51 protein-coding genes (2 of these 51 only partly in view) are annotated in these 57671 nt (G+C 47.3%); 50 read left to right on the forward strand and 1 reads right to left on the reverse strand.

All coding sequences use genetic code 11. The features are described from left to right. The 15 genes from N288_RS09255 to N288_RS09325 form a co-directional block, all read left to right on the forward strand. Positions 1–1266 carry the 3' portion of a PolC-type DNA polymerase III gene (locus N288_RS09255; protein ID WP_009795859.1) on the forward strand. It extends 3057 nt beyond the left edge of the window, so only the last 1266 of its 4323 coding nucleotides appear in the window; the start codon falls outside the window, past its left edge; the stop codon is at positions 1264–1266. A 338-nt stretch (positions 1267–1604) separates the two neighbouring features. Beyond that, positions 1605–2078, forward strand: a complete 474-nt coding sequence (gene rimP / locus N288_RS09260; RefSeq protein ID WP_170939423.1) for a ribosome maturation factor RimP — start codon at positions 1605–1607, stop codon at positions 2076–2078. A 42-nt stretch (positions 2079–2120) separates the two neighbouring features. Then, complete coding sequence (nusA, locus tag N288_RS09265) at positions 2121–3305, forward strand: transcription termination factor NusA (protein WP_009795856.1); 1185 nt, start codon at positions 2121–2123, stop codon at positions 3303–3305. Positions 3306–3321: 16 nt separating this feature from the next. Then, positions 3322–3603, forward strand: a complete 282-nt coding sequence (gene rnpM, locus N288_RS09270) for an RNase P modulator RnpM (protein ID WP_035403514.1) — start codon at positions 3322–3324, stop codon at positions 3601–3603. Beyond that, entirely contained in the window at positions 3603–3905 is a 303-nt protein-coding gene (locus N288_RS09275) for a YlxQ family RNA-binding protein (protein ID WP_009795854.1), read from the forward strand. Before rnpM ends, N288_RS09275 begins: the two co-directional genes overlap by 1 nt. A 19-nt stretch (positions 3906–3924) precedes the next feature. Beyond that, positions 3925–6171 carry a translation initiation factor IF-2 gene (gene infB / locus N288_RS09280; protein WP_022543721.1) on the forward strand — a complete coding sequence of 749 codons (2247 nt, stop codon included), beginning with the start codon at positions 3925–3927 and terminating at the stop codon, positions 6169–6171. Next, positions 6171–6452 (forward strand): DUF503 domain-containing protein, encoded by a 282-nt coding sequence (locus N288_RS09285; RefSeq protein WP_009796000.1) that lies wholly within the window; start codon positions 6171–6173, stop codon positions 6450–6452. Before infB ends, N288_RS09285 begins: the two co-directional genes overlap by 1 nt. Positions 6453–6466: 14 nt before the next feature. After that, positions 6467–6838: a 30S ribosome-binding factor RbfA gene (gene rbfA, locus N288_RS09290; protein ID WP_022543722.1), complete on the forward strand. Its 372-nt coding sequence runs from the start codon at positions 6467–6469 to the stop codon at positions 6836–6838. 91 nt (positions 6839–6929) lie between these two features. Further along, on the forward strand, positions 6930–7847 hold the full coding sequence (gene truB / locus N288_RS09295; protein WP_022543723.1) for a tRNA pseudouridine(55) synthase TruB: 918 nt from the start codon (positions 6930–6932) through the stop codon (positions 7845–7847). Positions 7848–7879: 32 nt separating this feature from the next. Beyond that, positions 7880–8836 (forward strand): bifunctional riboflavin kinase/FAD synthetase, encoded by a 957-nt coding sequence (gene ribF / locus N288_RS09300; protein ID WP_009795997.1) that lies wholly within the window; start codon positions 7880–7882, stop codon positions 8834–8836. Positions 8837–8954: 118 nt separating this feature from the next. Next, positions 8955–9224, forward strand: coding sequence for a 30S ribosomal protein S15 (gene rpsO / locus N288_RS09305; RefSeq protein ID WP_009795996.1), 270 nt, complete (start codon positions 8955–8957; stop codon positions 9222–9224). Between the two features lie 240 nt (positions 9225–9464). Further along, entirely contained in the window at positions 9465–11585 is a 2121-nt protein-coding gene (gene pnp, locus N288_RS09310) for a polyribonucleotide nucleotidyltransferase (RefSeq protein WP_009795994.1), read from the forward strand. Between the two features lie 226 nt (positions 11586–11811). Beyond that, a complete protein-coding gene (locus N288_RS09315; RefSeq protein ID WP_009795992.1) occupies positions 11812–12765 on the forward strand; it encodes a polysaccharide deacetylase family protein in 954 nt (317 codons plus the stop codon). 93 nt (positions 12766–12858) lie between these two features. Then, positions 12859–14097, forward strand: coding sequence for a M16 family metallopeptidase (locus N288_RS09320; RefSeq protein ID WP_022543724.1), 1239 nt, complete (start codon positions 12859–12861; stop codon positions 14095–14097). Positions 14098–14686: 589 nt separating this feature from the next. Beyond that, complete coding sequence (locus N288_RS09325; protein WP_022543725.1) at positions 14687–14932, forward strand: YlmC/YmxH family sporulation protein; 246 nt, start codon at positions 14687–14689, stop codon at positions 14930–14932. A gap of 25 nt (positions 14933–14957) precedes the next feature. On the opposite strand, the gene N288_RS25085 is transcribed toward N288_RS09325, so the two are convergent. Next, positions 14958–15098, reverse strand: a complete 141-nt coding sequence (locus N288_RS25085) for a hypothetical protein (protein ID WP_022543726.1) — start codon at positions 15096–15098, stop codon at positions 14958–14960. A gap of 127 nt (positions 15099–15225) precedes the next feature. On the opposite strand from N288_RS25085, the gene dpaA reads away from it, so the two are divergent. The 35 genes from dpaA to mutS all read left to right on the forward strand — a co-directional run. Further along, entirely contained in the window at positions 15226–16134 is a 909-nt protein-coding gene (gene dpaA / locus N288_RS09330; RefSeq protein ID WP_022543727.1) for a dipicolinic acid synthetase subunit A, read from the forward strand. After that, the gene (locus tag N288_RS09335; protein ID WP_009791644.1) at positions 16124–16723 is read left to right on the forward strand and encodes a dipicolinate synthase subunit B; all 600 of its coding nucleotides are present in this window, start codon (positions 16124–16126) and stop codon (positions 16721–16723) included. The genes dpaA and N288_RS09335 overlap by 11 nt, the downstream gene beginning before the upstream one ends. Positions 16724–16982: 259 nt before the next feature. Beyond that, positions 16983–18032, forward strand: coding sequence for an aspartate-semialdehyde dehydrogenase (gene asd, locus N288_RS09340; RefSeq protein WP_009791642.1), 1050 nt, complete (start codon positions 16983–16985; stop codon positions 18030–18032). A gap of 29 nt (positions 18033–18061) precedes the next feature. Then, on the forward strand, positions 18062–19306 hold the full coding sequence (gene dapG / locus N288_RS09345; RefSeq protein ID WP_009791641.1) for an aspartate kinase: 1245 nt from the start codon (positions 18062–18064) through the stop codon (positions 19304–19306). A gap of 17 nt (positions 19307–19323) precedes the next feature. Next, a complete protein-coding gene (dapA, locus tag N288_RS09350; protein ID WP_009791640.1) occupies positions 19324–20193 on the forward strand; it encodes a 4-hydroxy-tetrahydrodipicolinate synthase in 870 nt (289 codons plus the stop codon). 501 nt (positions 20194–20694) lie between these two features. Next, positions 20695–22368, forward strand: a complete 1674-nt coding sequence (locus N288_RS09355) for a ribonuclease J (RefSeq protein ID WP_009791638.1) — start codon at positions 20695–20697, stop codon at positions 22366–22368. A 169-nt stretch (positions 22369–22537) separates the two neighbouring features. Continuing rightward, positions 22538–23290 (forward strand): ClpP family protease, encoded by a 753-nt coding sequence (locus tag N288_RS09360; protein ID WP_022543728.1) that lies wholly within the window; start codon positions 22538–22540, stop codon positions 23288–23290. Then, a complete protein-coding gene (locus N288_RS09365; protein ID WP_009791636.1) occupies positions 23287–23505 on the forward strand; it encodes a YlzJ-like family protein in 219 nt (72 codons plus the stop codon). Before N288_RS09360 ends, N288_RS09365 begins: the two co-directional genes overlap by 4 nt. Positions 23506–23774: 269 nt before the next feature. After that, positions 23775–26123: a DNA translocase FtsK gene (locus tag N288_RS09370; protein ID WP_022543729.1), complete on the forward strand. Its 2349-nt coding sequence runs from the start codon at positions 23775–23777 to the stop codon at positions 26121–26123. Between the two features lie 408 nt (positions 26124–26531). Continuing rightward, a complete protein-coding gene (locus tag N288_RS09375) occupies positions 26532–27257 on the forward strand; it encodes a GntR family transcriptional regulator (RefSeq protein ID WP_009791684.1) in 726 nt (241 codons plus the stop codon). 89 nt (positions 27258–27346) lie between these two features. Then, positions 27347–28444 (forward strand): BMP family lipoprotein, encoded by a 1098-nt coding sequence (locus N288_RS09380; protein ID WP_009791682.1) that lies wholly within the window; start codon positions 27347–27349, stop codon positions 28442–28444. A 270-nt stretch (positions 28445–28714) separates the two neighbouring features. Then, on the forward strand, positions 28715–30250 hold the full coding sequence (locus N288_RS09385; protein ID WP_009791681.1) for an ABC transporter ATP-binding protein: 1536 nt from the start codon (positions 28715–28717) through the stop codon (positions 30248–30250). After that, a complete protein-coding gene (locus N288_RS09390) occupies positions 30243–31292 on the forward strand; it encodes an ABC transporter permease (protein WP_035401338.1) in 1050 nt (349 codons plus the stop codon). Before N288_RS09385 ends, N288_RS09390 begins: the two co-directional genes overlap by 8 nt. Further along, a complete protein-coding gene (locus N288_RS09395; RefSeq protein WP_009791679.1) occupies positions 31293–32252 on the forward strand; it encodes an ABC transporter permease in 960 nt (319 codons plus the stop codon). 152 nt (positions 32253–32404) lie between these two features. Beyond that, positions 32405–33472, forward strand: coding sequence for a GGDEF domain-containing protein (locus N288_RS09400; protein ID WP_009791678.1), 1068 nt, complete (start codon positions 32405–32407; stop codon positions 33470–33472). A 373-nt stretch (positions 33473–33845) separates the two neighbouring features. Further along, positions 33846–35126, forward strand: coding sequence for an EF-P 5-aminopentanol modification-associated protein YfmF (gene yfmF, locus N288_RS09405; protein WP_022543731.1), 1281 nt, complete (start codon positions 33846–33848; stop codon positions 35124–35126). Continuing rightward, positions 35127–36413 (forward strand): EF-P 5-aminopentanol modification-associated protein YfmH, encoded by a 1287-nt coding sequence (yfmH, locus tag N288_RS09410; protein WP_009791676.1) that lies wholly within the window; start codon positions 35127–35129, stop codon positions 36411–36413. 60 nt (positions 36414–36473) lie between these two features. Next, positions 36474–37196 carry an elongation factor P 5-aminopentanone reductase gene (ymfI, locus tag N288_RS09415; RefSeq protein WP_035401341.1) on the forward strand — a complete coding sequence of 241 codons (723 nt, stop codon included), beginning with the start codon at positions 36474–36476 and terminating at the stop codon, positions 37194–37196. A gap of 76 nt (positions 37197–37272) precedes the next feature. Next, positions 37273–37536: a DUF3243 domain-containing protein gene (locus N288_RS09420; RefSeq protein WP_009791674.1), complete on the forward strand. Its 264-nt coding sequence runs from the start codon at positions 37273–37275 to the stop codon at positions 37534–37536. A gap of 193 nt (positions 37537–37729) precedes the next feature. Beyond that, a complete protein-coding gene (locus N288_RS09425; protein ID WP_022543732.1) occupies positions 37730–38521 on the forward strand; it encodes a YmfK family protein in 792 nt (263 codons plus the stop codon). Between the two features lie 20 nt (positions 38522–38541). Beyond that, entirely contained in the window at positions 38542–39447 is a 906-nt protein-coding gene (locus N288_RS09430) for a helix-turn-helix domain-containing protein (protein ID WP_022543733.1), read from the forward strand. Between the two features lie 192 nt (positions 39448–39639). Next, on the forward strand, positions 39640–40218 hold the full coding sequence (gene pgsA / locus N288_RS09435; RefSeq protein ID WP_009791529.1) for a CDP-diacylglycerol--glycerol-3-phosphate 3-phosphatidyltransferase: 579 nt from the start codon (positions 39640–39642) through the stop codon (positions 40216–40218). A 47-nt stretch (positions 40219–40265) separates the two neighbouring features. Beyond that, positions 40266–41507 carry a competence/damage-inducible protein A gene (locus N288_RS09440; RefSeq protein WP_022543734.1) on the forward strand — a complete coding sequence of 414 codons (1242 nt, stop codon included), beginning with the start codon at positions 40266–40268 and terminating at the stop codon, positions 41505–41507. 745 nt (positions 41508–42252) lie between these two features. Further along, positions 42253–43299, forward strand: coding sequence for a recombinase RecA (gene recA / locus N288_RS09445; protein WP_022543735.1), 1047 nt, complete (start codon positions 42253–42255; stop codon positions 43297–43299). Positions 43300–43623: 324 nt separating this feature from the next. Next, positions 43624–45186 carry a ribonuclease Y gene (gene rny / locus N288_RS09450; RefSeq protein WP_009791524.1) on the forward strand — a complete coding sequence of 521 codons (1563 nt, stop codon included), beginning with the start codon at positions 43624–43626 and terminating at the stop codon, positions 45184–45186. A 113-nt stretch (positions 45187–45299) separates the two neighbouring features. Then, a complete protein-coding gene (locus N288_RS09455) occupies positions 45300–46097 on the forward strand; it encodes a TIGR00282 family metallophosphoesterase (protein WP_009791523.1) in 798 nt (265 codons plus the stop codon). A 199-nt stretch (positions 46098–46296) separates the two neighbouring features. Beyond that, a complete protein-coding gene (gene spoVS, locus N288_RS09460; RefSeq protein ID WP_009791522.1) occupies positions 46297–46557 on the forward strand; it encodes a stage V sporulation protein SpoVS in 261 nt (86 codons plus the stop codon). 233 nt (positions 46558–46790) lie between these two features. Continuing rightward, on the forward strand, positions 46791–47717 hold the full coding sequence (locus N288_RS09465) for a dipeptidase (RefSeq protein WP_022543737.1): 927 nt from the start codon (positions 46791–46793) through the stop codon (positions 47715–47717). A 264-nt stretch (positions 47718–47981) separates the two neighbouring features. After that, positions 47982–49718 carry a 2-oxoacid:acceptor oxidoreductase subunit alpha gene (locus tag N288_RS09470; RefSeq protein WP_009791519.1) on the forward strand — a complete coding sequence of 579 codons (1737 nt, stop codon included), beginning with the start codon at positions 47982–47984 and terminating at the stop codon, positions 49716–49718. After that, positions 49719–50585: a 2-oxoacid:ferredoxin oxidoreductase subunit beta gene (locus tag N288_RS09475; RefSeq protein WP_009791518.1), complete on the forward strand. Its 867-nt coding sequence runs from the start codon at positions 49719–49721 to the stop codon at positions 50583–50585. Between the two features lie 819 nt (positions 50586–51404). After that, positions 51405–52949 (forward strand): tRNA (N6-isopentenyl adenosine(37)-C2)-methylthiotransferase MiaB, encoded by a 1545-nt coding sequence (gene miaB, locus N288_RS09480; protein WP_009791517.1) that lies wholly within the window; start codon positions 51405–51407, stop codon positions 52947–52949. Further along, entirely contained in the window at positions 52949–53377 is a 429-nt protein-coding gene (locus tag N288_RS09485; RefSeq protein ID WP_009791516.1) for a RicAFT regulatory complex protein RicA family protein, read from the forward strand. The genes miaB and N288_RS09485 overlap by 1 nt, the downstream gene beginning before the upstream one ends. 249 nt (positions 53378–53626) lie before the next feature. Then, positions 53627–54175 carry an outer spore coat protein CotE gene (locus tag N288_RS09490; protein ID WP_009791515.1) on the forward strand — a complete coding sequence of 183 codons (549 nt, stop codon included), beginning with the start codon at positions 53627–53629 and terminating at the stop codon, positions 54173–54175. Between the two features lie 162 nt (positions 54176–54337). Then, a complete protein-coding gene (locus N288_RS25765) occupies positions 54338–55378 on the forward strand; it encodes a VOC family protein (RefSeq protein WP_009791513.1) in 1041 nt (346 codons plus the stop codon). A 162-nt stretch (positions 55379–55540) separates the two neighbouring features. Next, positions 55541–57671 carry the 5' portion of a DNA mismatch repair protein MutS gene (gene mutS / locus N288_RS09500; protein WP_009791512.1) on the forward strand. It continues 521 nt past the right edge of the window, so the window shows 2131 of its 2652 coding nt (coding positions 1–2131); its start codon is at positions 55541–55543; its stop codon lies beyond the right edge, outside the window.

Genomic DNA, 57671 nt, shown 5'->3' on the forward strand with positions numbered 1-57671 from the left:
AACAACCTGCAGATCCGCGGTGCAGAGATTGACCGCCTTGCATCAGGATGCACAGGCGTAAAAAGAACGACCGGCCAGCATCCGGGGGGTATCATCGTTGTCCCTGACTATATGGATATCTTCGATTTCTCGCCGATCCAGTTTCCGGCCGATGACAGAACATCTGAATGGAAGACGACCCATTTTGACTTCCATTCAATTCATGATAATCTCCTGAAGCTCGATATACTCGGCCATGATGACCCGACTGTCATCAGGATGCTCCAGGATCTGAGCGGGATCGACCCTAAGACAATACCGACTGATGATCCCGAGGTCATGAAGATTTTCTCCGGGACTGAATCATTGGGCGTTACTCAAGATCAGATCATGTGTAAAACAGGGACGCTTGGCATACCGGAATTCGGGACGCGCTTTGTCCGCCAGATGCTTGAGGATACAAAGCCGACCACTTTCTCTGAGCTTGTCCAGATATCAGGCCTGTCGCACGGGACGGATGTATGGCTCGGCAATGCACAGGAGCTTATCCATAACAGCATCTGTACTCTGAGTGAAGTAATAGGCTGCCGTGATGACATTATGGTCTATCTGATCTATCAGGGGCTGGAGCCTGCCTTTGCCTTTAAGATCATGGAGTCGGTCCGTAAAGGAAAGGGACTCTCTGATGATATGGAAGAAGAAATGCGAAAAAATGAAGTGCCGGAATGGTATATTGATTCCTGCAAAAAGATTAAATATATGTTCCCGAAAGCACATGCTGCCGCCTATGTGCTGATGGCTGTCCGGATCGCTTATTTCAAAGTCCACCATGCCCTCCTTTACTATGCGGCTTACTTTACGGTCAGGGCTGAAGACTTTGATGTGGAAGCAATGGTCCGCGGATCCCAGGCGATCAGGGCGAAGATCGAGGAAATCAATGCAAAAGGACTTGACGCATCTCCAAAGGAAAAGAACCTTCTTACCGTCATGGAGCTTGCTCTGGAAATGAACGAACGCGGCTATAAATTCTCGAAAGTGGACTTATACCGTTCGGATGCAACTGATTTCATCATCGACGGCGATTCTCTCATCCCGCCATTCAATGCAATACCGGGGCTTGGCACAAATGCAGCCCTTAACATTGTAAAGGCAAGGGGAGAAGGGGAGTTTCTTTCTAAAGAAGATCTCCAGCAAAGAGGAAGGATTTCCAAAACAATCCTTGAGTACCTGGATAATCACGGCTGCCTGGAGTCGCTCCCTGATCAAAACCAGCTGTCATTATTCTAAACCAGACGTTTGGCTGCTGACTCTGCTGGCATGGCAAACCCTTGCCAGCACGGCTATTCCATTTGCATAAAAAATTTGGTTATGGTATAGTTTTATTGGAAATACTAAGGATAACTCTCGAAAAAGAGTGGGGCAACCCACTCTTTCGTGTTGTGTACGCTAATTTCTGAACGCTTCTCCAGGCATCTGCTCTGTGAAAGAAGCATGTTCCGGCTGAAAGCCCCCCCTTAGAGGGGGGTCTCTTTAAATGCCGGGGCCGGGCTTTTTACAGGCATGGGCCTGAGCATCCCGGGATATTACATACGGGTTTAAGGATGCCTTAACACCAAAGGAGGGAAATTATGAGCAAAGTGACTGAAACCGTCGAAGAGCTGGTCACCCCTATTGTGGATGAACTCAATCTGGAGCTGGTTGATATTGAATATGTGAAAGAAGGAAAAGAGTGGTTCCTTCGCGTATTTATTGATAAGGAGCAGGGTGTCGACATTGAAGAATGCGGCCTTGTCAGCGAAAGGCTCAGCGAAAAGCTCGACGAACTCGATCCTATTCCTTATAACTATTTCCTGGAAGTCTCATCGCCGGGTGCTGAACGCCCTCTGAAAAAAGAGAAGGACTATAAAAGTGCAATCGGAAAAAATGTCCTCATTAAAACGTATGAACCAATAGATGGCGAAAAAACGTTTGAAGGTAAGCTCACTCAATTTGATGGTGAGACAGTGACTGTGGAAGTCAGGGTCAAAACAAGAATAAAAACAATTTCCATTCCTTATGAAAAAGTGGCCAATGCCCGTTTGGCAGTTACTTTCTCATAAGGAAGAAACGAGATTTAGGAGATTAAAGGGGGATACAATCTCATGAGCAGTGAATTGCTGGATGCTCTGACGTTGCTGGAAAAAGAAAAAGGAATTTCTCGGGATATCATTATTGAGGCCATTGAAGCAGCCTTGATTTCAGCTTACCGCCGAAACTTCAACCAGGCGCAAAATGTCCGCATCGATTTGAACCTTGGAAGCGGAACGATGAGGGTTTTTGCCCGCAAGGAAGTAGTAGAGCAGGTCTTTGACCCGCGTCTTGAAATCAGCCTTGATGAAGCCAAGGGCATCAACCCGAATTATCAGGTTGAAGATGTGGTTGAATTAGAGGTCACTCCGAAGGACTTCGGCCGAATCGCTGCACAGACTGCGAAGCAGGTTGTAACACAGCGTGTCCGTGAGGCAGAGCGCGGGATCATCTATTCAGAATTCATCGACCGCGAAGAAGACATCATGACCGGGATCGTACAGAGGCAGGACCCTAAATTCATTTACGTCAGCCTCGGCAAGATCGAAGCCATCCTTCCGGCCAATGAGCAGATGCCGAATGAACAATATAAGCCTCATGACAGGATCAAGGTTTTTATCACGAAAGTTGAGAAAACGACTAAAGGGCCGCAGATTTTTGTTTCCCGGACGCATCCTGGCTTATTGAAGCGCCTGTTTGAAATTGAAGTGCCTGAAATTTATGACGGCACCGTTGAAATTAAATCGGTTTCAAGGGAAGCGGGAGACCGTTCCAAGATCTCAGTTCATGCTGACAACAGCGAAGTCGATCCGGTTGGATCCTGCGTAGGTCCAAAAGGGACTCGTGTACAGGCAGTCGTCAATGAGCTGAAAGGCGAGAAGATCGACATTGTTAAATGGTCGCCGGATCCGGTTGTCTTTGTAGCCAATGCATTGAGCCCTTCCAAGGTGCTGGATGTTATTGTGAATGAAGAAGATAAGGCAACAACCGTAATCGTGCCGGATTACCAGCTTTCGCTTGCAATCGGGAAGCGCGGGCAGAATGCGCGCCTTGCTGCCAAGCTGACCGGCTGGAAAATCGACATTAAATCTGAGACTGAAGCCCGTGAATCAGGCATTTTCCCTCGTGAAGAGTCACTTCTTACTTTTGATGAAGAAGATTACGCTGATGATGCGGATTATGATACTGATACAGACTTCACTGCGGAAGAAGAGGCAGATTTTGAATCTGATTATGACGCAGATGAACACAGGGAGTAAGAAAGGGTGAATGATCGTGAACAAGAATAAAAAGGTTCCCATGCGTAAATGTGTCGCTACCGGTGAAATGAAGCCGAAAAAAGAACTGGTTCGCATCGTTCGCTCTAAGGAAGGCGAGGTCTCTTTGGATCTGACCGGGAAAAAGTCAGGCCGGGGAGCTTATCTTTCCAGAGATAAAGAAGCAGTCTTATCAGCACAAAAGAAAAACATACTCTCAAATCATCTGGATGCAGCAGTGGATGATTCTATATATGAAGAGCTTTTAGAGCTCATAGAGAAGGAGAAACGACTATCCTGATGAACTCAAATCAATGGATGTCATTGCTTGGCTTGGCCAATCGAGCACGCAAGATTATATCGGGTGAAGAGCTCTCCGTCAAAGAAATAAGGGGCGGCAAGGCGAAGCTCGTGCTGCTGTCAGCAGATGCGTCTGCGAATACAGCAAAAAAAGTGACAGACAAATGTAAATCCTATAACGTTCCATATAAAATAGTGGAAAATCGTCACCTTCTTGGTCAAGCGATCGGAAAAGAAGCACGTGTAGTTGTGGCTGTCCTTGACAGCGGGTTTGCAAAAAAACTGTTGACGCTGCTCGATTAATTCTACCGGGGGTGAAAATATGAGTAAAATGCGCGTCTATGAATATGCAAAGAAATTCAATATTTCAAGCAAAGACGTTATTACAAAATTGAAAGACATGAACGTGGAAGTTTCAAACCATATGACAACGATTGAAAACGATGCTGTTAAAAAGCTGGATGAAATTTTCGGCAAAAAGGCCGACACTAAACCAGCCAGGCCTAATCAGTCAGCCGGAAATCAAAAGCCGCAGCAGAACAGCCAGCCAAGGCCAAAAGCTTCAGGCGAGCAGAACAGCAATAGCGGCAGCCGCGACAAAGCAAGGCCATCTGCACCGGCAAACCGTTCAGGCGGCGGCAATCAATCCAAGTCATTTGGAAACAATAACAACAATAACAGCAGCCGCGGCAATAACAACAATAACCGCAATAAGAACAACAACAATAACAATAATAAAAACCGCAACAACCGCAATAACCAGAATAAAGGGAAGCAGCATACTAACCATGCTCCTCAGCCCCGCAAAGAAAAAGAACTTCCGGCTAAAATCACCTTCAGTGATTCATTGACTGTGGCGGAGCTCGCTAAGAAGCTTCACCGTGAACCTTCAGAAATTATCAAAAAGCTCTTTATGCTTGGCGTAATGGCTACGATCAACCAGGATCTTGACAAAGATGCCATCGAGCTGATTGCCGGTGAATACGGCGTGGAAGTAGAGGAAGAAATCCTCATCGATACAACTGACCTTGAGGTTTACTTCACAGAAGATGAAAGTGCTGAACTGTCTGAAAGGCCGTCTGTCGTAACGATCATGGGCCACGTTGACCATGGTAAAACGACTCTTCTTGACAGCATCAGGAACACAAAGGTGACTGCAGGCGAGGCCGGCGGAATCACCCAGCATATCGGTGCTTATCAGGTAGAAGAAAACGGCAAGAAGATTACTTTCCTTGATACACCGGGACACGCCGCGTTTACGACTATGCGTGCCCGTGGAGCAAAGATCACGGATATTACAATCCTGGTTGTTGCAGCTGACGACGGAGTTATGCCTCAGACTGTAGAAGCAATCAACCATGCAAAGGCAGCCGAGGTGCCGATCATCGTTGCCGTCAACAAAATGGATAAGCCTGCTGCCAATCCTGACCGCGTGATGCAGGAACTGACAGAGCACGGACTTGTGCCTGAAGCGTGGGGCGGAGAAACGATCTTTGTTCCGCTTTCAGCCCTGACTGGAGATGGAATCGACTCCCTGCTTGAGATGATCCTTCTTGTCAGCGAGGTTGAAGAATACAAAGCCAACCCTGACCGCAATGCAGTCGGAACGGTCATTGAAGCACAGCTTGACAAAGGCAGGGGTTCAGTTGCTACCCTTCTTGTCCAGAATGGAACACTTAAGGTCGGCGATCCAATCGTAGTCGGCACGACGTTTGGACGTGTGCGTGCAATGGTCAATGATCTTGGCCGCCGCGTCAAAGAAGCAGGTCCATCCACACCGGTTGAAATCACTGGTCTGAATGATGTGCCGCTTGCAGGCGACCGCTTTGTCGTATTCAAGGATGAAAAAACAGCCCGCCAGGTCGGCGAAGTGCGTTCACAGCAGGCGATCCAGGCCCAGAGAAGCGAAAAGACGCGCGTCAGCCTTGATAACTTGTTTGAACATATGAAACAAGGGGAAATGAAAGATCTAAACATCATTATCAAAGCGGATGTTCAAGGGTCCGCCGAGGCGCTTGCAGCTGCCTTGAATAAAATAGATGTTGAAGGTGTCAATGTAAGGATCATTCATACAGCAGTCGGTGCGATCAATGAATCAGACATCACCCTTGCCGCTGCTTCAAATGCCATTGTCATCGGCTTTAACGTAAGGCCTGATAATAATGCGAAGCGTGCAGCAGATACTGAGGAAGTGGATGTTCGCCTCCACAGAATCATCTACAAAGTGATCGACGAGATCGAATCAGCCATGAAAGGCATGCTTGATCCGGAATTCGAAGAGAAAGTCATCGGCCAGGCTGAGATCCGCCAAACCTTCAAGGTATCAAAGGTTGGAACGATTGCCGGCTCCTATGTTACAGATGGGAAAATCACACGTGACAGCGGCATCCGCCTCATCCGAGACGGAGTGGTCATTTTTGAAGGCGAAATCGATGCCCTCAAACGCTTTAAGGATGACGCGAAAGAAGTCAGCCAGGGCTACGAGTGCGGAATTACCATCAAAAATTTCAATGATGTAAAAGAAGGAGACGTTGTCGAAGCATATATCATGGAAGAAGTGGAACGTTAATGGTAGTTGGCCTTGCAGCCTGCGAATGCATGATTTATGATGCACATTCTTTAAAAGAAAAAAGGGCTGTTCTGCAGAGGATCATCATGCGGCTCAGGCAGAGGCATAATCTGTCTGTTGCTGAAGTTGATTTCCAGGATACGTGGCAGAGGACTAAAATTGCCGTTGCGGCAGTTGCTTCTGCCCGTGTCTCCGCTGAAGCGGAGCTGCAGAACGCTCTCAAGCTAATCGATTCGTTTCCGGAAATAGAACGGACAATCACAGATATAGAGTGGCTTTAACAAGAGGTGATCATATGAGCCATAGAGCAAACAGAGTTGGAGAACAAATGAAGAAAGAGCTTGGCGAGATCATTGGCCGAAAGATCAAGGATCCCCGCATTGGCTTTGTGACTGTAACTGATGTTGCTGTTACCGGAGACCTGCAGCAGGCAACCGTGTATATCTCGGTTCTCGGCGATGAAGAGAAAAGGGAAAACACGCTCAAAGGACTTGCCAAAGCAAAAGGGTTCATCCGTTCAGAAATTGGACAGCGCATCCGGCTTCGCAAAACACCTGAAATCATCTTTGAGTTTGATGAATCAATCGATTATGGAAATCGCATTGATACACTTCTTCATAAAATCCAGGAAGAAGGCCAATCTAAAGAAGAACAGGATAAAGAATAAGCTTCCGGAAAAGGATAGACTCTGGTCTATCCTTTTTTTGGCTGTCCAGGCCGGGGAGCCAGCGTACATATAGTATTGGAGGGGTATGGAAATGGAAGGAATCATACCGTTATTTAAACCTAAAGGGATGACATCCCATGATTGTGTATTCAAGCTGCGCAAAATCCTGAGGATGAAAAGGATCGGCCACACCGGCACACTTGATCCGGATGTGACGGGAGTCCTTCCCATCTGCATTGGCAGGGCCACAAAAGTCGCGGAATATATCACCGATGCCGGAAAGGCTTATGAGGGCGAAGTCACACTAGGCTTTTCCACTTCAACAGAAGACGCATCTGGTGAAAAAATTGAAGAAAAACCTGTTGCCGGTAGAGTTACAAGAGCACAAGTCATCGATGTCCTTGAGAATCTAAAGGGTGAGATCACACAGACGCCGCCTATGTACTCTGCTGTAAAGGTGAATGGCAAAAGGCTTTATGAATATGCCAGAAAAGGAATCGAGGTAGAGAGGCCGACACGAAAGGTCAGCATCTACTCAATCGAGCTGCTGAGCGAGGAGCAGGAATTTGAAGGGCCCAATCCTTCTTTCCGCTTCCGGGTCGAATGCAGCAAAGGGACTTACATCCGTACGCTTGCTGTAATGATCGGTGAAGCGCTGGGTTATCCTGCCCATATGTCGGGCCTTGAAAGAATCCGCTCAGCCTCTTTTGCGAAAGAAGAGTGCCTGACATTCAAAGACATTGAAGCTCTACAGGAAAGCGGTGAGCTTGCAGCAAAAATCAGGCCGCTCGAAGAGGGGATTTCTCATTTGCCGAAATACACGATTAGTGATACAGTTGCAGAGAAAGTAAAAAATGGAGCACTTCTGAATATACCGGATTTCCTGGAGAAAGAAACAGGCCCGATTGTCGTCCAGACAGAGGCAGGGACTGCCCTGGCCATCTATCTTCACCATCCGGCAAAGCCCGGCCTTATGAAGCCGTCAAAAGTGCTTAGAAACGAAGCATAGTATCCAGCAATAGAAAAAGGTGAGTATCATCAATGGAAGTCATTGCTATTAAACATCCCCATCAATTTGCCAGAACGGATTTTCCCGGGCTGTCCATGGCCCTGGGTTATTTTGACGGGGTTCATCTCGGACATCAGAAAGTCATTCTTGAAGCGAAAAAAGCGGCAGAGCAAAAAGGGCTGAAAAGCGCAGTCATGACCTTTGATCCCCACCCTTCTGTCGTACTGGGGAAAAGCGTACAGCATATAGAGTATATAACGCCTCTTGAAGATAAAATCAAAGAGATATCGAAGCTTGGCGCCGATTATTTATTTGTCGTCGAATTCAGCAGCAGCTTTGCCAGCCTGCTTCCCCAGGAGTTTGCTGACCAATACCTGATCGGTCTCAATGCCAGGCATATAGTGGCTGGTTTCGACTACAGCTATGGCAGGATGGGCAAAGGCACAATGGAGACCCTTCCGTTTCATTCAAGGGAAGAATTTACATACACCGTGGTCGACAAGCTCACAGACGGCACGGAAAAAATCAGTTCCACCCTCATCCGCCAGAAAATCAGAGAGGGGCATACAGAAGAACTTCCGGGACTGCTGGGCAGATATTATACCACGCGCGGCACTGTCATCCATGGAGATAAGCGGGGCAGGACGATCGGCTTTCCAACCGCAAACATCGACATCGGAACCAGCTATATCTATCCGCCGACAGGGGTGTATGCCGCCAGGATGCGCGTTGATGGGAGCTGGGTAGAAGGCGTCTGCAATGTCGGCTATAAACCGACATTCAATAAGCCGGCTGCCGACCGGCCCTCAATAGAGGTCCACCTCTTCGATTTCAGCAGGGAAATTTACGGCTCTGAAGTAGAGATAGAATGGCACCGCTATTTGCGTTCAGAGAGGAAGTTCTCAGGCGTAGACGAACTGGTTGCCCAAATTTCGAGGGATAAAGACGCAGCTGTCGGCTACTTTGAAAATAATGAAGGTTTAACTTGATTTTTGTCCTGAAAAGCTGTATTCTTATAAACGTACCAAAAATAAGAACCTTTGCTTGGCAAGTCGAGTCACCGACGCTTGCTCAGTGACAGGGGATAAACATTAGGAGGTGAACAGGATGGCAATCACTCAAGAACGTAAAAATGAACTGATCAATGAGTACAAAACTCATGAGAACGATACTGGATCTCCAGAAGTTCAAATCGCTGTCCTTACAGAATCAATCAACAACTTAAACGATCACTTACGCACTCACAAGAAAGACCACCATTCACGCCGCGGTCTTCTTAAGATGGTAGGTAGACGCCGTAACCTATTGACTTACCTGCGTAACAAGGATGTTACTCGTTACCGTGAGTTAATCACTAAGCTTGGTTTACGCCGATAGTATTGAAAGCGGGATTTTTTCCCGCTTTTTTATCGTCTTTAAGTGATATTTACAGAAAGCCGGCTTATAAAAAAGCAGGCTTTCTGTATACATAGATTGATTTTTTACATAGAAATTGTGCATACTAAATACAACTATGTCTTTTTTTGATTTATAAAAGAATTTTACGATGGTTTAGGCTAATACAATAATTCGCTAAACCTCTAAAAAGTTTACACGCAGAGAGGGGTTTATAAAGCAATGGGACAAGATAAGAAGATTTATTCCTTGGACTGGGCCGGACGTACGCTTACAGTGGAAATCGGGCAGCTTGCAAAGCAGGCCAATGGAGCAGCGCTGATCCGTTATGGAGATACAGCAGTCCTCAGTACAGCAACAGCATCAAAAGAGCCAAAAAACCTTGACTTTTTCCCGCTGACAGTCAATTACGAAGAACGCTTGTATGCAGTTGGGAAAATACCTGGAGGCTTCATTAAACGTGAAGGCCGCCCAAGTGAAAAGGCCATTCTGGCCAGCCGCCTGATCGACAGGCCGATCCGCCCGCTGTTTGCTGACGGTTTCCGCAATGAGGTCCAGGTTGTAAGTATGGTAATGAGCGTTGATCAGGACTGCTCTTCCGAGATGGCCGCTATGTTTGGTTCATCTTTGGCACTGAGTGTTTCTGATATCCCGTTCGGCGGCCCGATTGCGGGTGTCACAGTAGGGCGCATCAATGGCGAGTTTGTCATTAACCCGACTGTGGAGCAGCAGAATGAGAGCGATATGCATCTTGTTGTAGCAGGTACAAAGGATGCCATCAACATGGTTGAAGCCGGTGCAGATGAAGTGCCGGAAGAAACAATGCTTGAAGCCATTATGTATGGCCATGAAGAAATCAAACGCCTGATTTCCTTCCAGGAACAGATCGTTTCCGAAGTCGGAAAAGAAAAAACAGAAATCAAATTATATGAAATAGATGCTGACATTGAATCCAAGGTCCGCGAAGCAGCCGAGAAGGACATGGTTTCAGCCATTCAGGTGCAGGAAAAGCATGCGCGTGAAGCGGCCATTAAAACGGTGAAAGATGCAGTATTGGCACAATATGAAGAGCAGGAAGCAGACGATGAGACCATCAAACAGGTGAAAAAGGTGCTGGACAAGCTTGTCAAAGCTGAAGTCCGCAGACTGATCACTGAAGAAAAGGTTCGCCCGGACGGCCGCGGCCTTGATGTAATCCGTCCCCTGTCTTCTGAAATCGGCCTGCTGCCGCGCACACACGGTTCAGGGCTGTTTACAAGGGGACAGACCCAGGCTCTGAGCATCTGTACGCTTGGCGCACTCGGTGATGTCCAGATCCTTGACGGACTTGGCATCGAAGAAGAGAAACGCTTTATGCACCACTATAATTTCCCTAACTTCAGCGTAGGGGAAACTGGGCCGATGAGAGGTCCGGGACGCCGTGAAATCGGGCATGGAGCTCTTGGTGAACGTGCTCTTGAGCCGGTTATCCCGAATGAAAAGGATTTCCCTTATACAGTCCGCCTGGTTTCAGAGGTTCTTGAATCGAACGGCTCTACTTCCCAGGCAAGCATCTGTGCGAGCACACTTGCGATGATGGATGCCGGTGTTCCGATTAAGGCTCCTGTAGCAGGCATCGCCATGGGGCTTATCAAGTCAGGCGACTATTACTCAATCCTTACTGATATCCAGGGGATGGAAGACCATCTTGGAGACATGGACTTTAAGGTGGCAGGTACATCCAAGGGTGTAACAGCTCTGCAGATGGATATCAAGATTGAGGGGCTTTCCCGCGAAATCCTTGAAGAAGCGCTCCAGCAGGCGAAAGCAGGCAGGATGCAAATCCTCGACTCTATGCTTGCAACCATTGCAGAGCCGAAGAAGGAACTTTCCAGATATGCGCCTAAGATCCTGACGATGACAATCAATCCGGACAAAATCCGCGATGTTATCGGGCCAAGCGGAAAGCAGATCAATAAGATCATTGAAGAAACTGGCGTTAAGATCGACATCGAGCAGGATGGAACTGTCTTCATTTCTTCTGTAGACCAGGAAATGAACGACAAGGCCAAGAAGATCATCGAAGACATTGTCCGCGAGGTTGAAGTCGGCCAGATGTACCTTGGTAAGGTCAAGAGAATTGAAAAGTTCGGTGCCTTTGTTGAAATCTTCAACGGAAAAGACGGACTGGTTCATATTTCCGAGCTTGCCGAAGAGCGCGTAGGCAAAGTGGAGGACGTCCTGTCACTTGGAGACGAATTGCTTGTAAAAGTAACAGAAATCGACAAGCAGGGCAGAGTCAACCTTTCCCGCAAAGCAGTTCTGAAGGAACAGCGCGAAAAGCAGGAGAAGGCACAGGATTAATTTTTACCGGTTCATCATAAGATGAAGGCTTGGCCGGCATGCCGGGGACGCAGACGAATTGCAGCTTCCTGCCGGCTTTGGCTGCAGCCGGATTTTAAAGCCAGGGAGATCCCTGGCTTTTTCTATACATACAGAACCATGGCATCTGCAGCCCTCAGTATATTTCCAGCCGCTGTTCTACCCTGTCCACCCTTCACATAAAAATTAGTGAAGGAGGGCTGAGAAAATGAAGAAATTAGCTGGTATGCTGCTGATCGGTGCTTTTTCGCTGATGCTGGTCAATAACCCTTTTACAGATCTTTATGTATCGCAGCTGAAAATGGATAGCCTTGCTGTCACAGCAGAGTCAGATTCTCTTTTACAAAGGATAGAGAAGGAATCTGAGAACTATTACATAGCTCCACAAGATGCCAGGATCGACCCGGTCTGGAAGGCTATACCCGGCTACAATGGGGTAAAGGTTGATGTAGAGGCATCGTATAAAAAAATGAAGGGCGAGAAGAAATTCGATCCCGACAAATTGGTGCTGGAGCAGATTGAACCAGAAAAGAAACTGGGTGATTTGCCTCCTGCCCCCATTTATAAAGGAAATCCCGACAAACCTATGGTATCTTTCATCATAAACGTTGCATGGGGAAACGAGTACTTATCAGGGATGCTTGCCACCTTGAAGAAACATAAGGTAACAGCCACTTTTTTTCTTGAAGGAAGATGGGTCCAGCAGAATCCTGAGCTTGCCAAGATGATTACCGAAGCAGGGCATGAAGCCGGGAATCATTCCTTTACCCATCCGGATATGAAAACCATATCCTCGGCCCGCATCAGGGAAGAGATTGAAAAGACCAACCAGGTCATTAAAGCAACAACCGGACAGGAAGTCACCTGGTTTGCTCCCCCAAGCGGAAGCTACCGGGATGAAACGGTCAGGATTGCAGCTGAAAAGAAACTGAAGACGGTCATGTGGAGCCTCGATACAGTCGACTGGCGGAAGCCTTCCCCGGAAGAGCTGCTGAACAGAGTGGTCCCAAAGGTGCATAATGGAGCAATCATTTTAATGCATCCAACCGATTCTACAGCTAAGTCACTCGACAGTATGATCACGCAAATCAAAGGAAAAGACTTTGAAATTGCCTCAGTTTCAAGATTGTTAAGCGAAGAGCGTATTATGGATAAAAAGTGATAGATAAACAGGATTTTGGAAAAAATAACAATAATGAGCTATACTAACTAAACCGCGCTAAATGCACCAGGATAGAGAACAGGAGGAGTTGCTTTGATAAAGAAATATACATGCCAAAATGGTGTAAGAGTAGTTCTGGAAAATATACCGACGGTCCGTTCAGTTGCAATCGGTGTCTGGATCGGGACCGGTTCAAGGAATGAGCATCCCGGCAATAACGGAGTTTCTCATTTTCTGGAGCATATGTTCTTTAAAGGGACAAAAACAAGGACAGCCAGGGAGATAGCAGAATCCTTTGACAGCATTGGCGGCCAGGTTAATGCATTCACATCAAAGGAATACACATGCTATTATGCCAAGGTCCTTGATACACACTCTAAATTTGCACTTGATGTACTGGCCGATATGTTCTTTAATTCCACCTTTGTGGATGAAGAATTAAATAAAGAGAAAAATGTTGTGCTCGAGGAAATCAAGATGTATGAAGATACGCCAGATGATATCGTCCATGATCTTCTCGGCAAGGCTATATATGAGAGCCATCCGCTTGGCTATCCGATCCTCGGGACTGAGGAAACATTGGAGACCTTTAAAGGGGACACATTAAGGGAGTACATGCATGAAACTTATACGCCTGAAAATGTTGTCATCTCCATTGCCGGCAATATCTCCGATTCTTTCATCCAGGAAGTGGAGAAGCTGTTCGGCTCCTATGAAGCCGGAAAGCAGGAAAGAAATCAGGAAAAGCCTGTTTTTCACTCAAACCGGGTCTCACGGAAAAAAGAGACTGAACAGGCTCATCTATGCTTAGGCTATGAAGGGCTTCCAGTCGGCCATAAAGATATGTACAGCCTGATTCTTCTGAACAATATCCTTGGCGGAAGCATGAGCAGCCGCCTGTTCCAGGACGTTAGAGAACAAAGAGGACTGGCATACTCTGTCTTTTCTTATCACTCTTCATTCCAGGATACGGGAATGGTTACGATTTACGGCGGAACCGGAGCCAAGCAGCTGGATGTACTGTTTGAAACAATCCAGGAAACGCTTGCTACATTGAAGAGGGATGGCATCACTGAGAAAGAGCTGAAAAACAGCAAGGAACAGATGAAGGGAAGCCTGATGCTGAGCCTTGAAAGCACAAACAGCCGCATGAGCCGCAATGGCAAGAACGAACTGCTGCTCGGAAGGCACCGTTCACTCGATGAGATAGTCGAACAAATTGATAAAGTCTCAGAAGCGGGAGTCAACGAAATGGCAAACTCCATCTTCTCAGACCAATTCTCTGTTTCATTGATCAGCCCTGACGGCGTACTGCCAAAGAATCTGGCTTAAATAGAGAAGTGACTTGAACCCGGCGTGAGTGCCGGGTTTTTGTTATATTTTGGCCAAAGCTCAGATGGAACTTTGGGGAAACTGGATAGAGGGTGCTAGTGGGACCGACTATGGCCCTCTGAAAGTCATTTTGCGGAATAGAGGGTGCTAGTGCGCGGTCAACTAAGGCCCTATGAGAGCCAGTTTGGCTGGATAGAGGGTGTTAGTCCGGCCGACTAAGGCCTTCTGAGAGCCAGAATGCCTGATAGATGGTGTTAGTGCGGTCAACTAAGGCCCTATGAGAGCCAGTTTGGCTGGATAGAGGGTGTTAGTCCGGCCGACTAAGGCTTTCTGAAAGTCATTTTGCGGGATAGAGGGTGTTAGTCCATCCAACTAAGACCCTTTAAAAGTCAATTTACAAAATAGAGGGTGTTAGTCCATCCAACTAACCCCCTCTAAAAGTCATTTTTCAGAATAGAGGGTGCCAGTGCCTCCAGCAAAAACCCTCACCTTGTCCCCCTATGTTTTTATCAATCGAAAAGATGGAATGCTTCTAAAATCAATTTCCTGCCGTAAATATATATTGAGGACAAAGACTGGGGGGATTTGCGTGAGACTCAGTGAGCTGAGCGGGAAGGAAATAGTTGATGCGAAAAAAGCTGAGCGCCTCGGAGTGCTGGGCCAGACTGACCTTGAAATAAATGAAAAGGACGGACAAATCAAGGCCCTCCTCATTCCGTCGCTGAAATGGTTCGGCCTGAAGCGTCAGGGAGGGGAAATTACAGTGCCCTGGCAGCATATCAAGAAAATCGGCAATGATATGATTATCATTGATATGCCTGATGATGACAGCTGATCAGCAGAATAAGGCGTGGCGGCCGTTAGTGAAGCATGCGGCTGATGGCAAAAGGGGTGCGGAATGATCTTTCATTCTGCACCCCTTTTGTTTTGCCATTATGGACTTTTGATAGTGTTCTCTCAGACAAGCGTCCTCCGCATTGGTTTAGGTTTATTTTCAGCATTATCTGTCCGCCCATATTTCTGCCTTAAAAAACTCACCTTATCTGGGTTGCTGTCATAGGATGTTGGAGTAGTTATGTATGAGACTTTAGATTCCTGTAAGATTCTTTAGAAGAAGGTGAATATTTCATGCTGACAGGGATGCAAATAGCAGTGATGGGCGGGGATGCCCGGCAGCTGGAGATCATCAGGAAGCTGACAGAACTGGATGCCAGGCTCTTGCTGATTGGCTTTGAGCAGCTGGATCATGCTTTTACCGGAGCATCGAAGGAGAAAGTGGATGAAGTAGATTTTTCAGCTCTGGATAGCATAATCCTGCCTGTGCCAGGCACCAATCTGGAAGGGCAGGTTGAGACTATATTTTCAAATGAGAAAGTGTTTTTAACAGAAGATATGATCGCCCAAACACAGCCGCACTGCACCATATATTCCGGCATTACAAATTCCTATCTGGATGCTATCACCAGTCAGAATGACAGAAGGCTGGTGCAGCTGTTTGAGAGGGACGACATTGCCATCTATAATTCGATTCCGACTGTTGAAGGGACGATCATGATGGCCATCCAGCACACTGATTTTACCATTCACGGATCCAATGTGGTGGTGCTTGGCCTGGGCAGAGTCGGTATGAGTGTGGCAAGAACCTTTCACTCTTTAGGGGCAAAGGTAAAGGTTGGCGCAAGAAAAAGCGAGCATATTGCGAGAATTACTGAAATGGGGCTCACTCCGTTCCATTTGGATGATATTCAGTCATTTGTCAAAGATACGGACATTTGCATTAACACCATACCGCATCTGATTGTCAGTGCTTCGGTCATCAGCAAGATGCCGGTCCATACCTTGATCATTGATCTGGCATCAAAGCCTGGCGGGACAGATTTCCGCTATGCCGAAAAGAGGGGCATCAAGGCATTGCTGGCCCCGGGACTTCCAGGAATCGTTGCCCCGAAAACAGCAGGGCAGATTCTGGCCAATGTGCTGGCCCTTCTGCTGGCCGATGACTTTCAAAATAAAAGGGGGCAATACCATGACGCTTAAAGGTAAAAAGATCGGGTTTGGCCTTACTGGTTCACATTGTACTTATGATGCTGTATTCCCTGAGATTGAAAAGCTTGTCAATGCAGGAGCAGAGGTGCTCCCGGTTGTCACCGGCACTGTTCAGAATACTGAAACGAGATTTGGAGCGGGGGAGGATTGGATTGCGAGAATCGAGAACCTGACTGGCAATAAGGTGATTGATTCAATTGTAAAGGCAGAACCCCTCGGACCGAAGATACCGCTGGACTGCATGGTCATTGCGCCATTGACAGGAAACTCCATGAGCAAGTTCGCCAATGCGATGACAGATTCCCCGGTCCTGATGGCGGCAAAGGCAACGCTCAGGAATCAGAGTCCTGTTGTAGTCGGCATCTCCACAAATGATGCCCTTGGGCTGAACGGAATGAATCTGATGAGGCTGATGGCAGTGAAGAATATTTACTTCATCCCATTCGGACAGGATGATCCAGTTAAGAAGCCCAATTCCATGGTTGCCAGAATGACCCTGCTTTCAGAAACGATTGAAGCGGCCATCACGGGAAAACAGCTCCAGCCGGTCATTGTTGAACGCTATAAAGACGGCAACTGATCTCTGCACCTTCCATCACAAAAAAGTTTATTTCTTTAACGGGTGAATATGTTAAAATGAAAATATTAAATATGAGTTTGTCCAGCTATTCAATCATTGGACCATCATCTCATATACTGGAAGCATAGTGAATGCTATACTACAATAAGAATGGCGGTGGCGAAGAAATCAACAGCTGCCGTCCTCTTATATTGCCTGTAAAAGAAAAAGCAGCCTAAAATCGATTAATCATTTTGTATGCTGGAAGGGGAAGTTTTGGATGGAGAACAAAAAAGGATTTCACGTTGCAGTCGTCGGAGCTACCGGAGCTGTTGGACAGCAGATGCTGCAGACTTTAGAAAGCAGAGATTTCCCTGTATCGAAATTAACTTTACTATCTTCTGCCCGCTCAGCCGGCACAAAGGTAAGTTATAAAGGAAATGAATATATAGTGGAAGAAGCGAAGCCGGAGAGCTTTGCCGGTGTAGATATCGCATTATTCTCAGCAGGCGGCGGCGTTTCAAAAGAGCTCGCTCCGCATGCTGTTGAGCATGGCGCCATTGTGGTTGATAATACAAGCGCATTCCGCATGTCGGAAAACGTGCCGCTCGTTGTCCCTGAGGTGAATGAAGAAGACCTTAAAAAGCATAATGGGATTATCGCCAATCCGAACTGCTCTACCATTCAGATGGTTGCAGCCCTTGAACCGCTGCGGAAGAAGCATGGCTTGAGCAAGGTCATTGTTTCTACGTATCAGGCTGTTTCCGGTTCTGGCGCTGCGGCAGTTGAAGAGCTGTACAGCCAGACTAAGGCGATCATTAATAATGAAGAGCATGAGCCGAAGATCCTTCCGGTCAAAGGCGACAAAAAGCATTATCAGATTGCCTTTAATGCCATCCCTCAAATTGATATGTTCCAGGATAATGGATTTACATTTGAAGAAATGAAAATGATCAACGAAACAAAAAAAATCATGGATATGCCTGATCTTCAGGTGGCGGCTACCTGTGTCCGCCTGCCTGTAGCAACCGGCCACTCGGAGTCAGTATACTTTGAGCTGGAAGCCGGAGGTGTGGATGCACAGGAAATCAAAGACATCCTTAAGGATGCCCCTGGTGTTGTGCTTCAGGATGATCCTGAAAACCAAATCTACCCGATGCCTGCAGATTGTGTAGGCAAAAACGATATCTTTGTCGGCCGGATCCGCAAGGACCTTGACAATGACAAAGGCTTCCACATGTGGGTAGTCTCTGATAACCTGTTGAAAGGCGCTGCCTGGAATTCTGTGCAGATCGCTGAAAGCTTAATCAAACTGGAATTGGTGAAATAAGTGGAAACGGATATTTTTGAGGTGTTACGATGAAGATAATCGTCCAGAAGTTCGGAGGCACATCCGTACGGGATGACAGCAGCCGGGCGCACGCAAAAAGGCATATTAAAAAAGCTTTGTCGGAAGGCTATAAAGTAGTGGCTGTTGTTTCCGCAATGGGGCGGCAGGGAGATCCATACGCAACTGATACCCTCTTATCGCTGATCGGCGGGAGCGGCAGCAAAATCAGCAAGCGGGAAAATGATCTTCTTTTATCATGCGGCGAAACCATTTCGAGCATTGTGTTCACCAATATGCTGAAGGAAGAAGGCATCGAGGCATCCGCATTGACGGGTGCACAGGCCGGCTTCAGGACCAACAGCGATTTCACGAACGCGAAGATCATTGAAATGAAATGCGACAGATTGCTCAGGGAGCTTGAGGAATCCGATGTCGTCGTAGTGGCAGGCTTCCAGGGAGCAGCCAAGAATGGCGATATCACGACCATCGGCAGAGGCGGGAGCGATACATCAGCCGCTGCTCTCGGGGCTGCGCTTCAGGCAGAGTGGATTGATATCTTTACAGATGTAGAAGGCATCATGACGGCCGACCCGCGCATCGCCGAGAATGCAAGGGCGCTTTCAGTGGTCACCTATACAGAGGTCTGCAATCTTGCCTATCAGGGAGCCAAGGTCATCCATCCCCGTGCGGTGGAGATCGCCATGCAGGCCAAGGTGCCGATCAGAATCAGGTCCACTTATTCCGACGGACTTGGAACACTGGTCACAAGCATCAATAAAAACAGCCGCGGCAGCGATATTAAAGAGCGCCCTGTAACCGGCATCGCGCATTTGTCCAATGTGACGCAGATCAAGGTCTTTGCCAAAAAGGACCAGTACAACCTGCAGGCAGAGGTCTTCAAAGCAATGGCCAATGAACAGATCAGCGTCGATTTTATCAATATTTCGCCGAACGGCGTTGTATATACCGTTTCTGAGGATATGGCTGACAAAGCGGTCAAAACGCTTGAGCAGCTGGGCCATGAGCCGGTGCTTGAGCGGCATTGTGCCAAGGTTTCCGTTGTGGGAGCAGGAATGGCGGGAGTACCGGGTGTCACTTCAAAGATTGTCACGGCACTTTCAGAGGAAAGCATCAGAATCCTCCAGTCAGCGGACAGCCATACAACCATCTGGGTGCTGGTCAAGCAGAAGGATCTTGTCAAGGCAGTCAATGCCCTTCATGATGCCTTTCAGCTTGAGCATGAGTCCTTAGAATTCGAACAGACAGATATATAGGCAGGGAGTTGTAAAGAATGGTTCTATTTGGAAGAGTTTCTACAGCAATGGTGACGCCTTTTGATAAAAAAGGCCATGTGGATTTTACAAAAACAACGCAGCTTATCAACCATTTAATCGAGAACGGAACAGATTCCCTCGTGGTTGCCGGCACAACAGGGGAATCGCCGACACTGACAAAAGAAGAAAAGCTGGCTTTGTTCAAGCATGTCGTCAAAGTGGTCGACAAAAGAATCCCTATCATTGCAGGAACAGGCAGCAATGATACGTATGCTTCTGTTGAGATGACAAAGAAAGCGGAGCAGATCGGTGTGGATGCCGTTATGGTCGTTGCTCCGTATTATAATAAACCAAACCAGGAAGGATTGTACCAGCACTTCAAAACGGTTGCTGAAAGCACATCCCTGCCTGTCATGGTTTACAATATCCCGGGAAGGTCTGTAGTCAATATCGCGCCGGAAACAGTGATCAGATTATCACAGATCCCTAACATCAAGGCTGTCAAAGAAGCGAGCGGCGATTTGAACAGCATGACAGCGATCATTGCCGGCACTGATGAAGACTTCCTTCTTTATTCTGGAGACGATGGATTGACGCTTCCAGCGATGGCGATAGGCGCAGCAGGAGTGGTTTCTGTAGCTTCTCATGTGATCGGGATTGAAATGCAGAGCATGATCTCTTCTTTCCTTGAGGGAAATGTCGGAGAAGCTGCTGCCAAGCATCAGAAGCTCCTTCCGCTCATGGAAGGCCTCTTTGCCGCACCAAGTCCGGTCCCAGTCAAGACTGCGCTTCAGCTGAAGGGCATCGACACAGGTTCAGTAAGGCTGCCGCTTGTTCCTCTGACAGAACAGGAAAGAGCCGCACTGCTCAGCTTGTTCCAAAACTAATAATACGATCCTAAACAGGCCGGAGAGCATTGCTCCCGGCTTTTTCCTATAGAGATGACCGCTGCCCCCAATACGAAAAAATAAAATTGGTTGTCATAAAATTCATTAATCAAGTATAATGGGTGTAACTGAACTCGTCCGATTATGCAATACATTTTTTGAATATTCTTTCATAGATAAAAGCGGCCTTGAATAGGGGCTGCTTTGCCATAAAGCAGGCCAGCTGTGAGGAAGGCCAGAAACCAGTGTGGGCTGCTCCGGATTCAGGAAGGAAGAGTGACGGCTTATCCTAGGAAATAGGTTTGCCTGTCAGATCCGTTCCTAAGCCGGTCCCGGCTTTAGGCCGCCATCATGTTTTTTTGCTGAACCATGCAGTCAGTATACATAAAAGTTTTAAGGACGTTTTCTGTTTATAAGCGTGTTAAGCTATACAGCTATATATATTAAAAAGGCTCGCCCCTGTCCGGGGCACAGCCGAAACAGCATTGGAGGAGCTTTTAGGTGAATAATAGAAAAAATGAAAGCATCAGGCTGATCGCCCTCGGCGGCGTCGGGGAAATCGGCAAAAATATGTACCTTGCAGAAGTGGATGAAGATCTGTATGTCATCGACGCAGGGCTAATGTTTCCGGAGAACGAAATGCTTGGGATTGATATTGTGATTCCCGATGTTTCCTATCTGGTACAGAATAAAGACAGAATCCGGGGCATTTTCCTGACACATGGACATGAGGACCACATTGGGGCTCTTTCTTATGTGCTTAAAAAGGTATCTGTCCCTGTCTATGGCACAAAGCTGACCCTTGCTTTGGCCAAGGCGAAGATGAAGGAGCAGGACTACAGGGGCAAAGCAGAACTGATTGAAATCAATTCCGATTCAGTGCTTGAATTTGAACATTCGAGTGTATCTTTTTTCCGGACCAATCACAGCATCCCTGATTCAGTCGGAATATGCATCCATACTTCAGAGGGAAGCATCGTCTACACCGGCGACTTTAAGTTTGACCAGGCTGCTCCTGAATTGTACAAAGCGGAGATTGGAAAAATGGCCGGAATCGGCGACAATGGGGTATTATGCCTTCTGTCAGACAGTACAGATGCAGAAAGGCCCGGATACTCAACATCCGAGGCAGTCGTGCAAAAAGCGATGGCACATGCATTCTACAGCGCAAAAGGAAGGGTCATCGCAGCCTGCTTTGCTTCTGATTTAATTCAGATCCAGCATATATTCGATGCGGCAGAGGAAAGCGGCAGGAAAGTTGCCGTGGCAGGGAAGAGCATCCAAAAGGTATATGACCTGGCAGTCCAGCTCGGTTATTTGGCTGTCAAAGATGATATCCTCATACCTTTATCAGAGCTTGGCAGCTTCAGGGACCATGAAGTGGTCATCCTGACGGCCGGCTCCCAGGGCGAGCCGATCGAGGCGCTGCAGAAAATGGCGAAAAGGACCCACAGGCAGGTAACGATCCAGGAAGGTGACACCGTCTACCTCGCTGCTGCCCCGATCAGAGGGGGAGAAGTGTTCATCTATAAGACGATGGATATGCTTTACAGGGCCGGAGCGACCGTGATCACCGGAAAGAACAGTGCCACTGCATCAAGCCATGGAAGCCAGGAAGAATTGAAATTCATGATCAATCTGATGAAGCCGAAACATTTCATCCCTGTGCATGGAGAATATAAAACCTTGAAATCGCATGGAAAGCTAGCAGCAGAATGCGGAATCAGCCAGGACTCGATCCTCATTCCTGAAAAAGGGGATGTCTTTGAAATCAAGGATGGCAGAATCAAGCAAAGCGGCCGGGTGCCGGCTGGAAATGTACTCATTGACGGGATCGGCGTTGGTGATGTCGGGAATATCGTCCTGAGGGACAGAAGGCTGCTTTCACAGGACGGGATCTTGATTGTTGTCGTGACGCTGAACCGCCATGATAAGCAGATAGCGGCAGGGCCTGAAATCATTTCACGCGGTTTTGTATATGTGCGGGAATCTGAAAAGCTGCTGGTTCAGGCAGCCGATATGGTCAAGGAAATCGTCCATCGCGGCTCCCAGAAAGAAAGTTTTGACTGGGCTGCTGTCAAACAGGATATGCGCGATGAGCTCAATCAATTCTTCTACGAAAAAACAAAGCGCCGTCCGATGATCCTGCCGATCATCATGGAAGTGAAGCAATAGATTACAGCATATGTTAAGAGGCTATGAAGCAGCTGCTTCATGGCCTTTATTTTGATTAAAACTGTAAATCCTCCTGCGCGAAAGAATTGCCCGTTTTTTGGCTGTGCCGGAATGAAAAAGGCATTGGCGTCCATACTAACGATATTAAGCCTTGAAAGGAGAATACAGGATGGATGAGAATTTTTTTCAAAATGCCAATGAGGGCGGAGGAAGCCCGGAACAGCCCAAGGAAGATAAACCATCTGCACTGATGGAAAAAATACAGCAGCTGGGCCAGACGAATGTGCCCCAGCTTTCACAGGATACAACCATTCATTGTTTGACGATCGTCGGACAAATCGAAGGGCATCTTCAGCTGCCGCCGCAAAATAAAACGACGAAATATGAGCATCTGATCCCCCAGATTGTAGCAATAGAGCAAAACCCAAAAATTGAAGGGCTGCTGGTGATCCTGAATACAGTGGGGGGAGACGTAGAGGCCGGGCTGGCCATTTCTGAAATGCTTGCTTCCCTTTCTAAGCCGACCGTATCAATCGTACTTGGAGGCGGGCATAGCATCGGTGTTCCGATTGCTGTATCCTGTGACTATAGTTTTATAGCGGAAACGGCAACAATGACGATCCATCCGATCCGCCTGACTGGATTGGTCATCGGGGTCCCGCAGACTTTTGAATATCTGGACAAGATGCAGGATAGGGTCATCAATTTTGTGACAGGGCATTCAAAGGTGTCTGAGCAGCAATTCAAGGACCTGATGTTTGCAAAAGGAAATCTGACCAGGGATATTGGAACGAATGTAGTCGGTGCAGATGCGGTATCCTATGGCTTGATTGATGCAGTCGGCGGTGTCGGGCCGGCCCTTAAGAAGCTGAATGAGCTGATTGACCTGAACAAAGGCAAGGAAGAGGGGCTGGTGCAATGATTTTATACACATCGATGCCCCAGGAGCTGATTTTCCAGCCGGAAGAAAGCGCATTTGCCAGACAAAAATTCCTTTCTTTTGAAGGGATACCTGTGCTTGCCGAAGCTGTCGGTGATATGCCTCAGCAATATACAGTGATAAGGGTCATGAGCACAGACCCGAATCATTTCCTGGATGATAGATGCATGCCCGGTTCTAAAATTACAATAGTATAACCCAAAATCCGGGCTATATGCTATAATATTGTTATACTACTAAGAGCAGCCATATGGCTGCTTTCCTTGTCATGCTGCGGCTTTCAAGGAAGCAGCGGTGCGGCCGGATTGCCGGGATGGAGAAAGGGCAGTTCCGTTTATGCTCCGCCTTTTTAGGGCTCGGCAGTCTGCCGGGTTTTCTTTGTTTTAAGATGAGTGGCGGACGTCTGCCGCCTGCCGGCTGAGGCAATAATGAATCAGGATAGAAATCTGCAGTACAGGGTGATGAAATGGCAAAAAGAAAAAGAAGGCAATCGAAGAGCAAAGAAAAACTGAAAAAAACTGTGCAATATGAACTGACTGGATTGATAATGATTGCTCTGTCAGTGATTTCAATAGCAAAACTCGGTGCGGTCGGGACATCGATCGTCATGTTCTTCCGTTTTTTCATGGGAGAATGGTACATACTGGGACTTCTGGGGATGGCTGTGTATGGAGGATATCTGATGTGGAAAAGGGAACGGCCGTATCTTTTCCATACTAAGCTGATGGGGCTGTACCTGGTCATCGCGTCCATGCTGCTTCTCAGCCATGTGACACTTTTCCAGCTGCTTTCAAACGGCGGCAAGTTTGAAGATCCAAGTGTCATCGGCAACACATGGGAGCTATTCTGGATGGAGGCAGGCGGCGAAACGAGCACGACCGATCTCGGCGGCGGGATGGTTGGCTCGGTGCTGTTTGCGATGTCTTACTTCTTGTTTGATGAAGCCGGCACAAAGCTGATTGCTGCTTTACTGATTATAATCGGGCTTGTGCTGCTGACCGGAAAGACCTTTGGGGAAGCTGCAGGCAAGCTGTTTATCTCCATTTGGGGCTTCATCAAAAAGCAATGGGAAGCGTTTTTGGAAGATATGAAGGAATCGAAGCGTAAATTCCGTGAAAGAAGCGATGAGCGGAGGCAGAGGCAGGAAGAGCTGCGCCAGTCAGCCGAAGAGCGGGAGCCTGAACCGTCCGTCAATATTTCCCAGCCGCCGCTGCCGGCTGAAGAAGAGCCTTCGCCTGAACCGATCATTTCAAGCTTCGCTGAGCGGGCTTACCAGCAGCAGCCCGAACCCGTGCCGGAAGCAGCAAAACGGAAGTCCAAGCCGGGCGGCGAAGAGGCAGCAGAGGAAGAGTCTGCACCAGCCATCACTTTTACAGAGGTGGAAAATGTGGACTATGAGCTTCCTCCGCTGAGCCTTCTTACTCTGCCGAGGCAGGCGGATCAAAGCGGTGAGTATGAACAGATACATGCCAATGCCGCCAAGCTTGAGCGCACCTTCCAGAGCTTCGGGGTCAAGGCCCGGGTTACTCAGGTCCATTTGGGGCCGGCAGTAACCAAGTATGAGGTCCATCCCGATGTGGGCGTGAAGGTAAGCAAAATCGTAAGTTTAAGTGATGACCTGGCCCTTGCCCTTGCAGCAAAGGGAATCAGGATCGAGGCCCCGATCCCTGGCAAATCGGCGGTGGGGATTGAAGTGCCGAATACAGAGGTTGCCATGGTGTCTCTGCGTGAAGTGCTGGAGTCCAAGCAGAACGACAGGCCGGACAGCAAGCTGATGATCGGCCTTGGCCGCGATATCACAGGCGAAGCTGTCCTGGCTGAGCTGAATAAGATGCCCCATCTGCTTGTTGCCGGGGCAACGGGCAGCGGGAAAAGTGTCTGCATCAATGGCATTATCACAAGCATCCTGATGCGCGCCAAGCCGCATGAAGTGAAATTGATGATGATCGACCCGAAAATGGTCGAGCTGAATGTGTATAACGGTGCGCCCCATCTGCTGGCACCTGTTGTCACCGATCCAAAGAAAGCGTCACAGGCGCTGAAAAAAGTGGTCAGTGAGATGGAAAGGCGCTACGAATTATTTTCCCATACAGGGACCCGGAACATTGAAGGCTATAATGAGCATGTTAAACGGCATAATGCAGAAGAAGAGGCACAGCAGCCCCTCCTGCCTTATATCGTCGTCATTGTGGACGAGCTGGCAGACCTGATGATGGTGGCATCCTCGGACGTTGAGGATGCCATTACAAGGCTCGCACAGATGGCGAGGGCCGCAGGGATCCATTTGATCATCGCGACCCAGCGTCCATCTGTAGATGTCATCACAGGTGTCATCAAGGCGAATATTCCTTCAAGGATCGCTTTTGCAGTATCCTCCATGACTGATTCCAGGACCATCCTGGACATGGGAGGAGCAGAAAAGCTCCTTGGACGGGGGGATATGCTGTTCCTTCCTGTCGGCGCTTCTAAGCCGGTCAGGGTCCAGGGCGCTTTTCTTTCCGACGAAGAAGTTGAAGAGGTAGTCGATTTCGTCATTTCCCAGCAGAAAGCGCAGTATCAGGAAGAGATGATCCCCGATGATGTGCCGGAAACGGCGTCAGAGGTTGATGACGACCTTTACGAAGAAGCGGTGGAGCTAATAGTGGAGATGCAGACTGCATCCGTCAGCATGCTTCAGAGGCGCTTCAGAATCGGCTATACCCGGGCGGCAAGGCTCATTGATGAAATGGAGCTGAGGGGGATTGTAGGACCATACGAAGGCAGCAAGCCTAGGGCGGTCCTGGTTGCCAAGGCATCAGAGGAAGCAAGTTCATAATGGGAAGAAAACCGGTCCAGGGAGACCGGTTTTTTTTTGAGCTGAAAAAAAAGATAGCAGAACAGAAGCGAATAAGGTTATACTATTAAAAGCGCTTTCATAGTATTGGAGGGCCGGCACTATTTTTATAGTCAGCGAGTCTTGCATAATGGAAGAACTTTCAATTTAGTTAGGGAATTAATAACAGGAAAGCGCTTAAAAAAGAATGGTTTTTCCTAGTATTTCCGTTTCTGAATCGGGTGATTTTTAAGTGTTTTCTGATAAAGGGATCTAAACCACCTTTTTTCGACAAATTCTCGAAATTCTATTTATTTATTAAATAAAAAGTGTTATAGTATTTTCGATTAGTAGGAATCATTAAACATCAGAGGTCTGATGTCTTGAGAAAAAAGGTTGGAGGAACCCTGCATGTCAATTAAGTCAGATAACCGGCATCTATACCTGCAAGTCATCGATCGATTAAAGCAGGACATTGAAGAAGGGCTCTATAAAGAAAGAGAAAAGCTTCCTTCTGAATTTGACCTTGCAAAGCAGCTTGGAGTAAGCAGAGCTACACTGCGTGAAGCGCTCCGTATTCTTGAAGAAGAAAACGTGATTATCCGCAGGCATGGTGTAGGAACCTTTGTGAACGCAAAGCCTCTCTTCACTTCAGGAATCGAGCAGCTTAACAGCGTGACCAATATGATTCTGCAGGCAGGGATGAAACCAGGAACCGTATTCTTAAGCTCAGTCACTCAGGGGCCGACCGAAGAGGATGTGCGCCGTTTCTCATGTTCGGCGGAGGAAGGGATTGTGGTTATCGAAAGGGTCAGGACTGCGAATGGGGAGCCTGTAGTCTACTGTGTGGACAAGCTGCCGGAAAAGATACTCCCGGAAAGCTTCACGCATGACCAGGAATCGATTTTTAATGTGCTCGAAGAAGAAGCCAATAAAAAAATCACCTATGCCGTTGCCCAGATTGAACCGATCGGCTACCACGAGAAGATTTCCCCGATTCTTGAATGTGAACCGGAAACTGCACTGCTTGTGTTAAAGCAGATGCATTACGACGAAATGGATGAACCAGTCCTTTACTCGGTGAATTATTTTAAGGCCGACAAGTTCAGCTTCCATGTCCTTCGCAGGAGAATATAATTTTTTTGCGGAAGTGAAAGCGAAAACAAATCTGTTTTTCAGAATATTCCTGCTAAAATTTCAAACAAATTCCTTGGGGGGTACAAACCTTGAAAAAGCGTAAATTTGGTTTGGCGCTGTCACTTGTTCTTGCAGCCGGCACGATTCTTGGTGCTTGCGGAAACAGTGAAGAAAAAGACGATGCAGCTGGTGAAGGCGGCACAGACAAAGAAAAAGCATTCTCTGTTGCAATGGTAACTGATGTCGGCGGTGTTGATGATAAATCATTCAACCAATCTGCCTGGGAAGGTCTTCAGGCATTTGGTGAAGAAAACGGCCTGGAAAAAGGCAAAGGCGGCTTTGACTATCTTCAGTCACAATCAGACGCTGACTACGCAACAAACCTGAACAACCTTGTTCGCCAGGACTTTGATGTTGTGTTCGGTATTGGATTCATGATGCAGGGAGCTGTTGATGAAATCGCTCAGCAGCAGAAAGATGCCCACTTCGCGATCGTTGATGCAGAAGTACAGCAGCCTAACGTTGCAAGCATCCTTTTCAAAGAGCAGGAAGCTTCTTTCCTTGCTGGGATTGCAGCTGGTCTAACAACTAAATCAAACAAAATCGGCTTCATCGGCGGTATTGAAGGAGCAGTTATCGAGCGCTTCGAATCCGGCTTCCTTGCAGGTGTACAGGCGATCAACCCTGAAGCACAAGTAGATGTACAGTACGCTGGCGCATTTGATAAAGCTGAACTTGGCCAGACAATTGCTGCTAAGATGTACTCTTCTGGAGCAGATGTTATTTTCCACGCTGCCGGAGGAACTGGTAACGGACTATTCAAAGAAGCACGCGACCTTAAGCAGAAAGATCCTTCTAAAGAAATCTGGGCAATCGGCGTTGACTCCGACCAGACAGCTGAAGGTGTTGTCGGCGACCATAACGTCATCATCACTTCTGCACTTAAGCGCGTTGACAATGCAGTGAAAGACCTTTCAACAAAAGCTATGGAAGGCAACTTCCCTGGCGGCGAAATCACTACTTACGGTTTAGCTGAAGACGGTGTAGGCCTTGCAGAAATCAATGACGAAGTTTCTGTGAAATCCGACATCGAAGCTGCTGTAACTGAGTGGCAGGATAAAATCAAGAGCGGCGATGTTGTTGTACCTGGTACAAGAGCTGAGCTTGAAAACTTCAAGGCTGAATAATACAAAAAGGGAATAAGGGGGTTGTAAGGCCCACTTATTCCTTTTTAATGCAAATTGCAGGCTGGAACATTAATTGAAGAGCAGAATGATTCTGCCTTTCACTTAGTGTTTTAGATATCTTCTCTGAAATATAGATGTTTAAGAAACCTTGAAAACCGGAATGCAAAGCCGCAGGCCGGAGGAATCGGCACCTGCCGGATTTTTTTACAGCTTCTAAGGTATGACCTCTTACTACTATATTTTCTATTAATTTGTGCGAGGAGTGGAAGAATGGAATACGTTATTGAAATGCTCAATATCCGCAAAGAATTTCCGGGCATCGTCGCAAACGACAATATTACTCTTCAATTGAAGAAGGGTGAGATCCACGCTCTCTTAGGTGAGAACGGGGCAGGAAAATCAACGCTGATGAACGTGCTGTTTGGCCTGTATCAGCCTGAAAAAGGTGAAATCCGCGTCAACGGAAAGCCGGTCAGCATCACTAACCCGAACATAGCCAATGACCTTGGCATCGGCATGGTCCATCAGCACTTCATGCTGGTCGACACGTTTACTGTCACTGAAAATATCATTCTCGGAAAAGAAACAACAACCGCCGGGAGAATCGATATTAAAAAAGCTGAACAGGAAGTAAGGGAAATCTCTGAGCGCTACGGCTTATCCGTAGATCCCCAGGCAAAGATATCCGATATTTCTGTAGGGATGCAGCAGCGTGTTGAAATCCTGAAGACGTTATACAGGGGAGCTGAAATCCTGATTTTTGATGAGCCGACCGCTGTTCTGACTCCGCAGGAAATCGGCGAGCTGATCCAGATTTTCCGGACATTGATCAAAGAAGGCAAATCTATTATCCTGATCACGCACAAGCTGAAAGAGATCATGGAGGTCTGCGACAGGGTTACAGTCATCCGCAAAGGTGTCGGCATCGGAACAGTCAACGTAAGCGAGACAGACCCGAATGGGCTGGCAAGCCTGATGGTCGGACGTGAAGTCACGTTCAAGACAGATAAGAAGGCTGCAGATCCAAAAGAGGTTGCATTTGAAATCAATGGGCTTACGGTTAAAGATTCGAGGGGCGTCCCTGTTGTAAACAATCTCAATTTAAAGATAAAAGCAGGCGAAATTGTCGGAATTGCCGGTGTTGACGGCAATGGACAAACAGAGCTGATCGAAGCGATCACCGGACTGAGAAAAGCAGAGGACGGCACCATCAGCCTGAACGGAAAAAATATCAGAAATCTGTCTCCAAGGAAAATCACTGAAAGCGGGATCGGCCATATTCCTCAGGACAGGCATAAGCACGGACTGGTGCTGGATTTTCCGATTGGCGATAATATCGTGCTGCAGACATACTACAAAAAGCCTTTCTCCAGGTATGGTGTATTAAACTTTAAAGAGATTTACGATAAGGCCCGCAAGCTGATAAAAGAATATGATGTCAGAACGCCGACTGAGTATACAGAGGCAAGGGCATTGTCTGGCGGAAACCAGCAAAAAGCGATCATCGGCCGTGAAATTGACCGCGACCCTGATTTGCTCATCGCTGCCCAGCCGACAAGGGGCCTTGATGTAGGGGCCATTGAATTCATCCATAAGCGCCTGATTGAGCAGCGTGATAACGGCAAAGCCGTTCTGCTTCTTTCTTTCGAGCTGGATGAAATCATGAATGTCAGCGACCGGATTGCCGTTATTTATGAAGGTGAGATTGTAGCGGTCGTAGATCCGGCTGAAACGACAGAGCAGGAACTGGGGCTGCTGATGGCAGGGTCGAAAAGAAAGGAAGCGGGTGAAAAGTCTAATGTCTAGTCGTTTGAAAAATATAATGATTCCTTTAATAGCGGTTCTGCTGGGAGTTATTGTCGGCACCATCATCATGATTGCGACAGGCTATAATGCGGTTGCCGGTTATACAGCATTGTGGAACGGAGCATTTGGCGAAGTGTATTACACTGGTGAGGTCGTCCGCCAGGTAACGCCATATATATTGGCCGGTTTGGCTGTAGCGTTTGCATTCAGGACAGGGCTGTTCAATATAGGTGTCGAAGGGCAGCTGATTGTCGGATGGCTTGCGGCTGTCTGGGTCGGGCTTGCCTTCGATGACCTCCCTAAGTTCATTCATCTTCCGCTTGCTGTACTGGCAGCAGCGGCAGCAGGTGCACTTTGGGCATTCATCCCTGGCTTGCTGAAGGCTAAGTTCAAGGTTCACGAAGTTATCGTGACCATCATGATGAACTATATTGCCTTGCATGTAACAAACTATATTGTTCGTTCAGTATTGACTGACAATGCGGACAGAACTGAAAATATCGCAGAGTCAGCTTCTCTGAGATCACCATTCTTTGAAAGCATCACTGACTATTCAAGGCTTCACTGGGGAATTTTGATTGCACTCGTTTGTGTGTTCATCATGTGGTTCCTGCTGGAGAAGACTTCCAAAGGATATGAATTGAAGGCAGTAGGCTTTAACCAGCATGCATCCCAGTATGCCGGAATGAATGTAAGCTCTAATATTATTTTATCAATGGTCATTTCAGGTGCTTTTGCAGGGCTTGCCGGTGCAATGGAAGGTCTGGGCACCTTTGGCTATGCAGCAATCAAAGGCGGGTTCACCGGCGTCGGTTTTGATGGAATCGCAGTTGCGCTCCTAGGGGCAAACGGTCCGATCGGAATCGTGTTTGCCGCTATCCTGTTCGGCGGCCTTAAAGTAGGGGCACTGAATATGCCTCTTGAGGCCGGAGTGCCGAATGAACTGGTAGATATCATCATCGCGCTGATTGTATTCTTTGTAGCAGCCAGCTACATGATTCGCATCGTCATTGATAAGTTTGGCAAGAAGGGGGTGAAATAAGTGGGCTTTATGGATATTTTGCTGATCATTGTTCCTTCCACGCTATTATGGGCGGCACCGCTTATTTTCACTGCATTGGGCGGAAATTTCTCTGAGCGCTCCGGTGTTGTCAACATCGGACTCGAAGGATTAATGGTTATAGGAGCGTTCACTGCAATCGTATTTAACCTGACATTTGTTGATTCACTGGGAAAAGCAACTCCATGGCTCGCTTTGGTCGCAGCGCTGGTTGTCGGCGGACTGTTCGCCCTCATCCATGCGGTAGCTTCCATCACATTCCGGGCTGATCAGACTGTTTCCGGGGTAGCCATCAACCTGCTGGCAATCGGACTTGCATTATTCCTTGTCAAGTTCATCTATGATAAAGGCCAGACAGATATCATCCAGGTGGGCTTCAGCAAGGTCGATATACCATTATTAAGCGATATACCAATCATAGGGGAAATCCTTTTCTCCAATACCTATTATACATCCTTTGTTGCTATCATCATCGCTTTCATTGCATGGTATGTGATGTTCAAAACGCCATTCGGCCTCCGTCTGAGATCAGTCGGTGAACATCCGATGGCTGCTGATACGATGGGCATCAATGTAACAAGAATGCGTTATATCGGCGTAGTCATCTCAGGTGCGCTTGCAGGTGTCGGCGGCGGAGTTTATGCACAGTCGATTTCTTCTGACTTCGGGCACGCTACCATCAGCGGGCAGGGCTTTATGGCTTTGGCAGCACTGATCTTCGGTAAATGGCATCCGCTTGGAGCAATGGGCGCTGCTTTGTTCTTCGGCTTTGCCCAGAGCTTGAGCATTGTAGGCTCCAGCCTGCCGCTGCTTGAGAACATTCCGAATGTTTATCTGCTGATTGCGCCTTATGTCCTGACCATCCTGGCATTGACAGGCTTCATCGGCCGCGCAGATGCACCGAAGGCACTCGGTACTCCATATATAAAAGGAAAAAGATAATCATACTGAACCCGGTCATGCAGGCCGGGTTTTTCAATTGTTTTGATAGATTGCCATTTAAGGAAAAAATTAACTGAATAGATTGACTCTTGGAAAAACCTGCCTTAAAATTAAATAGTTAATATTCTATCATTTCTGATCGGGGCCGTCATATGCCAAAATCCTTGTTTTTCGATGATTATCATACAGATAAGATTGTTTCCTATAGCAGATGGTTCTTTCTCCTTCTGGTCCTCTTCATAAGCCATTCACCAGCTGCTCCATTTCAGGCAGAGAAGACAGCGCTTCCGGCAGTCCTTGCCGTATTTTCCTTCATCTATATTACAGCTGCCCATATATGTACAAGCTTTATAAAAAACGGAAAAGCAAGCAGGCGCCTTGCGGCTGTATGGACTGGCTGCGACCATATTGCTGCAGCTGTCCTGTATATGATTTCTGGAGACGGGGCTGCCGTCTTTTATCCACTGGCCATCCTGCTTACCGTGACTGCAGCCATCAGGATGCGCACTAAAGGTGCACTGTTTTCAGCATTGTTCTTTTCAGCTTCTATTCTGGCCGGGACAGATTTAGGGCAAGATGCAGAACACCTTCTTCTTCCATTGGGGAGCCTCTGGATAACCGGAATTCTGGCCGGTGGTGCCGCTGTCAGGGAAACGAGGCAAAAGTCTCAGATCGAAAAATTAAAAAGAATGGTGTACACAGATTTCCTAACCGGGCTTGCCAATAGAAGAGCATTCCATGAGCACCTGAACCTTATAGAAAAAACAGCGGAACCCTGCTTCATCCTTTTAGCTGATGTAGATAATTTCAAAGGTATCAACGACTATTACGGCCATCTTGAAGGCGATGAAGTGCTGAAAAAGCTGGGCCGCACTTTCATGAGGGCTGAAAAGCTGAACGGCTGCAGAATTTACCGCTATGGAGGAGAAGAATTTGCCTTCCTTATCCCTGGGAACCGCGAGGAAAAGGTCATTAACATCCTGACGGGCCTTCTGGACAGTGTGGCTCAGGAGGTTATGGCCGGAGGGAAACAGCCTGTCACAATGAGCTTTGGCGCCAGTTTCTTAAGCAGCGGAAATACAAAGCTTGCACTTGAAGAAGCCGATGCCCTGCTTTACCAGGCCAAAACCAGCGGGAAAAGCAGGGCCATTTTCAGCAGCGGCCTTATCATGAAGAATACGCTGCCATCAAAAAAAATCATGAGTGCCAATAGCGGATAAGTATAATCTAAGAGCAGTCTCCATAAAAGGGGCTGCTTTGTTTATCACAAAAATACCCTCTTTGGCATACCTTCCCTGCGCATCAATCATTTGCTATCTCAATTTAGGAAACGTTATAGTTAGAATATGTTTTATTTTTATGGAGAAGATTAAAAAATAACCTGAGCAGCGTCTACATAAGATAAGAAAAGCGCAAGCGCCTTGCTCACCCCCGACAAGCACAAGACGATCCTCCCGGAAAGGCGTTCTTTGCCTTTTTGGGAGGATTGGCTTGTGACCTCGAGGGGGTAGGCGCTGGAGCTAGACAGTAATCAAATTAGAAAAAAATATACTATCTTATCTTTTGGAAAAGCAGGAATTTAGGAGGATGTATATGGCCGTTATGGATGAAATCGTAAAAAAGATGGAAGGGTATGACCTCCATATAGTCAAGACCGGCAAATTCAAAACCAATACACTGATTTGGAAAATGAAAGCTCCTCTTCAAAAAGAAGATGCGACTCTAAGAGCACTTTTCCCGTATGTCCTGCAGAGCAGTTCAAGCAGATTTCCAGCCACAGGGCTTCTCCGCTCGCATCTTGATGATTTATACGGCGCCAGTCTGTATGTGGATTTGGCAAAAAAGGGCGAGTACCATGTTGTTACTTTTTCAATGGATATCGCCAATGAGAAATTTCTTTCGGATCCGGCACCACTGTTAAGGAAGGCTTTTGAATTCCTTGCTGAAATCCTGCTGAAGCCAAATGCGCAGGATGGGAAATTCAATGAGGAAACAGTCAGACAGGAAAAAAGGACGCAAAAGCAGCGGATTCAATCTGTGTTTGATGATAAAATGAGATATTCCAATTTCAGGCTTGTTGAAGAAATGTGCAAAGGGGAGCCTTATGCCCTCCATGTAAACGGAGAAATGGACGAAGTCGACAGCATCACCCCTGAAAAGCTTTACCAATATTATGAACGGGCATTTGCAGAAGATCAGCTCGATTTTTATGTGATCGGTGACGTTGATCCTGGCGAAGTTGAAGCGATGGCAGGGGAGTATCTCAAGTTCTCTCCGAGAGAGCCTAAGCAGCTTCCGCGCGGTTCTTCCGCTGAAGCTGGGGATGTAAATGAAGTCAAAGAAATCCAGGATGTAAAACAAGGGAAGCTCAACATAGGCTACCGGACCAATATCCTCTATGGAGATAAAGATTACTATGCCCTCCAGGTTTTCAACGGCATTTTCGGCGGCTTTTCACATTCAAAGCTGTTTATCAATGTCAGGGAAAAAGCAAGCCTTGCCTATTACGTCGCCAGCAGGCTTGAAAGCCATAAAGGATTGATGATGGTCATGTCCGGCATCGATAATAAAAACTATGACCAGGCAGTCGGCATTATTAAAGACCAGATGGAAGCCATGGTAAACGGCGACTTTACGGAAGAAGAAATGGCACAGACAAAGGCAGTGATCAAGAATCAGCTGCTTGAAACGATCGACACTGCCAGGGGGATGACAGAGATCCTTTATCATAACGTAGTTGCCGGCCAGGAAATTTCCCTTGACCTGTGGATGGATGAGATGGACAAAGCCACGAAAGAAGATATTGTCGCCGCAGCAAAAAAAATCAGCATGGATACCGTATATTTCTTAACAGGAACGGAGGCGGGCGAATAAATGGAAACGATCGTTTTTGACCAATTGAAAGAAAAATTATATTACGAAAAAATGGCCAATGGCCTTGATGTCTATATACTGCCAAAGCAAGGCTTTAACAAAACTTATGCCACCTTTACAACCAAATACGGCTCAGTGGACAATCACTTTGTCCCGCTTGGACAGGAGGAGTTTGTGAAGGTTCCTGATGGCATCGCCCACTTCCTTGAGCATAAATTGTTTGAAAAAGAGGACGGCGACGTTTTCCAGCAGTTCAGCAAACAGGGCGCTTCTGCCAATGCTTTTACCTCTTTCACAAGGACAGCATATCTGTTTTCCAGCACCTCAGACGTTGAACGGAACCTGGAGACACTGATTGACTTTGTCCAGGATCCTTATTTTACGGAAAAGACCGTAGAAAAGGAGAAAGGCATCATTGGGCAGGAAATCACCATGTATGATGACAATCCGGACTGGCGCCTTTATTTCGGCCTCATCCAGAATATGTATCAGAATCATCCTGTAAAAATTGATATTGCCGGAACAGTGGAATCAATCTCCCATATTACGAAGGATCTATTGTATGAATGCTATAACACCTTCTACCACCCGAGCAATATGCTGCTGTTTGTTACCGGTCCGGTTGATCCTGAAGCGATTATGGGGCAGATCAGGAGCAACCAGGAGAAAAAGGAATATAGTGACCAGCCGGCAATCGAACGCAGGTTTGAGCAGGAAATGACCGGTGTTGCGGAGAAGAAGCAGGTTCTGAAGATGAATGTGCAAAGCTCTAAATGCTTATTGGGCGTCAAAGCCCTTAATGTGAAGCAGGAAGGCGCTGAAATGCTGAAGAATGAGCTGACGCTGAATGTTATGCTGGATATCCTGTTCGGCAAAAGCTCCAAAAATTACGAAACGCTGTACAGGGAAGGGCTTATTGATGAAACCTTCTCGTATGATTATACACAAGAGCAGGGATTCGGCTTTGCGATGCTTGGAGGGGACACAAGCGATCCGGATCAGCTTGCCGGCACATTGAGGAGCATGCTGCTTGAAGCAAAGACTGGCGATGTATTCAGCCAGGAAGCGCTGGACAGAACGAAAAAGAAAAAAATCGGAGCATTCCTCCGTTCCGTCAATTCGCCCGAATATATCGCCAACCAGTTCACCCGTTATGCTTTCAATGAAATGGACCTGTTCGAAGTGGTGCCTGAAATCGAGAAAATCAGTTTAGAACAGCTGAAAGAGACAGCAAATGTTTTTCTGTCCGAGGACAGATTTACTGTCTGCCAGGTTGTTCCCAAATAAAAAGGAAAGCGCCGGTTTCCGGCGCTTTCTGTCATTGTGGAAAAGGGAGCGGAACAGAAAATGAAGAAATTTACGTTGGTGACCGGTGCGAGCGGAGGCATAGGAAGGGCAATTGCCCTCAAGCTTGCTGAAGAGGGGCACTCGCTTTACCTGCATTATAACAGGAACATAGAGGCCATAGAGAAGCTGCTGGGAGAGCTTGCACAATTCGAAGGGGAATATATCCCGGTCCAGGGTGATCTGGCAGATCCTCTCGGCTATAAGAAAATCGCCGGCAGCATCTTTTCCCTCGATGCGATTATCCATAATTCCGGGGCAGGCTTTTATGGATTACTGGAAGATACAGACGACCAGATTCTCGAACAGCTGATGCGGGTGCATGTGCTGTCTCCTTATGCGCTTACCAGGGAGCTGCTGCCCAAATTGATCCAAAAGCGCCAGGGCAGCATAATCATGGTTTCGTCCATCTGGGGCCAGGCAGGTGCCGCCTGTGAAACAGCCTATTCAGCAGCAAAAGGTGCGCAGATCGCGTTTGTGAAAGCCTTGAGCAAGGAGGTCGCCCTAAATGGGGTGAGAGTGAATGCGATAGCCCCTGGTGCTGTAAAAACACCGATGATGGAATCATTCAGTGAATCGGAAATAATGGAGATAGAGGAAGAAATACCGATGGGGCGGATGGCAGCACCAGAAGAGGTTGCGAATGCTGTAGCTTTCCTGCTTTCTGAAGGGTCTTCCTATATCACTGGCCAGGTGCTGGGAATCAATGGCGGCTGGTACACGTAAAATTACAGACAGATGCATATTTTACTCCTCCTGTAAGCAAAATAACTTTGTACTATACTACAAGGAGGTACGAACAATGTCTGTATTGGATAACTGGAATCATTGGAAGGATTTCTTGGGAGACCGTCTTCACCATGCCCAGAATGAAGGCATGAACAAAGATGTAGTCAATGACCTTGCTTATCAGATTGGCGACTATCTTGCAAAACAGGTTGATCCGCAAAATGATCAGGAAAAGGTGTTGGCTGATCTATGGTCAGTGGCAAGCCAGGAAGAGCAGCATGCCATTGCCAATATGATGGTCAAGCTTGTTCAGAACGACGGATCACAGCAGCAATAGAACTTTCCATACAGATTCATTCCAAAGAGAGGCCAACCCTCTCTTTTTTTCTTTGCAGTCAATGAAAAAAATGAGGAATGATTCGAAAGACATTGGTTTTTTCTTTCATCTTCAGGGAAAATCATTTATTATAGAAGCTAGACAAAATTATGCAGGAAAATGTCGGATTTGGCACGATCTGGGAGGTTTACCTATGGAAAAAACGGAATGGTACCTGGAATATGAAATTCAAAAAAACCGGCCTGGGCTGCTTGGTGACATTTCTTCGCTCCTGGGAATGCTTTCCATTAATATCGTCACCATCAATGGAGTGGATGAAGGGCGAAGGGGATTGCTGATCCTTGCAAAAGATCATGAACAAATCCAAAGACTAGAGTCTATTTTACATACAATGGACACAATAAAGGTAATAAAGCTCAGGGAACCGAAGTTGAGGGACAGGCTGGCGGTGCGCCATGGCCGATACATACAGAGGGACGCAGACGATAAGAAAACGTTCCGTTTCGTCCGGGATGAGCTGGGGCTGCTCGTCGATTTCCTGGCAGAGCTGTTCAAGCAGGAAGGACATAAGCTGATTGGCATCAGGGGCATGCCCCGCGTCGGCAAAACAGAATCGATTGTGGCATCAAGTGTCTGCGCCAACAAGAGATGGCTGTTTATGTCCTCAACATTGCTTAAGCAGACGATCCGGAATCAGCTGATTCAGGATGAATACAACGAAAATAATCTGTTTATCATTGATGGGATCGTTTCAACCAGAAGGGCAAATGAAAGGCATTGGCAGCTGGTGAGGGAGATCATGCGCCTTCCGGCAGTCAAGGTCGTTGAGCATCCGGATATTTTTGTGCAGAATACAGAATATTCGATGGAGGATTTTGATTATATTATTGAACTGCGCCATGATCACAATGAAGAGATCAAGTATGATGTGGTTGAGAATAATGATATGTTCTCCGGGACTGATTTTGGAGGATTTGATTTTTAGTAAGGTGGAAGGTGTTTGTATTGACAGAACTAGGCAATCATTTAAAAGAGGCGAGGATCGAAAGAGGCATGAGCCTTGATGATCTTCAGACAGCGACAAAGATTCAGAAGCGCTATCTCGTAGGCATTGAAGAAGGAAACTACAGCATGATGCCGGGCAAATTCTATGTCCGGGCATTCATCAAGCAGTATGCCGAGGCTGTCGGCATAGATCCGGAAGAACTTTTTGAGCAGTATAAGAATGACATCCCTGTCACCGCTGCAAGTGATGACATACCGGAAAAGCTATCAAGGGTTCAGACCAGGAAAAATATTTCAGGCAGCAGCTCCAGGCTGGCGGACCTGCTCCCGAAAATACTGATTGGCGTCTTTGTTGTCGGCGTTATTGCGCTTCTCTATTATTTCATCGTTATGGCAAACAACGGGAAAGATGAGGGTGAGCCGGCCGATAATGGCAATACGCAGGGTGTTGAGTACGGCCAGTCGGATGATCTTGCAAAAGAAGAGCCTAAGGAAGAGGATGGCCAGGAAGAAGGCGGCGGTGCTGCTGAGGAAGAAGAGCCGGCTGAAGAAGAAAAGCCGGAACCGCCTGCACAGGAAGTTGCTGTCGTCGAGTCAGCTGGCAATGATACCGTATATGAAGTGAAAAATGCTGATCAATTCGTGCTGAAAGTGGTCAGCACGGGCGAAACCTGGGTGAGCATCAAGAATGGCAAAGGCTATTCTTTCTTCGAGGGAATGCTTTTAAAAGGTTCTGCCGAAAGCCAGACAATCGATTTGTCGAAAGAGCCTGAGGCTGTACTCGTAGTAGGAAACACCTCCCAGACTGAATTGTATATCAATGACCAGAAGCTGGAATATGCTATTCCTTCTTCCCAGAGTGTAAAGCAGGATATTACCATCCGCTACACAAAAACGACAGAATAGCCATCCGTGTGATGGCTATTTTTTCTCCCGGCGGCCAAAGAAAGAAGGTTCAGCCCGATAAAAAAGTGAAAAAATTGCTATATTTATTTTTTTGCTGTAAAACTATAGAGTAAGACTTTTCTGGGGGCATGGATGTTTTCTCCGCCTTTAGCGCAAGTCTGCCGAAACTACATAGCTTTTTGGAGGTACATAATGAACTTGCCTAATAAAATTACCGTATCAAGGATCTTCTTGATTCCGCTTTTTTTAATTGTGATGCTTGTTCCCTTCTCATGGGGGGAGGCAGCCTTTTTAGGGGCTGAAATGCCTGTCACGCATCTTGTCGGGGCCTTGATTTTCATCATTGCTTCTGCGACAGACTGGGTTGATGGCTATTACGCAAGGAAGCTGAACATGGTCACCAATCTCGGAAAGTTCCTTGATCCGCTCGCAGATAAGCTGCTTGTATCAGCAGCCTTGATTGTCCTGGTCGACCTTGAACTGGCAGCTTCCTGGATTGTCATTGTGATTATCAGCCGTGAATTCGCGGTTACAGGCCTAAGGCTTGTCCTTGCAGGCGAAGGGGAAGTTGTGGCAGCCAATATGCTTGGCAAGGTGAAAACATGGGCACAGATCGTCGCCATTTCGGCACTCTTGCTGCATAACATCATCTTTGAATTGATTTCCGTGCCATTCGATGACATTGCGCTTTGGGTGGCGATGATCTTTACAATCTGGTCAGGCTGGGATTATTTTTATAAAAATAGAGCAGCTTTCATCAATTCCAAGTAATAGGCAAGTGATGTAAGATGAGGCGTCAACAGGAGGGGACAAAGGAAATGAATGCAGAAATCATTGCGGTGGGTTCAGAGCTTTTGCTAGGACAAATCAACAATACAAACGCCAGATTCCTCTCCAGGCAGCTGGCGGATATCGGCATCAATGTGTTTTACCATACGGTTGTTGGAGACAATCCTTCCAGGCTCAAAGCGGCGATCGGGATAGCCGAGGAGCGCTCTGACCTGGTCATCTTCACAGGGGGCCTCGGCCCGACCAAGGATGATCTGACAAAAGAGGCCATTGCAGAGCATCTGGGCGCCGAGCTTGTCCACAATGAAGAGGCGCTCCGCCAAATCGAGCTTTATTTCGAAAGGACCGGCCGGATGATGACAGAGAACAATCGGAAGCAGGCGATTGTACTTAAAGGCTCTGAAGTGCTTCCGAATGACCATGGCATGGCACCTGGAATGGTATATGCAAAAGGTGCTAAAACGTATATGCTCCTTCCCGGCCCTCCAAAGGAAATGGAGCCGATGTTCCTCGCATACGGCCACCCCGCACTGCTTGCCAGGATGGATTCTCAGGACAAAATCCTCTCCAGGGTGCTCCGGTTCTTCGGGATTGGGGAAGCTATGCTTGAGACAGAAATCGAGGACCTGATTGACAGCCAGTCCAATCCAACGATAGCGCCCCTCGCTGCAGACGGGGAAGTGACCCTGAGGCTGACAGCCAAGCATCAAAGCCTTGACGCGGCACTGCGGCTGATAGAAGAGGCAGAAGAGAAGATACTCAGCAGGACAGGTGAATTCTTCTATGGGTATGATGAAACCTCCTTAATGAATGAGCTGACAAAGCGTCTGAAGGAAAAAGGGCTGACGATCGGCTGTGCGGAAAGTCTGACAGGCGGGATGTTCCAGCAGGAATTCACTTCCATACCTGGAGCGGGAAGCCTTCTTAAGGGCGGAGTTGTCTGCTATACGAACGAAGTGAAGGAAAAAGTCCTGAAGGTAAAAAAGGAAACCATTGAAAAAGATGGCGTTGTCAGCAAAGCCTGTGCCGCAGAACTGGCTGAAAATGCTGCTTCCCTGACAGGCGCCGACATTGGGATCAGCTTTACCGGGGTTGCCGGACCGGATGAGCTTGAAGGCAAACCTGTCGGCACGGTCTACATCGGGATAGCCATCAAAGGCAGGCCGGTACATGTGGAGAAGCTGAACCTCGGCGGATCGCGTGCAGCCAACCGATCACGATCAGTGAAGTACGGCTGCCATTTCTTAATGAAAGAGCTGGAAGAGATATAAAGGAAACGGGCCGTTGGACTATGGCCTGTTTTCTATTTTTCTGGCATAAAGATCTACTTTGGACGGTCCTGTTCATATTCAATTAAAGCAAAATTAAGAAAAGCAGTTTAAGAGCAAGTTTTTTCTTCTCTCCCATCCATAAAAGAGCGGAGGACCATCCCGGATCTTTATGAGGGAATCCGTGACAGGTTGAAAATAATCGGAGAAATTTCCCCAAACACTCTAAAACAGCTCAAAGAGACGGAGAATGTCCGGCTATCATCTCAAAAAACAGGAAAATGGCCAACTTCAATCTTCTTAACCGGAAATTTTCCGCTTATTTACACCCAGCCGGGCCATATTCAGCAGTAAATTTGAGAAACTCCGTTTATTTTATGGCTTGCCGGCCACTCAAATAAAGGATAAGACTGCCTGTTATTAAAACCATTCCTTTACGATCTCCCCGCTAGTCAGATAACTGATCTGGCAATTTGGCAAACTGCGAAACTCCATAACTTCCCTTTCAATATTCAGAAAGCTTTCCGTTTTGCCGTTTCTGTATGAAAGGAGGCGGCTGAAAAGAGTTTTCTCTTGAGGGAATCGGGGTATTTACCCATCAATATCCCTCTCAAAAAAAACGAATGAATGTTCGACTTTTTGCTCGACAAACAAGCGGAAAAAGTATATAGTAAAGATAGGTTCTTTGAGATAGATTTTGTAATATGCAATGCATATTTTTCTTTATATATAAAGGAGGAAATCACTAGTGAGTGAACGTCAAGCTGCATTAGATATGGCTTTAAAGCAAATAGAAAAACAATTTGGTAAAGGTTCGATCATGAAGCTTGGAGAGCAGACAGACCGCAAAATTTCAACTTCTCCGAGCGGCTCCCTGGCGCTGGATGTTGCGCTTGGTGTCGGAGGCTACCCTAAGGGGCGCATAGTCGAAATCTATGGTCCGGAAAGCTCAGGTAAAACGACTGTTGCCCTTCATGCGATTGCTGAGGTGCAGGCAAATGGCGGACAAGCTGCCTTTATCGATGCTGAGCATGCCCTTGATCCTGTATATGCCCAAAAGCTGGGCGTAAACATTGATGAATTGCTGCTTTCCCAGCCTGATACCGGGGAACAGGCGCTAGAAATTGCTGAAGCCCTTGTGCGAAGCGGTGCCATTGATATCCTTGTCATCGACTCAGTAGCGGCACTTGTACCGAAAGCAGAGATTGAAGGAGAAATGGGTGACTCCCATGTCGGTCTCCAGGCCCGCCTTATGTCCCAGGCCCTTCGTAAATTATCTGGTGCGATCAATAAATCAAGGACGCTCGCCATCTTTATCAACCAGATCCGTGAAAAAGTCGGAGTCATGTTCGGAAATCCTGAAACCACTCCAGGCGGCCGTGCTCTTAAGTTCTACTCTTCCGTACGTCTGGAAGTGCGCCGTGCTGAAACGTTAAAGCAGGGCAATGAAATGGTCGGAAACAAGACAAAAATCAAGGTCGTCAAAAACAAGGTTGCTCCTCCATTTCGTGTCGCAGAAGTTGACATCATGTACGGGGAAGGCATCTCAAAAGAAGGCGAAATCATTGATATGGGCTCTGAACTGGATATTGTCCAGAAGAGCGGCTCCTGGTATTCATACAATGAAGAGAGACTGGGCCAAGGGCGTGAGAATGCGAAACAGTTCCTTAAGGAGAACCCTGATTTAAGGCTGACTATCCAAAAGCAGATCCGCGACCACTATGGTCTTGATGAGGAGAAGTTATTAGATGAAAACCAGGATCAGGATCAGGAGCATTTCGAACTGATTGACTGATCACTTGAGGCAAAGCCACAGGCTTTGCCTTTTGCTTTTATGGAGGTTAGAATGAAACAAAGGGCAGCTCATTTGGCATGGAATACGTCAAATGGGGGATACATCTGGCGCAGTTGCCAGACTTGTCCGAAATATTAAAAAAAGCCGCAAGGACAAACCCTTGACAATAAAAATCCACAGCTTTACAATTATATTGTATATTTTACATTTTTATGAGTATTTGAAAACGTTTAAAGCCTTAGTGCTGTATGTTGATCCTAAACAATGTACATGCCGACACTTTAGAAACGTAACACAAAAAAGTTCATAGCAAGAGGAGGTGAAATGATGGATATTTTATTAGTCATCTCCATTTTGCTTGCCCTAGTCGTCGGTGCAGTTGTTGGCTATTTTATTCGCAAATCGATTGCCGAAGCAAAAATTGCAGGAGCTAAGAACGCTGCTGAGCAAATCCTTGAGGATGCAAGGCGTGAAGCTGATGCTTCAAAGAAGGAAGCCCTGCTGGAAGCAAAAGATGAAATTCACAAGCTTCGGACTGAAGCTGAACAAGAAGTTCGTGATCGAAGAAATGAGCTGCAAAAACAAGAAAATCGTTTACTGCAAAAAGAGGAGAATCTTGACCGGAAAGATGAATCGCTTGATAAGCGTGAATCAATCCTGGAGAAAAGAGACGATTCTCTTAACAAAAAACAACAGCATATTGAAGAGATGGAAAGCAAAGTGGACGAGATGGTACGAGCACAGCAATCTGAGCTGGAACGCATCTCAGGCTTAACTCGTGAAGAGGCAAAATCCATCATTTTAGATCGGGTCGAGCAGGAAGTTGCTCACGATATTGCCATAATGGTGAAGGAAACGGAAAACCGCGCGAAGGAAGAGGCAGACAAGAAGGCGAAGGAAGTATTGTCATTGGCCATTCAGCGCTGCGCTGCAGACCATGTTGCAGAAACGACCGTATCAGTGGTCAATCTGCCTAACGATGAAATGAAGGGACGTATCATCGGCCGTGAAGGACGGAATATACGTACACTCGAAACGCTTACCGGAATTGATCTTATCATCGATGATACTCCGGAAGCAGTCATTTTATCCGGGTTTGATCCAATCCGCCGTGAGACAGCAAGGCTTGCTCTCGAAAAATTAGTTCAGGATGGACGCATTCACCCGGCGAGGATTGAGGAAATGGTGGATAAAGCGCGCCGCGAAGTGGACGAGCATATCCGTGAAATCGGTGAGCAGACGACCTTTGAGGTCGGCGTACACGGACTTCACCCGGACCTTATCAAAATTCTCGGCCGCCTGAAGTTCCGTACCAGCTACGGACAGAATGTGCTGAAACACTCAATGGAAGTTGCCCAGCTTTCAGGGCTGCTGGCTGCTGAGCTTGGCGAAGATGAAACGCTTGCCCGCCGCGCCGGCCTGCTTCATGATATCGGTAAAGCAATCGACCATGAAGTAGAAGGAAGCCATGTTGAAATCGGTGTTGAACTTGCGACTAAGTACAAAGAGCATCCGGTTGTCATCAACAGCATTGCTTCCCACCATGGCGATACTGAGCCTACATCCATTATCGCTGTACTTGTTGCTGCAGCAGATGCTTTATCAGCAGCAAGGCCTGGAGCGAGAAGGGAAACGCTTGAAAATTATATCCGCCGTCTGGAAAAACTGGAGGAGATTTCTGAATCCTATGATGGGGTCGAGAAATCATTTGCCATCCAGGCCGGAAGGGAAATCAGGATCATGGTTAAGCCTGATCAGATTGATGACCTTGAGTCACACAGGCTCGCAAGGGATATACGCAAAAAGATTGAAGAAGAGCTTGATTATCCAGGACATATCAAGGTTACGGTCATCCGTGAAACGAGAGCCGTTGAATACGCAAAATAAAGCAGTGCTTCGGCGCTGCTTTATTTTTTTGGCATTACAATACGAATGGGAATCCTCCTTTTTGTGTTACAATGATAAAAGTGAAGAAATTGAAGTTAGAAAGGGTTTGCTGAATGAATATTTTGTTTGTTGGAGATGTAGTTGGTTCTCCCGGGCGTGATATGGTAAAAGAATATCTGCCCAAACTGAAAGATAAGTACCGTCCACAGGTGACCATTATTAATGGTGAAAATGCTGCAGGCGGGAAAGGAATTACGGAAAAGATTTACCGGGGGTTTTTGGAAGCAGGCGCGCAGGCGGTGACCCTTGGCAATCATACATGGGATAACAGAGAGATTTTTGAGTTTATTGAGAGTGCGAAATATCTGATCAGGCCTGCGAACTTCCCGGATAATAACCCTGGCAAAGGCATTGTCTATTTAAAGGTGAACAATGATGAAGTGGCTGTTATTAACCTTCAGGGCAGGACCTTTTTGCAGCCGTCCGACTGTCCGTTTAAAAAAGCGGATGAGCTCATCGAGGAAGCCCGGCAGCGCACTCCCTTCATCTTTGTCGATTTTCATGCGGAAGCGACAAGCGAAAAGCAGGCCATGGGCTGGTATCTTGATGGAAAGGCATCTGCTGTCGTTGGTACGCACACACATGTCCAGACGGCAGATAACCGGATCCTTCCTGACGGGACTGCCTTCATAACTGATGTAGGCATGACCGGCCCTTATGACGGAATCCTGGGCGTTGAGAAGGAAGCCGTATTGAAAAGGTTCATGACAAACCTTCCTGTCCGTTTTGAGGTGCCGAAGGAAGGCAGGGACCAGCTTAGCGCTGTATCGGTCGAACTGGATCGGAAAACAGGGCTTGCCAGGAAAATAGAAAGAATTCTGATCAACGAAGATCATCCTTTTTTCAGCTGAATAACAGGGGCTGCCTTTCCATGGGCAGTCTCTTTTTGTTTATGTGAACCCGTAAAGTACGGAATTTTCCAATATTTTGTCCAAGCTGGAATATGTTTTTTATCCTCTGAATATAGTAGCAATGGAATGATATACCTGATGTGCCCGGGGCATTAATCCCGAGGGCATGCAGGAGGGGATAAACAAGGAGGAGCTAGGAATGGAAATATTAAAAGTTTCAGCAAAGTCTAATCCTAATTCTGTAGCTGGTGCGCTTGCTGGTGTTCTGCGTGAAAGAGGCGGCGCAGAGATCCAGGCAATTGGTGCGGGTGCATTGAACCAAGCGGTTAAAGCAGTAGCGATCGCCCGAGGATTCGTAGCGCCTAGCGGAGTGGATTTGATCTGCATTCCTGCTTTCACCGATATTAAGATTGACGGTGAAGAGCGGACAGCGATCAAGCTGATTGTTGAGCCAAGATAACAAAAGGGAAAAGTAGAGGCATACAAAATATAGCGGCCCTTTGCTTTGGGCAATAAATAGCCGGCAGTACATCATTTTTGCCTGTTTGCTTAAAAAGAGCAAACAGGCTTTTTTCCATTCATGCAAGTGCTGCTCTATTTTTATTTTATAATCAGTGCAGTCTGAATAAAGGAATTGAAATAGCATCCATCGAATATAGTTGCTATCCAGATATATTGAAAGGGGAGGAAAACATGAACATTTTTGATTCTCACTGCGACGTCCTTTATAAAATGTTTATTGATCCTTCAATTGAATTCAGGAGCAGCAGCCGGCTGCATATTGATTACGAGAAGCTTGTAAAAGCAGGCTCCAAGGTTCAATGCTTTGCCGTCTATGTCCCGGAATCGGTCCATCCGAACATGAAGTTCCATGCTGCGCTGTATATGATTGAGCTTTTTTACGATAGGGTGCTGAAGCCGTTCCCGAAGATGAAGCACATCAGGGATAGAGGGCAGGCATACCAGCTGAAGGAGGACGAAATCGGCGCAGTCCTGACTCTTGAAGGGTGCGACTGCATCGGAGATGACCTTCTTAAGCTGAAAACCCTGATAAGGCTTGGCGTATCTTCTGTCGGGCTCACCTGGAATTACAGCAATTATGCAGCAGACGGCGCCCTTGAGGAAAGGGGGGCAGGACTATCTTCATTTGGAAAAAAAGCGGTCGGGATCCTGAATGAAAAGCAGTGCTTATGCGATGTATCCCACCTCTCTGAGAAAGGGTTCTGGGATTTGATGGAGCTGGCAGAATTACCTTTTGCCTCCCATTCCAACTGCCATGCCCTCTGCCCTGTGCCAAGGAATTTGAACGACAATCAGCTGAAGGCGCTGATTGAGCGGGACAGCGTCATCGGACTGACATTTGTTCCGGAATTTTTGACAGGAACCAAAGAATCCGCGATTTCTGACATCCTTAAGCATGTAGAACATGTCTGTTCCCTGGGAGGAGAAGACCATACCGGTTTTGGATCTGATTTTGACGGCATTGATGATACAGTAAAAGGGCTGTCTTCTTTCCAATATTATGGGAACCTAGTAAACGAACTTCAAAAACATTATTCTGAGATACAAGTAGAAAAATTCCTTTTTCGCAATATGGAAAAAAGGCTGCCTCCTGCCTGAAGAAACGAGATTGGCGGATGAAGGACTTCCTTTAAAAAAACCTTTCGCTCAGGGGCTTAGGACAGGACTGTGCAAGCCATTCCTCCAAGGGATTTATTCTTTGGAAAGGGTTGCTTTTTTCGGGGGTTCGGTCTAGAATTGAAATCGTTTAGTACCCTTTTGCACCTTTTTTGAAGCTGTTTTCCATTGTTTGATAGGCTGCAGGGGTTAATTAATAGACCATACAATTATACATATATAGAACAATCCGAAGGGGTGTAATGAATGTTAAAGCAGCTTTCTTGGAAAGTAGGCGGACAGCAGGGGGAAGGAATTGAGAGTACAGGGGAAATCTTCTCTATAGCTCTTAACCGCCTCGGCTATTATTTATATGGGTACCGGCATTTTTCTTCGAGGATCAAAGGAGGGCATACGAATAATAAGATCCGGGTCAGCACGTCCCAGATCCGCTCCATTTCCGATGATCTTGATATTTTAGTAGCTTTTGACCAGGAAACGATTGATGTGAACTATAAAGAGCTTCATGATAAAGGCGTTATCATTGCCGATGCGAAATTTGATCCGAAGAAGCCAGAGGATACGACTGCATCGCTGTTTGCTGTACCTTTTACCGAGCTTGCCACTGAGCTGGGGACTTCTTTGATGAAAAATATGGTCGCTGTCGGCGCGACCTGTGCCATTCTTAATCTGGATATCAAAGTTTTTGAGGAAGTTGTCCAGGAGATTTTCGGCAGAAAAGGGCAGCAGGTTGTCGATAAAAATATGGAAGCCATCAAAGCCGGATTTGACCGGATGAAGGAACTGGCTGGCGAAGGCGCAGAACTTATGGAGCTTGAAAAAGCTGATGGGAAAAAGCGCATGTTCATGATCGGGAATGACGCCATCGCACTTGGTGCTCTTGCCGGCGGCTGCCGCTTCATGGCGGCCTATCCGATTACTCCTGCATCCGAGATCATGGAGTACCTGATCAAGAAGCTTCCACCGCTTGGCGGGAGCGTTATCCAGACAGAAGATGAAATTGCGGCTGTTACCATGGCGATCGGCGCCAACTATGGCGGTGTCCGTGCAATGACTGCTTCAGCAGGACCCGGGCTTTCATTGAAGATGGAAGCGATCGGTCTTTCCGGCATTACCGAAACGCCGCTTGTGATTGTAGACACACAGCGCGGAGGACCTTCTACAGGACTGCCTACAAAGCAGGAGCAGTCTGACCTGATGGCGATGATCTATGGAACCCACGGGGAAATCCCTAAGATCGTGTTTGCGCCAAGCACGGTCCAGGAAGCTTTCTATGATGCAGCAGAAGCTTTCAATCTGGCAGAAGAATACCAGTGCCCTGTCATCATGCTTTCTGACCTGCAGCTGTCTCTCGGCAAACAGACAGTCGAACCGCTGGACTTCAGCAAAGTTGAAATCCGCAGGGGCAAGCTAGTGGATGAAGAGCTGCCTGAAATCGAAAACAAAGGTTATTTCAAGCGCTATGAAGTGACAGAAGACGGGGTATCCCCGCGCGTGGTGCCAGGCATGAAGAACGGCATCCACCACGTAACCGGCGTAGAACATGACGAAACTGGAAAGCCTTCTGAATCCGCAGCAAACCGCAGAGATCAGATGAACAAGCGTTTCCGGAAAGTCGAAAATATTAAATTCAGCAATCCGATCCATAAAAATGCGCCGCATGAGGAAGCAGACCTCCTGATTGTCGGCTTCAACTCCACAAGGGGAGCGATAGAAGAGGCTATGGGCCGCCTTGAAAAGGATGGCCTGAAGGTTAATCATGCTCACATCCGCCTGATTCACCCGTTCCCGGCAGAAGAGCTAAGACCTCTGATGGAGTCTGCCAAAAAGGTGGCTGTGATTGAAAACAATGCAACAGGCCAGCTGGCAAACATCATCAAAATGAATGTCGGCCAGCATCAAAAAATCAATAAAATCCTGAAATATGACGGGAATCCATTCCTGCCTAATGAAATCCATACCACTTGCAAGGAGCTGTTCTAAATGGCCACATTTAAAGATTTTCGCAATAACGTCAAGCCAAACTGGTGCCCTGGATGCGGAGACTTCTCTGTCCAGGCCGCCATCCAGCGGGCAGCTGCCAATGTAGGGCTCGAGCCGGACAGCCTTGCAGTCGTCTCAGGCATTGGATGTTCCGGCAGGATTTCCGGCTATATCAACTCATATGGATTCCACGGCATCCACGGGCGCGCACTCCCGATTGCCCAAGGCCTTAAAATGGCAAACCGCGATCTGACAGTCATCGCTTCCGGCGGTGACGGTGACGGCTTTGCGATTGGGATGGGGCATACCGTCCATTCCATCCGCCGTAATGTCGATATTACCTATATTGTAATGGACAATCAGATTTACGGACTGACAAAAGGGCAGACTTCACCAAGGTCTGCTGCCGGATTCAAAACAAAGTCCACGCCGCACGGCTCTGTCGAGCAAGCTATTTCACCGATGGAAATGGCGCTGACAGCGGGGGCAACGTTTGTGGCCCAAAGCTTTTCAACTGACCTGAAGGACCTGACAGCGCTGATCGAAGCAGGCATCAAGCATAAAGGCTTCTCGCTCATCAACGTTTTCAGCCCGTGCGTGACTTATAATAAAGTGAATACGTACGACTGGTTCAAAGAAAACCTGACAAAGCTCGCCGATGTGGAAGGCTATGACTCTTCAGACCGCTCCATGGCCATGCAGACGCTAATGAAGCATGACGGACTTGTGACAGGCTTGATCTACCAGGATACAGAGCGCAAATCCTATCAGGAAATGCTCCCTGGCTATTCCGAAACACCGCTTGCCCATGCAGACCTGAAGCTCGATGAAGAGCATTTCGGCAAACTGACAGCAGAATTTATGTGAGTTGAAAAACCGCTGGGCCGCCCCGCGGAAAGCGAAGCTCCTGGAACGGAAAACAACAGACTTCATGTGAAAGGCAGGGGCCCTGCAAAGAAAATAGTTCAGATAATATGGAGCCAACAGCCTGAACAATACACGTTTTGTAATGGAAATTAATAAACCAAAATAGCCTGGGATATCCCGGGCTATTTTTTTTAAATAGGTAGTTCTATACCCCATCGCTGGATAATTGAACTGCCGAGTTATTTTTAGTAAAACCTGATGGAGAAAAATAGAGGGAGAAATTCCCCACTGAAAACCCTTTAAATAGAGGGAGAAATTCCCCTTATATGAAAAATAGCACTGAAAACCCTTTAAATAGAGGGAGAGATTCCTCTTATTGGACTTGGAAGTATGAAAATAAAGGGCTTTTCTTTTAATAGAGGGAAAAACTCCCCTTATTTTACTCAAAAACCCGCTCTAATCTGCGATTAGCAGTAAAATCTCCCCTTATTTTTCTATCACGGTTACTACTCTTCAGCTTTCCATCTGCTGTATCTGCTAAGAGCAAGTATGCACTCAGAGCGGTCTCATATGCCATTTTCAGTGATTCTCCACGGAAAGTGAATTACTTGCCTGCAAAGCCCATGTCTTTTTATCCATCCATCCCATCCCCAGCTGCCAAAGTACCAATAGAGTCAGTATCCTTACAGGATTTCTATTGTTTTCAGCGTTTTAAACCCTTATACTATTATAATGTGTACAACATTTTAACTGCGCTTACATGATAGAAATGAAAATAGCGATTAGCGTTTGGATAGACAGAAGAAAGGGGTACTTTCTATGAACGAAAAACAGCGGATGGAAGGCCAGCTGGCGGCTGCTGCCAATCCTTCGGACAAAAAATCCGAAAAGGACTACAGCCGATACTTTGAAACCGTATATGCGCCTCCTTCCTTGAAAGATGCAAAAAAACGCGGGAAAGAAGAGGTCCGCTATCATAAAGATTTCAATATTCCGGCTGAATTCCAAGGCATGGGGAATAACCGCAAATTCTATATCAGAACATTCGGCTGCCAGATGAACGAGCATGATACCGAAGTCATGGCCGGCATCTTCCTCAGTCTCGGCTATGAGCCGACTGATACTGTCGAGGATGCAAATGTCATTCTCCTGAACACTTGTGCAATCCGTGAAAATGCGGAAAACAAAGTATTCGGCGAGCTCGGCCATTTGAAGCACCTGAAGAAAGAACGCCCTGACCTGCTGCTCGGCGTATGCGGCTGCATGTCCCAGGAAGAATCTGTCGTGAATAAAATCCTCAAGACATATGACCAGGTGGATATGATCTTTGGCACGCATAATATCCACAGACTTCCGAACATTCTGCAGGAAGCTTATATGTCTAAAGAGATGGTCGTTGAAGTATGGTCCAAAGAGGGAGATGTCATTGAAAATCTTCCTAAAGTCCGCAAAGGCAATATCAAGGCCTGGGTCAACATCATGTACGGCTGCGATAAATTCTGCACCTACTGCATTGTTCCTTACACAAGGGGCAAGGAGCGGAGCCGCCGTCCTGAAGAAATCATCCAGGAGGTGCGCCAGCTTGCCGCCCAGGGGTATCAGGAAATCACCCTTCTTGGCCAGAATGTCAATGCGTACGGGAAGGACTTTACAGACCTCCAGTACGGCCTTGGCGATCTGATGGATGAAATCAGAAAGATTGATATTCCGAGAATCCGCTTCACTACAAGCCATCCGCGTGATTTTGATGATCATTTGATTGAAGTGCTTGCCAAAGGAGGCAACCTTCTTGAACATATCCACCTTCCAGTCCAGTCAGGCTCAACAGATGTCCTGAAAATCATGGCAAGGAAATATACACGCGAACAGTATTTGGAGCTGGTAAGGAAAATCAGGGCCGCCATTCCGAATGCCACTTTTACAACGGATATTATTGTCGGCTATCCGAATGAGACGGATGAGCAGTTTGAGGAAACTCTTTCCCTCTATAAGGAAGTCGGATACGAGTCTGCCTATACTTTCATCTACTCTCCGCGTGAAGGCACACCAGCGGCCAAGATGAAGGATAATGTGCCGATGGAGGTCAAGAAAGAGCGCCTTCAGCGCCTGAATGCCCTCGTTAATGAAATGTCGGCAGAAGCGATGAAGAAATATCACGGCCAGACTGTTGAAGTCCTGGTTGAAGGCGAAAGCAAAAACAATCCTGAAGTTCTGGCAGGGTATACAAGAAAGAATAAGCTTGTTAACTTTAAAGGGCCAAAGTCAGCGATTGGAAAGATTGTTTCTGTTAAAATAACAGATGCAAAAACATGGTCATTAAATGGAGAAATGGTTGAAGAGCTTCAACCAGCTGAGGTGAAATAATGGGAAAATATACTAAAGACGATATTATCGCACGTGCAAGGGAGCTTGCACAAATCATAGCAGAAACAGAAGAAGTGGACTTCTTCAAAAGAGCGGAAGCGCAGATCCACAGCAATGAAAAGGTCCGCACTGCGATCACCAGCATTAAAGGACTGCAGAAGCAGGCAGTCAATCTGCAGCATTTTGGCAAAGAAGAAGCTTTAAAAAAGACCGAAGCCAAAATCGAGGAGCTTGAGCGCCAGCTTGATGAGATTCCGGTTGTCCAGGAATTCAAGCAATCCCAGGTGGAAGTGAATGAGCTTCTGCAGCTTGTTGCGAACACCATCAGCAATAAAGTCACAGATGAAATCCTCGTTTCAACAGGAGGCAATATCCTGAGCGGTGAAACAGGAGCAGAACTGCAAAACAAAAACAGCTGCCAGCATTAATGCTGCGAATCCCTGCATCCTTTTGGGTGCAGGGGTCTTTTTTTTGCCTATTTCCATTCGAATGGCATCAGTCTCCCTAAGCCGGTGCTCCCCGGTCCGTTTCCATGGCACCAAACCATGGGTATCCGCATAGAATACCGTATATCGCACCCTACAAGAAGCTTTGCATGCACCCTTAAAATTGTAATCACACTAGTCTAATATCCCGCATAGGATGAATTGAAAATGAATGAGGAGGGTTCGCTCGCAATGGGAGAATACAGAGAGATAATTACAAAAGCCGTCGTAGCGAAGGGACGCAAATTCACCCAGTCCAATCATACGATATGCCCGGCACACCACCCGTCAAGCATCCTTGGCTGTTGGATCATCAACCACAAGTATGAGGCGAAAAAGGTCGGCAAGACAGTTGAAATCTGCGGCTATTATGACATTAACGTTTGGTATTCCTATAACGATAACACAAAGACGGAAGTCGTTACTGAACGGGTTGAATATAAAGATGTCATCAAACTTAAATACCGTGATCATGACTGCTTAGATGATCAGGATGTCATTGCCAAAGTACTGCAGCAGCCGAATTGTGTTGAAGCAGTCATTTCCCCGAACGGAAACAAAATCATCGTCCACGTGGAAAGGGAATTCCTTGTGGAAGTAATCGGCGAGACGAAAGTCTGTGTAGCTGTGTACCACGGCGAATGCGATTGCGATGATGACGAAGTATGGGGCCTCGATGTCGAGGATGAGGAATTTGAGGATTTGAATCCCCACTTCCTGGTCGGAACAGAAGAGGAATAATCGTAAACTAGGAAGGTTCCGCTTCCTAGTTTTCTTTTGTTTTCTCCGGAATCAGCCAGTCAAAAAGACGAAGGCGGCCTCCGTCCTTAGGCTGAATTTTCTGCATAGTGTTTCTCTTATAATGAATTTGAAGCAAGACTGGCAGACAAAGGAGAGATTTTTATGCAGATTTACCAGGTTAACCTGCAGTGCTTCCATCTGGAAGAGATGTGCGCCTTTTATACAGAAGTGCTTGAGATGGAGCTGATTCACCAGACTGAGAGATGGTTTTCCGTCAGGGCAGGAAGCACCAAGCTGTTTTTTGAAAAAGGGGAAACAGTCCCTTATTATCATCTTTGCTTCCGGACAGATGCAGCTTATTTTGAACATATTTTCAGCAGGCTTGGAGCAGAAAGCTGCCTGCTTGCCAACGAAGATGGCGAATACAGCATGTTTTGGGAGGGAAAGCAGGCCTATTTCACCGATCCGGACGGCAACATCCTTGAATGTCTTGAGCGGCCAGCATTGCGTTGCCAGGCAGGGGGCTGGCATGATGTCGGGGAAGTTGGTTTCCCTTCGGCTGACGTTGCCGGAATGCAGGCGAAGCTGCAGCCGATTCTTGCTGATAAGCAAGGGGCAGATAACAGTTCATTCGCGTTTTATGGTGATGATGCAGGTGTCCTTGTCCTTGTAAAAGAAGGGCGCTGCTGGTATCCCACAGACCGGAGAGCCGAGATCCATCCGATTAAATTAATCGTCTCAGGCAGCAGGGATGCCTATTATATGGACGATGGCCTTCCGTATGAGATACAGGTCAGAGCGGAATGGCAGCAGCCAGTATCTGCCGTTCAAGTCAGGATTGCCAGGCCGACAAACCAGCTGGAAAAAATAAAGCATTTTTATGGAGAAGGCCTTGGCCTTATAGAGCTGGGGGGATTCCACCATGAAGGATATAAAGGGATTATGTACGGGCTTCCGGACAAGAAATATCATCTTGAATTCACCCAGACGGATGAAAAACATGAACTCCCTGCACCTGCAAAAGACCATTTGCTCGTCCTTTACATCACTGACCTTCACAAACTCAATGCGGCTGCTGCCCGGCTATCAGCCTTGGGCTATCAGGAATTCGAGCCGGAGAATCCCTACTGGGGAAGGGGCGGTATTACCATTGAAGATCCTGACGGCTGGAGGATTGTGCTGATGAATACAGCAGGGATTTGAGATAAGTCTATATTTTGCCAGAAAAAAAGTAATGCCAGATATCCCCTCTAACTCGTATTTCTGCCTGCTGTCATCATGTCCCTCAGCAAACAACGGGAGCTTCGCTTATGCTATAATAGATAGCTGAAGAGAAATAATGAGAGATGTTGTTTGGAGGATATTATGGCAGCTTACACGCCGATGATACAGCAGTATTTACGAGTAAAAGCAGACTATCCTGATGCCTTTTTATTTTTCAGGCTCGGGGATTTCTATGAAATGTTTTTTGAAGATGCCATCAGGGCGTCCCAGGAGCTTGAGATTACCTTAACAGGCAAGAATGGCGGAGTGGAAGAGAAAATCCCGATGTGCGGGGTTCCCTACCACTCTGCCCAGCAATATATAGAGCAGCTGGTGGAAAGAGGCTATAAAGTAGCCATCTGCGAACAGACAGAGGACCCCCGCCAGGCCAAGGGCGTCGTGAAAAGGGAAGTGGTGCAGCTCGTCACGCCCGGTACCCTGATGGAAGGGCGCGGGCTCAATGAAAAGGAAAATAACTATATTGCATCCATTTCCGCATTTTCAGACGGTTCGTTTGGATTTGCCTGCAATGACCTTTCCACAGGAGAGAACAAAATCACCTTACTTGCCGGTCAGGAAGAAGTTCTGAATGAGCTCTCGATGTCAGGTGCAAAGGAAGTGGTTGTTTCCTCCGGCTTCGACCCGGAAATGGAGCGCAAATTCAGGGAGCGTTCTGTCGCGGCCGTGTCTTATGAACAGGAAGCAGGCATATCAGAGATGAGCGCTCCCTTATTGGATGCCCTTAATCAGGACAAGCTCAGGGAGACAGCGGCAAGACTGCTGAATTATCTGTTCAGGACACAGAAACGGAGCCTTGACCACCTTCAGCCGTTTGCCACATACCAGGTGCACCAATTCATGAAGATTGACTATTTTTCCAAAAGGAATCTGGAGCTGACTGAAACCATCAGATCGAAAGGGAAAAAAGGTTCGCTTTTATGGCTTCTGGATGAAACAAAGACGGCAATGGGGGCAAGGATGCTGAAGCAGTGGATTGACCGTCCGCTGATCGATAAAGAGGCGATCGGGCGGCGCCATTCGCTTGTCCAGTCCCTTCTGGATGATTATTTTGCCAGGCAGGATCTGCGTGAAAAACTGAAAGAGGTTTACGATCTTGAGCGCCTTGCCGGACGTGTCGCATTCGGGAATGTTAATGCCCGCGATCTGATCCAGCTGAAAAGCTCGCTCCTCCAGGTGCCATTGCTGAAGGAGCTTGTGGGCGGCCTTCAGAATGAGGATGCGAAAGCGCTGGCGGAAAAGCTCGATGCATGTGAGGAAATCACGGATCTTCTTGAAAGCGCGATTGTTGATAATCCGCCGATTTCCGTGAAGGACGGGAATATGATCCGGGATGGCTACCATGATGAGCTGGATCAGTACCGCGACGCGAGCAGGAACGGCAAGACCTGGATTGCCCAGCTTGAGGCCCAGGAGCGGGAACGTACGGGCATCAAGTCTTTAAAAATTGGCTATAACCGGGTATTTGGCTATTATATTGAAGTTACGAAGGCTAATATCCATCTTCTTGAGGAAGGGCGGTATGACCGGAAGCAGACTTTGGCCAATGCCGAGCGGTATATCACCCCTGAGCTGAAGGAGAAGGAAACACTGATCCTTGAAGCGGAAGAGCGCATTACCGAGCTTGAGTATGAGCTGTTTTGCCATGTCCGCGACCATGTGAAGGAATACATCCCGAGGCTGCAGTCACTCGCTAGGACGGTCAGCGAGCTTGATGTGCTCCAGTGCTTTGCGCAGATCAGCGAGGACCGCCACTATGTCCGACCTGTTTTTTCCGGTAATCGGGAAATCAGCGTGAAGGAAGGGCGCCATCCTGTCGTGGAAAAAGTGATGGACAGCCAGGAATATGTCCCGAATGACTGTGTGATGGGTGACGGACGCGAACTGCTCCTGATCACAGGACCGAATATGTCCGGTAAGAGCACCTATATGCGCCAGGTTGCCCTGACTAGCATCCTTGCACAGATCGGCTGCTATGTTCCGGCTTCAGAGGCGGTGCTGCCGATTTTTGACCAGGTGTTCACGAGGATCGGGGCAGCGGATGATCTGATCTCCGGCCAGAGTACCTTTATGGTTGAAATGCTGGAAGCGAAGAATGCGATTGCCAATGCCACACAGAACAGCCTCATCCTTTTCGATGAAATCGGGCGCGGGACTTCCACCTATGATGGAATGGCGCTGGCCCAGGCGATCATTGAGTATATCCATTCACGGA

The sequence above is a fragment of the Bacillus infantis NRRL B-14911 genome, from assembly GCF_000473245.1.
In the GTDB taxonomy this organism is placed as follows: domain Bacteria; phylum Bacillota; class Bacilli; order Bacillales; family Cytobacillaceae; genus Bacillus_AB; species Bacillus_AB infantis.

Bases quoted from the DNA above. Each gene is read 5' to 3' on its own strand.
- N288_RS09425 (WP_022543732.1), top strand. From the start codon at position 37,730: ATGGAAAAAACGGAATGGTACCTGGAATATGAAATTCAAAAAAACCGG.
- dapG (WP_009791641.1), top strand. From the start codon at position 18,062: ATGAAGATAATCGTCCAGAAGTTCGGAGGCACATCCGTACGGGATGAC.
- N288_RS09455 (WP_009791523.1), top strand. From the start codon at position 45,300: ATGAATATTTTGTTTGTTGGAGATGTAGTTGGTTCTCCCGGGCGTGAT.
- N288_RS09285 (WP_009796000.1), top strand. From the start codon at position 6,171: ATGGTAGTTGGCCTTGCAGCCTGCGAATGCATGATTTATGATGCACAT.
- N288_RS09315 (WP_009795992.1), top strand. From the start codon at position 11,812: ATGAAGAAATTAGCTGGTATGCTGCTGATCGGTGCTTTTTCGCTGATG.
- N288_RS09275 (WP_009795854.1), top strand. From the start codon at position 3,603: ATGAACTCAAATCAATGGATGTCATTGCTTGGCTTGGCCAATCGAGCA.
- truB (WP_022543723.1), top strand. From the start codon at position 6,930: ATGGAAGGAATCATACCGTTATTTAAACCTAAAGGGATGACATCCCAT.
- infB (WP_022543721.1), top strand. From the start codon at position 3,925: ATGAGTAAAATGCGCGTCTATGAATATGCAAAGAAATTCAATATTTCA.
- N288_RS09440 (WP_022543734.1), top strand. From the start codon at position 40,266: ATGAATGCAGAAATCATTGCGGTGGGTTCAGAGCTTTTGCTAGGACAA.
- N288_RS25765 (WP_009791513.1), top strand. From the start codon at position 54,338: ATGCAGATTTACCAGGTTAACCTGCAGTGCTTCCATCTGGAAGAGATG.
- rny (WP_009791524.1), top strand. From the start codon at position 43,624: ATGATGGATATTTTATTAGTCATCTCCATTTTGCTTGCCCTAGTCGTC.
- yfmF (WP_022543731.1), top strand. From the start codon at position 33,846: ATGGCCGTTATGGATGAAATCGTAAAAAAGATGGAAGGGTATGACCTC.
- N288_RS09475 (WP_009791518.1), top strand. From the start codon at position 49,719: ATGGCCACATTTAAAGATTTTCGCAATAACGTCAAGCCAAACTGGTGC.
- N288_RS09470 (WP_009791519.1), top strand. From the start codon at position 47,982: ATGTTAAAGCAGCTTTCTTGGAAAGTAGGCGGACAGCAGGGGGAAGGA.
- pgsA (WP_009791529.1), top strand. From the start codon at position 39,640: ATGAACTTGCCTAATAAAATTACCGTATCAAGGATCTTCTTGATTCCG.
- N288_RS09385 (WP_009791681.1), top strand. From the start codon at position 28,715: ATGGAATACGTTATTGAAATGCTCAATATCCGCAAAGAATTTCCGGGC.
- nusA (WP_009795856.1), top strand. From the start codon at position 2,121: ATGAGCAGTGAATTGCTGGATGCTCTGACGTTGCTGGAAAAAGAAAAA.
- N288_RS09400 (WP_009791678.1), top strand. From the start codon at position 32,405: ATGCCAAAATCCTTGTTTTTCGATGATTATCATACAGATAAGATTGTT.
- N288_RS09375 (WP_009791684.1), top strand. From the start codon at position 26,532: ATGTCAATTAAGTCAGATAACCGGCATCTATACCTGCAAGTCATCGAT.
- N288_RS09485 (WP_009791516.1), top strand. From the start codon at position 52,949: ATGGGAAAATATACTAAAGACGATATTATCGCACGTGCAAGGGAGCTT.
- rbfA (WP_022543722.1), top strand. From the start codon at position 6,467: ATGAGCCATAGAGCAAACAGAGTTGGAGAACAAATGAAGAAAGAGCTT.
- N288_RS09335 (WP_009791644.1), top strand. From the start codon at position 16,124: ATGACGCTTAAAGGTAAAAAGATCGGGTTTGGCCTTACTGGTTCACAT.
- asd (WP_009791642.1), top strand. From the start codon at position 16,983: ATGGAGAACAAAAAAGGATTTCACGTTGCAGTCGTCGGAGCTACCGGA.
- ymfI (WP_035401341.1), top strand. From the start codon at position 36,474: ATGAAGAAATTTACGTTGGTGACCGGTGCGAGCGGAGGCATAGGAAGG.
- N288_RS09370 (WP_022543729.1), top strand. From the start codon at position 23,775: ATGGCAAAAAGAAAAAGAAGGCAATCGAAGAGCAAAGAAAAACTGAAA.
- N288_RS09365 (WP_009791636.1), top strand. From the start codon at position 23,287: ATGATTTTATACACATCGATGCCCCAGGAGCTGATTTTCCAGCCGGAA.
- yfmH (WP_009791676.1), top strand. From the start codon at position 35,127: ATGGAAACGATCGTTTTTGACCAATTGAAAGAAAAATTATATTACGAA.
- pnp (WP_009795994.1), top strand. From the start codon at position 9,465: ATGGGACAAGATAAGAAGATTTATTCCTTGGACTGGGCCGGACGTACG.
- N288_RS09360 (WP_022543728.1), top strand. From the start codon at position 22,538: ATGGATGAGAATTTTTTTCAAAATGCCAATGAGGGCGGAGGAAGCCCG.
- dapA (WP_009791640.1), top strand. From the start codon at position 19,324: ATGGTTCTATTTGGAAGAGTTTCTACAGCAATGGTGACGCCTTTTGAT.
- N288_RS25085 (WP_022543726.1), bottom strand. From the start codon at position 15,098: ATGCTGAAAATAAACCTAAACCAATGCGGAGGACGCTTGTCTGAGAGA.
- miaB (WP_009791517.1), top strand. From the start codon at position 51,405: ATGAACGAAAAACAGCGGATGGAAGGCCAGCTGGCGGCTGCTGCCAAT.
- spoVS (WP_009791522.1), top strand. From the start codon at position 46,297: ATGGAAATATTAAAAGTTTCAGCAAAGTCTAATCCTAATTCTGTAGCT.
- N288_RS09490 (WP_009791515.1), top strand. From the start codon at position 53,627: ATGGGAGAATACAGAGAGATAATTACAAAAGCCGTCGTAGCGAAGGGA.
- dpaA (WP_022543727.1), top strand. From the start codon at position 15,226: ATGCTGACAGGGATGCAAATAGCAGTGATGGGCGGGGATGCCCGGCAG.
- N288_RS09420 (WP_009791674.1), top strand. From the start codon at position 37,273: ATGTCTGTATTGGATAACTGGAATCATTGGAAGGATTTCTTGGGAGAC.
- N288_RS09390 (WP_035401338.1), top strand. From the start codon at position 30,243: ATGTCTAGTCGTTTGAAAAATATAATGATTCCTTTAATAGCGGTTCTG.
- rpsO (WP_009795996.1), top strand. From the start codon at position 8,955: ATGGCAATCACTCAAGAACGTAAAAATGAACTGATCAATGAGTACAAA.
- ribF (WP_009795997.1), top strand. From the start codon at position 7,880: ATGGAAGTCATTGCTATTAAACATCCCCATCAATTTGCCAGAACGGAT.
- N288_RS09465 (WP_022543737.1), top strand. From the start codon at position 46,791: ATGAACATTTTTGATTCTCACTGCGACGTCCTTTATAAAATGTTTATT.